This is a genomic window from Micromonospora sp. NPDC047707, assembly GCF_040704235.1.
GTDB lineage: Bacteria > Actinomycetota > Actinomycetes > Mycobacteriales > Micromonosporaceae > Micromonospora.
Window position 1 is genome coordinate 1 of sequence record NZ_JBEYSU010000008.1, and the last position, 57,076, is coordinate 57,076.

Genomic DNA, 57,076 nt, shown 5'->3' on the forward strand with positions numbered 1-57,076 from the left:
CCGTGGTGTTCACCCGCGGCGCCCACACCGGGGGGGGTCCGGGTCCGGGGCGGGCCCCCGGGCCCCCCCCCGCGCCGAAACCCGCGCCGATCGCGTACGCCCAGAAGACGTCAACCTGGACCATGCTCACTCCTTTCGGGCTCACCGTGCCGGGCGACTCCGTCGAACATCAGCGCGACCACGGCGCGTATCCACCGGTCGCGCAGGGGCCGCGGATCGTCGGTCCGCGTGACCTGGGCGGCGCCCTCGAAGATCATTCCGTTGATCACCCGCGCGGTCGTGTCGACGTCCAGGTCGGGGCGGAGGAACCCCTTGGCAATCCCGTTGCGGAGGTACGCCGCGGTGTACTCGGCGAACGTCTCGTGGGCGGCGTGCAGGCGCTCCCGCAGGTCGTCGTCGACGGCGCCGAGGTCGTGGAAGACCAGGCGGCCGAGCGCCCGATCGGCCGCGAACAGGTCGTACAGCCGGTGGCCGATCCGCTCCACCTGCGCCCGGTACTCGGCCAGGGAGCCGGTCGCCGTCGCGTCCTCCGCCGTGACCACCGCGGCGATCCGCTCGAGCGCCCGGTCCAGCACCGCGGCGGCGACGTCGCGCTTGTTCTCGAAGTACCGGTACACCGTGCCGTGACCGATGCCCAGCTCTCCCGCGACGTCGGCGATGCCGGCGGCGGCGTAGCCCTTGCGGGCGAAGACCGAGTGGGCGGCGTCGACGATGGACTGCCGGCGGTGGGGGTCGACGGTTCGGGCCATGGAGGAATGACACGTCATTCCGTCACGCCGCACAACCCCACGGCTCGGCACGAGCGGCACGGCGCGCGGCTGACCTGGGCCCTCGGCGAAGGCGGTCACGCCATCCGCCAAAACTCGCACCCGAACCGGGACACCACGCTAACTTTTAACAAAGTTAATTGATAGCCTCCCATCAATCGATGAGGAGGTACGCCATGGGACTTCGACGGGCGATTCCCGCCCTTGTTGCCGGCGCGGCGCTGGTCGCCGCCGTCGCGGCGCTGCCGCGGGCCGCCAGCTTCGCGGCCGCCACGGACGCGCCGAGCACGACGCTGGCCGCCTGCACGGCACCGGCCTGGGCGGAAGGGGTCAGCTACGCCGTCGGCAGCCGGGTGACCTACGCCGGCCGGTCGTACCAGGCACTGGTGGCGCACACCCCACCGCCCGGCGCCGGCTGGAACCCGGCCGCCACCCCGTCGCTCTGGACCGACCTCGGGGCGTGCGGCGGTACGCCACCGCCCTCCCCCACCCCGCCGCCCACCGCCACACCCAGACCCACGCCCACGCCCACGCCGACCGGAACGCCCACGCCGCCCGGTCCCGACACCTGCGCCGGCAAGCCCAAGCCGGCCGGCAAGGTGCTCCAGGGCTACTGGGAGAACTGGGACGGCGCGGCGAACGGCGTCCACCCGCCGCTGGGCTGGATCCCGATCACCGACCCGCGCATCCCCACGCACGGCTACAACGTCATCAACGCGGCGTTCCCGGTGATCCGCGCCGACGGCACCGTGCTGTGGGAGGACGGGATGGACGCCACGGTGCGGGTGCCCACCCCCGCCGAGATGTGCCGGGCCAAGGCCGCCGGCCTGACCATCCTGATGTCGATCGGCGGCGCCACCGCCGGGATCGACCTCAGCTCGGCGGCGGTCGCCGACCGGTTCGTCGCGACCGTCGTGCCGATCCTCAAGCGGTACAACTTCGACGGCATCGACATCGACATCGAGACCGGTCTCACCGGCAGCGGGAACATCACCCAACTGTCCACATCGCAGGCGAACCTGATCCGGATCATCGACGGGGTGCTCGCGCAGATGCCACCCACCTTCGGCCTCACCATGGCGCCGGAGACGGCGTACGTCACCGGCGGCAGCGTGACCTACGGGTCGATCTGGGGCGCGTACCTGCCGATCATCAAACGGTACGCCGACAACGGCCGGCTCTGGTGGCTGAACATGCAGTACTACAACGGCAGCATGTACGGCTGCTCCGGTGACTCGTACCCGGCCGGCACGGTGCAGGGCTTCGTCGCCCAGACCGACTGCCTCAACGCCGGGCTGGTGATCCAGGGCACGACCATCCGCGTCCCGTACGACAAGCAGGTGCCCGGCCTGCCGGCACAGCCCGGCGCCGGTGGCGGCTGGATGGCCCCGTCGACGGTGGCCCAGGCGTGGAACACCTACCGGGGTGGCCTGAAGGGCCTGATGACCTGGTCACTGAACTGGGACGGCTCGAAGGGCTGGACGTTCGGCGACAACGTCAAGGCCCTCCAGGGCCGCTGACCGGGTGGGGGCGGCTGCCGGGGCTGCGCGCGGAACCCCGGCAGCCGCCCGACGCGGCGCTCGGCGAGCGGGCGCCCCGGTCAGCGTGCGCGCAGGTTGGCACGCAGGGCGCCGAGTATCACGCCGGGTGTGGCCAGCGACCGGGGATGCTCGCGCAGGTAGACCACCTTGTTGAACCGCCGCGCGATCTTCACGTCCGTCACGGTGGCGTCGACGATCTGCCGGCTGATCCAGCGTGAGATCCGGTAGCCCCGCGGGTGGGGCCAGTCGACATGCGGCAGAGCCAGGTCCGCGGAGGTAGATATCGACCAGGCAGCGTCGACCACGACCTTCTGCAAGTCGAAGAACTGGCGCGCCGGAACCCCCAGATCCGGGTTCGACCGCAGATACATCGACACGCAGGCCGCGTGCAGGGCCGCCGTCGTCATCCCCTGCCCGTACACGGGGTTGAACGACGCCACCGCGTCACCGACGCTGACGAGCCCGGCCGGAAACCGCTTCACGGCATGAAAGTCCCGCCGCCGGCTGTCCGGGTGGTGGAAGGTCCGGACGTCGCCGAGCATCTCGTTCCCGGCGAGTTCGGCGAACTCCGGGGGGAGCTGGTCGCGCAACCGGCGTACGAAGTCCTCGGCGGTGTGCCCGGGGCGGTTGTCCCCGTAGCCGGCCATCATGGCCATCCACCGACCGTCCTCGATCGCGAAGTACCCGGCGCCGGCCACCTCCGACGGCGTCCCCGGAGTGTTCAGGGCCATGACGGCCGAGAAATCCCCGTTCGTCGCACGACGTCGGAACAGCGCGGTCGCGTAGTTGAGGCTCACGGCCATCCGCCGCAGGACGGGACGGTCCCAGCCGGCGTGCTCAAGCCACTCGGACAGCCTGCTCGAACGTCCCATGGCGTCCACGACGTAGTCGCCGTGCTCGACGCCGGGCACGCCACCGACGTCGTAGCGGACCCCGGTGGTCACGGCACCGTCGAACACGAGGCCCGTGGCGCGGGCGGTGACGGTCTTGACGTTGGGCAGTCGAAGCACCTGCCGGCGGATCAACCCTTCCAGAAGGGACCGGCTACCCGCCAGGGTGTCGGCATCGTCGGGCACGTCCACCTTAAGGCGACCATCGACGTAGGTCCGCCTGGCCGCGGGTGGCGCCTCGATCGCGCCTTCGGCCAGAGCCTGTTCGCGGAATCGCGGGAGCAGCCGCTCAAGCAGGAGAAAGCCACCGGGCAGCAGCGCGTGCAACTGCGTCCCCTGTGGCGCGCCCGGCCGCCCGCCAGCCATGTCCAGGTCATCACGGTCGATGATGACGACGCTCTCGGCGTGGTCGGACAGAACCCGGGCGGCCAGTAGTCCGGCGAAACTGCCGCCGATCACGACGGCCTTGTTCATGACCGGCGAGGGCTGGTCGGGCGGTCGCACCGCGTTCAGCGCGGCGAAGACCCGAGCCGGCGAGAGGGACATCCTGCTCTCCAAAAGGTACGAGGGTGTGGTCCGGTACCGCCGACTGCCCGCCGCCGGTTGCGGTCAGAACGGCGACACGGTCCGGTCGCATGCCATCGACGATCGTCGCACAATAGCCGGACGCATCCAGCGCTCGTCCACGACGTGGGCCGGTGCGAGCCACGGCGCAGGTGGCAGCACCCCTGGTCGGCGGACCCAAATCTCGGAATGTGGATCGACAAGACGGCTCACATCGTGGAACATCTATCTTCATGACCACCGGTTCCACCGACGCGCTGCCACCCACCGCGATCGCCGGGCGTGACGACGGTCCCGCCACCGGAGACTCCGACCGGTGGGGCCGCTGGCGGTGGCTGCGGCACGAGTGGACGGTGGCGGTGCTCGGCGGGCTGCTGCTGGCGGTGGTGCTGACCTGGCCGACGCTGCGCCATCCGGCGAGCACGGTCCCCGGCGACATCGCCGACCCGACCCTGCAGGCGTGGCAGCTCGCCTGGGGCGGGCACGCCCTGCTCCACGACCCGTCCGGCCTGTGGCACTCGAACACGTTCTTCCCCGAGCGGCACACGTACGCGTACAGCGACACGCTGCTCGGGTACGCCCCGGCGGGGATGCTCGGCTCGGGTTTCGAGGCCGCCCTGGTCCGCTACAACGTGATGTACGTGCTGGTGCACGCGCTGGCGTTCGTCGGGGCGTACGCGTTGGTCCGCCAGCTCGGCGCGGGCCGGTGGGGCGGGGCGCTCGCCGGGCTCGCGTGGGCGTTCGCGCCGTGGCGTCTCGCGCACGCCGGTCACCTGAACATCCTGTCCAGCGGTGGGATCGCGTTGTGCCTGGCGATGCTGGCCCGCGGCCACGGCTGGTCGCTGCGGCACGGGTACCGGCCGGAACGGCGACGGCCGGGCTGGGCGCTGGCGGGGTGGCTCGTCGCCGCCTGGCAGGTCAGCCTGGGCTTCGCCATCGGGCTGCCGCTGGTGTACCTCCTGCTCGCCGGGGTGCTGGTCGCGGCCGGCGGGTACGGCTGGTCGTGGTGGCGGCGGAGGCAACGACCGGCGTTCGGCCGGCGGCTGCTGGTCGCGGACCTGGCCGGCGGTGCCGTCTTCGGGTCGGTGACGCTGCTGCTGGGCCTCGTCTACCTGCGGGTCGTGAACCTCAATCCGCAGGCCGAGCGGACGCTGGACTGGACGACGCACTTCTCGCCACCGCTGATCGGGTTCGTCACCGCCCCGGCGGATTCGTGGCTCTGGGGCGAGCGGCACGCCGCCGCCCGGGACCAGTTGACCTGGCCGCCGGAGATGGCGTTGCTGCCCGGGATGACCCTGCTCGGGCTGGCCGGGGCGGGGCTGTTCCTCTCGGTGTACCCGGCCCGGCACCGGGTCGCGGTCGGGCTCGGCGTGCTCGGCACGGTGCTGCTGGGCCTGGGCGCCACCCTCGGTGGCGACGGAGATCCGGGCTACCTGACGCTGTCCGAGCACCTGCCCGGGTGGGACGCGCTGCGCACGCCGGGCCGGATGATGCACTGGACGAGCCTGCTGCTGGCGGTGCTGGCGGCGGGCGCGGTGACGGCGCTCGCCGGGGAGGTGCGGCGATGGTCGGCCCGCTGGTCACGGCTGCTGGCGCCGGTGGTCCTGCTGACCCCGCTGGCCCTCGTCGGCGTGGAGGCAATCAACCGGACCCCGCATCCGGAGGTGCCGCCGCCGCCGGCCGCGATGCGCACGGCGGCGGAGCCCGCGCTGGTGCTGCCCGCCGGCGGCGCGCTCGACCTGATCTACATGGCGTGGACGACCGACGGCTTCCCCCGGGTGACGAACGGGCTGGCCGGTTTCGAGCCCGCCACCCAGGCGCGTACCCGGGCCGCCACGGCCGCCTTCCCCGACCCGGGCAGCGTGGCGTACCTGCGGAGCATCGGGGTGCGGTCCGTGGTGGCCCTGCCCGGCTGGGCCGCCGGGACACCCTGGGAGGGCATCGCGTCCCGGCCGGTCGACGGGCTGGGCATCACCCGGGAGGACATCGACGGTGTGCTGGTCTATCAGCTGTGACCCCGGTGCCGGGCCGCGCGGCGGCCGGGCCTCCTCGGGCCGGGCGGGGTGACGGACGTGCGCCTGTCGGTCGTGGTGCCCTGCTACAACGAGGAAGCCTCGGTGGAACGGCTGCACGTGGCGGTGACCGCCGCGCTCGCGGAGCTGTCCGACGTCGACCTCGAGATGGTGTACGTCGACGACGGCAGCGCGGACGGCACCCTCGCGGCGCTGCGCCGGCTCGCCGCCGCCGACCCGTCCGTGTGCTACACGTCGCTGAGCCGGAACTTCGGCAAGGAGGCGGCGATGCTGGCCGGCCTGGAGCGGGCCAGCGGGGACGCGGTCGTCCTCATGGACGCCGACCTGCAGCATCCGCCACGGTTGCTGCCGCACATGGTGGCGTTGTACCGGCAGGGTTTCGACCAGGTGATCGCCCGCCGGGACCGGCACGGCGACCGGCTCCTGCGGATGCTGGCCTCGCGCTCCTTCTACCGGCTGGTCAACTGGTGGATCGACGTGCGGCTCCTGGACGGGGCCGGCGACTTCCGGCTGCTGTCCCGGCTCGCGGTGGACGCGGTGCTGGCGATGCCGGAGTACAACCGGTTCTCCAAGGGGCTGTTCTCCTGGATCGGCTTCCGCACGGTGGTGGTCGCGCACCGCAACGAGTCCCGGCGGGCGGGCCGGAGCAGGTGGACGTTCGGCACGCTGTTCAACTACGCGTTCGACGGGCTGCTGTCGTTCAACAACCGGCCGCTCCGGTTGGCCATCTACGGCGGCCTGTCCCTCACGCTGATCGCGGTGGTGTACATGGCGTGGGTCGTCGCGGACGCCGTCAGCAAGGGAATCGACGTCCCCGGCTACACCACGATCATCGTCAGCGTGATCGGTCTCGGCGGCCTCCAGATGGCGATCCTGGGCGTGATCGGCGAGTACATCGGCCGGATCTACTACGAGACCAAGCGCCGACCCCACTACCTGGTCCAGGAGACCGAGGACCTCTCCCGGCAGCGTCCACTCCGTCGCGCCGCCGGCGAATAGGTGGTCGGTGGCCCGCCGGTCGCACCGGCGGGCGACGCCCCGGCTCAACCGGAGATCGGCTGAGCCGGGGTGCCCGGATGGCCGGCAGCCGGCGACCGTCAGGTGCGGGGCGCGGCGACGGCGGCCTGGGCGTCGACGACGCCCCAGCCGTACAGCGGCGTGTAGACGCCGCGCAGCCCCAGCAGTGGGGTACGGGCGGTCGACATCAGCACCGAGTACACGTTGTCGAGGCTGCGCTGCTGGGCGAAGAGCAGCGCCGCCACACCCGCCACGTACGGTGTGGCCATCGACGTGCCCGCGTACGCGTCGTAGTCACCCTGCCCGCAGCCGGCCGAGCCGGTGCCCCTCGGGACGGTGGACCACACGTCGTCGTCGCACTCGAGCGTGCCGGCGCCCCCCGGTGCGGCGACCGCCCTCAGGTCGAGCTTCACGCCCAGGTTGGAGTAGGCCGCCTTCACCTCGTTCCGGTCGGTGGCGGTGACGCAGAGCGCGCCCGCCTCCCAGGCCGGGGTCGCGCACAGCGGTGACGTCTCGTTGCCGGCGGCGGCGATGACGGCGACCCCCTTCGTCCGGGCGTACGCGATCGCCTCGGTCGCCGCCGACTCGAGCCCGGTCAGGGTGAGGGCCTGGGTGCCGGGCAGCGCGCCGAGACTGAGGTTGACCACCTTGGCGCCGTGGTCGACCGCGTACCGGATGCCGGCGGCGATGTCGGCGAAGCTGCCACTGCCCGCCTCCAGCACCTTGATCGGCATGATCTTCGCGCCGGGGGCGGCTCCCGCGATGCCGACCCCGTTGCCGGCGGCCGCGGCGGCGATGCCCGCCACGTGGGTGCCGTGCTCGTCCGAGGCGTCGGGCGCGCCGTCGGGACCGCGCCAGTCGCCGTCGCCGCACGGGGCCGGGCCGCAGTCGATGAACGTGGCGCCGGGCACCAGCTTGGAGCTCAGGTCGGGGTGCCCGAGGTCGACGCCGGTGTCGACGACCGCGATCACCACACCCGCGCCGGTGCTGGTCCGCCAGGCCTGTTCGGCGTGGATCTGCTGCAGGCCCCACTGCTTGTCGTACAACGGATCGTTGACTGCCCCGCTCGCGGGGGTGGCGGCGGCGGCCACGAGCACGGTGGCCACCGCGGTGCCGGCGAGTAACCGGGCGATCGGCATGAGACGTCTCCTCAGATGCGACAGCACGTCATCTATGAATCGGAGATCACGCGCGAGACGCAACAGCCACGACGGATGCCGCCGAGCGGCCCGCTCGGGACGCCCGCCCGCCGCCGCCCCTGACCGGCGGGTCAGGCCGGGACGGGGTGGTCCGCCTCGAAGCGGGCGCGGGTCAGGAAGGCCAGCTGGGCACGCTTGTCCGGCATGTCGACCTCGGAGCCGAAGGTGAACCCCTCGGCCTCCAACCGGCGCAGGGCGACCTGGTTGCGGATGTCCGGCTCCACGACGATCCGCTGCGCGGCCGGATCACGGAACAGGAACCGGGCGAGCGCCGGGCCGACGGCGGTGGTCAGGCCACGGGCGTAGCGGCGGCCCGGGTTGAGGAGCAGGTGCATCCCGACGTCGCCGGGCTGGACCGGGTAGCGCTCGCCGACCGGGTCCGCCTCCGGCTGGTAGGTCTGGAACAGCCCGACCGGCTCGTCGTCGACCATGATCAGGTACGCGTGGTGCGTCGGCAGGCTGTCGACGAACGCGTAGATCTCGCGCACCTGGTCGAGGGTGTGCGTTCCCATCCCCCAGAACGAGTTGCGGGGCTGGGTGACCCAGCCGTGCACCAGTTCGGCGTCCCGGTCGGGCTCCAGGGTCACGAGCGACAACTCGCCGAGACCGGCGATCTTCTCCTGGTATGTCATGGCGCGCTGTCCTTAGCTACGGGTGCGAACGGGCCAGGCCGTGGGTGCCGGTCGGTCGCCGGCCCGCGGCGGCGACTCCGCGCACATCGCCATCGACCTGGCTCGACATCGCTGCGCGTCGCGGTGGGTGACACGCGCCTTCCGTCAAGCACTCAACTTAGGCTAACCTGCCCTAACTGAGGTTGACCTTACCTGGAGGGGTGCGTGAAACGGAACTGGGAGGCCCTGGTCCTAAAGGCCATGGGAGGCCGGGACTTTCGGCTGACCGTGCTGGGTTCGGAGTCGATCGACGGGCACTACCAGCGGCTGCTCCTCGACGGTGGCGGCCTGCTGGACGCCTGCGGCGTCCACCCCACGATGTGGATCCGGCTCTGGTTCGACAACGACGGCCGGGCGCACCAGCGCGCGTACACGCTGGTGGACCCCGACCCGGCCACCGGTCGGTTCAGCCTCGAGTTCGCCATCCACGACGGCTGCGCGGCCCGGTGGGCCACCACCGCGCAGGTCGGGGACACCATCGACGCGACCGTGCAGGGCACCGCGTTCAGCCTGCCGGAGCCGGCGCCCGAGCACCTCTACCTGATCGGCGACGCGGCCTCCCTGCCCGCGGTGAACAGCCTGCTCGACGCCGGCGCCGACATCCCCGCGACGGTCTGGCTGGAGTACGCCCACGAGGGCGAGAAGGCACTCGCGCCGCGCGCCCGGGCGCATCACGACGTCACCTGGCTGCCCCGGCGGGAGGCCGGGCAGCACCTGGTCGACGCGGTCTGCGCCGCCCTGCCCGCCAGCGACTCGGCCCACTACTGGGTGGCGTGCGAGGCGGCCAGCACGCGCACCATCACCCGGCACATCCGGCGTTCCCTGGGCGTCGGCAAGCACCAGGTCACCTCCCTCGGCTACTGGCGAGCCACGTGAGCGGGCGTCTCGGCACCCTGACCGCGCTGTACGTCACGCAGTACCTCGGCATCGGGTTCATCACGGTCGGCTTGACCGCCATCCTGCGTGACGGCGGCACGTCGCTGGAAACCCTGGCGCTGCTCCAGATCGTCGGCCTGATCTGGCCGGTCAAGTTCCTCTGGGCGCCGATCCTCGACCGCTACGGGTCCCGGCACCGGGGCCACTACCGGTCCTGGCTGCTCGTACTCCAGGCGGCGCTGGTGCTGGCACTGCTGGCACTGCTGCCGTTCTCCCGTCCCGCCGAGCAGCTCGGCACGGTCGTCGCGATCTGCGCCGCGTTCGTCTTCTTCTCCGCCACGCAGGACATCGCGGTGGACGCGGTCGCCGTCCGGCTGTTGAGCGAGTCGGCCCGGGGCACCGGAAACGGCATCCAGGTGGCCGCGAGCTACCTGGGCAACCTGCTCGGGGGCGGCGCCTGCGTACTGGTCTACGACCGGTTCGGGTGGGTGTCGGCGGTCGGTCTCCTGGCCGCCCTGACCGCGGTCGGGCTGCTGGTGGTGTGGCGGTTCCGGGAGCCGGCCCGCACCGACCGGGTGGCCGGGGTCGGCACGGCGTACCGGGCGCTGCTGTCGGTGTTCGGCCAGCCCGGATGCCGGTGGTGGACCTTCGGCGTGGTGCCGCTGGTCTACGTCGGCGCGGGCATGGCGTACGCCCTGATCACGCCCGCGCTGGTGGACGCCGGCTGGTCGCTGGGCCGGATCGGCGTGGTGACCGGTGTGGTGACCAGCGTGCCCGCCATCGTCGCCGGCCTGCTGGCGGGAGTCGGGGTCGCGCGGTTCGGGCGTGGCGGCGTGCTGGTGGCCGGCGGGGTGGCCCTGGCGCTGTCGACGGTGCTGCTGCTCCCGCTGATGAACGGTCACGCGCCGCTGGCCGGGACGGTCGCCGCCCTCTGCTTCTTCCTGGCGGCGTACACCATCGCCAACGTCGTGCTCTACACGGTCAACATGGACTATTCGCGGCCGGGGACGGGCGGCACCGACTTCACCGTGCTGTCGTCGTTCGGGCTGGTCTGCTCGTTCGTGGCGGCCTCCGCGGGTCTCGCGGCCGCCGGCGGGTTCGGCTACCCGGCGGTGGCGGTCGCGTCCATCGTGCTGGTGGCGGCCGGCGTCGCTCTCGGCCTCGCGCACCAGCGGCGGTTCCGCCGCCCGCCCGCTCCCGCGCCGGGGACTCCCGGCGAGCCGTCGACGGTGGGCGACCCGGCGATTGTGGCGTGAACCTCGCCCCCACCCTCTTGATCGCAACTTAGGTTAGGCTAACCTAATCTCGCGCGGCGCCAGTCGCCGCACCTGTGTCCACTTTGACCGCTGAGGACCTGCATGAGCCTGACCGGAAGCACGCTCGACAGCTCGCCGACCGGGGCGGGGCCGGACCTGTCCGCCGCTCGGGCCCACCTGTTCAACGCCGGATCGGTCGCGCACTACCGACGCGCGCTGACCCAGGGCATGGACCGGGTGGCCGACCGGGTGGCCGGCGCGGACCGGCCGTTCACCGGCGTCACGCCGGACACGCTGGCTCCCCTGATCGCCGGCATCGACCTGGACCGTCCGCTGCACGACACCGACGCCGCCCTCGACGAACTGCACGACGTCTGGCTGCGGGACGCGGTGTGGTTCCACCACCCGCGCTACCTGGCACACCTCAACTGCCCGGTGGTGATCCCGGCGCTGCTCGGCGAGGCCGTCCTCAGCGCCGTGAACTCCTCACTGGACACCTGGGACCAGAGTGCCGGCGCGACGCTGATGGAGCGGCGGCTGATCGAGTGGACGACGGGGCGGATCGGCCTCGGCGCCGCCGCCGACGGCGTGTTCACCAGTGGTGGCACCCAGTCGAACCTCCAGGCGATGCTGCTGGCCCGCGAGGAGGCGTACCGGCGGGTGGTGGGCGGCGCCACCGCCCGCCCGGCCCGCACGGAGGTGCTGGCCCGCCTGCGGATCATCACCTCCGCCGCCGGTCACTTCAGCGTGCAGAAGGCCGCCAAGCTGCTCGGCCTGGGCGCGGACGCGGTGCTCACCGTCCCCACCGACGCCGGGCGCCGGATGCGGACCGACGAGCTGGCCCGGACCATCGACCGCTGCCGGCGGGAGGACCTGGTGGTGATGGCGGTCGTCGCCACCGCCGGCACCACCGACTTCGGCACCATCGACCCGCTGTCGGAGATCGCCGACATCTGCACGGCGGCCGGTGTGTGGCTGCACGTCGACGCCGCGTACGGGTGCGGGCTCCTGGTCTCCCCCACCCGCCGGCACCTCCTCGACGGCATCGAGCGGGCCGACTCGGTGACGGTCGACTACCACAAGTCGTTCTTCCAGCCGGTCAGCTCCAGCGCCCTGCTCGTGCGGGACGGCCGGGTGCTGCGCCACGCCACCTGGCACGCCGACTACCTCAACCCGGCCCGCGCGGTCGAGCAGGGCATCCCCAACCAGGTCGACAAGAGCATCCAGACCACCCGCCGCTTCGACGCGTGCAAGCTCTGGCTGACCCTGCGGATCATGGGGCCGGACGCCATCGGGGCGCTCTTCGACCAGGTCGTCGACCTCGCGGCCGAGGCGTCGCGGCTGCTGGACGCCGATCCCCGCTTCGAAGTGGCAGCCCGGTCGCAGTTGAGCACCGTGGTCTTCCGCTACGTCCCGCCCGGGGCCGGGCCGGGCCTCGTCGACGACGCCAACCTGCACGCCCGGGACGCCCTGGCCGCCTCCGGCGCGGCCCTGGTCGCCGGCACCAAGGTGGACGGTGCCCACTACCTGAAGTTCACCCTGCTCAACCCCGAGACCAGCGTGGACGACATCGTCCACGTTCTCGACCTCATCGCCGACCACGCCGTCTGGTACGCGCAGACCACGGCCGCCGCCGAGCTGTCCTGCCCGGTCGGCTGACACCCGCGCTTGGAGACCCGATGTCGACCCACGACTTCATCGCCATCGGGCTGGGCCCGTACAACCTGGGCCTGGCCTGCCTCACCGCACCGATCGACGACCTCGACGGGGTGTTCCTGGAGACCCGGGACGGCTTCGACTGGCATCCCGGGATGCTGCTCGAGTCGACCCGGCTGCAGACGCCGTTCATGGCCGATCTGGTGACCCTCGCCGACCCGACCTCGCCGTACTCCTTCCTCAACTACCTGAAGGAGAGCGGGCGGCTCTACCCGTTCTACATCCGGGAGAGCTTCTTCCCCCTGCGCGCCGAGTACAACGACTACTGCCGGTGGGCCGCCGCGAAGCTGCCGAACCTGCGGTTCGGGCACACCGTCACCGCCGTGGAGTACGACGAGGCCGACGACCGCTACGTGGTGCACGCCGACACGGCCGACGGCACCGCCACCTACCGGGCCCGCCACCTGGTGCTCGGCACCGGAACCCCGCCGTACGTCCCGGACGCCTGCGCGGGTCTCGGCGGCGACCTGATCCACAACTCCCGGTACCTCGACAGCCGGGACGCGCTGCGGGCCAAGCGGAGCATCACGGTCGTCGGCAGCGGGCAGAGCGCCGCCGAGATCTACCACGACCTGCTCACCGACATCGACACGTACGGCTACCAGCTGAACTGGGTCACCCGGTCGCCCCGGTTCTTCCCGCTGGAGTACACCAAGCTCACCCTGGAGATGACCTCACCGGACTACGTGGACTACTTCCACGCCCTGCCGGAGGAGACCCGCTACCGGCTGGAGTCCGACCAGAAGGGCCTGTTCAAGGGGATCAACTCCGACCTGATCAACGACATCTACGACCTGCTCTACGCCCGCAGCCTCGACGGCCCGGTGCGGACCCGCCTGCTGACCAACACCGAGCTGACCAGCGCCGCCCACGACGCCTCGACCGGCCGGTACCACCTGGGTCTGCGCAACGTCGAGCAGGGGCGGGACTTCACCCTGGACACCGAGGGCCTGGTCCTGGCCACCGGCTACCACTACCGGGTCCCCGAGTTCCTGGAGCCGGTCCGCGACCGGCTCCGCTGGGACTCCCACGGCCGCTTCGACGTCGCCCGCAACTACAGCATCGACCACACCGGCCGCGTCTTCCTCCAGAACGCGGGCACCCACACCCACAGCATCACGTCGCCCGACCTCGGCATGGGCCCGTACCGCAACTCGTGGATCATCCGCGAGCTGACCGGCCGCGAGCACTACCCGGTCGAGAAGGCCATCGCCTTCCAGGAGTTCGGCGCGCCCGCGGGGGCGATGTCATGACCGTGTTCACACGGCACGACGACCGGCTCGGAAAGTTCGCGCTGCGCCCCCTCGACGCCGACGCCGACGCGGCGCTGCTGCACGGCTGGGTCACCCATCCCAAGGCCGCGTTCTGGCTGATGCAGGACGCCGACGTGGCGGCGGTCGCCGAGGAGTACCGGAGGATCGCCGCCCACCCGCACCACGACGCGTACCTGGGTCTGTGGCGCGGCGCCCCCGCCTTCCTCGCCGAACGGTACGACCCCGCCCGGGTCGAGCTCGTCGGCCGGTACGACGCCGCGGACGGCGACGTCGGCATGCACTTCCTCTGCGCCCCCACCGACACCCCGGTGAGCGGCTTCACCCGCGCGGTGATCACGACCGTCATGGCCTGGCTCTTCGCCGACCCGGCGACCCGGCGGGTCGTCGTCGAGCCCGATGTCCGCAACACCGCGGTGCACGCGCTCAACGCCGCCGTGGGCTTCACCGTCGTCGGCCCGATCCGCAAGCCCGAGAAGGAGGCCCTGCTCAGCGTCTGCACCCGCGAGCAGTTCCTGGCCGCGACCCGAGGAGGGGTGCCCGCGTGAAGGCCACCGCATCCGTGGACCATCTGACCCCCGACGCCTGGGCCACGGCCAACCGGCTGCTGGTGCGCAAGGCACTCGCCGAGTTCGCCCACGAACGTCTCATCACCCCCGAGCCGGCCGGCGCCGGGCGGTGGGTGGTCCGCAGCGACGACGGCACGGTGGCGTACCGGTTCGCCGCCCGGCGCCTCGCCCTCGACCACTGGCAGGTCGACGCCGACAGCATCAGCCGGCACCGCGACGGCGACGAGCTGCCGCTGGACGCCGTCGACCTCTGTCTCGACCTGCGCGACGCGCTCGGCCTCACCGACGCGATCCTGCCGGTGTACCTGGAGGAGATCACCTCCACGCTCGCCGGCACCGCGTACAAGCTCGGCAAGCCCCCGGTGAGCGCCGCCGAACTCGCCCGGGCGGACTTCCAGGCCGTGGAGACCGGCATGACCGAGGGGCACCCGTGCTTCGTGGCCAACAACGGCCGCATCGGTTTCGGGGTGCACGAGTACCACCGCTACGCCCCGGAGGCCGCGGCGCCCGTCCGGCTGCTGTGGCTGGCCGCCCACCGCGACCACACCACCTTCACCTGCGCGGCCGACCTGGACTACGACGCGCTGGTGCGGGCCGAGCTGGGCGCCGACACGGTCGACCGCTTCGCGGGTACCCTCACCGGCCTCGGCCTGGACCCGGCCGACTACCTGCTCATCCCGGTGCACCCGTGGCAGTGGTGGAACAAGCTGGCGGTCACCTTCGCCGGCGAGGTCGCCCGCCGCCGGCTGGTCTGCCTGGGCGAGGGACCGGACGAGTACCTCGCCCAGCAGTCGATCCGCACGTTCTTCAACGTCACGGAGCCGACGAGGCACTACGTCAAGACCGCGCTGTCGGTCCTGAACATGGGCTTCATGCGCGGCCTGTCCGCCGCGTACATGGAGGCGACGCCGGCCATCAACGACTGGCTCGCCGACCTGATCGACAACGACCCCGTACTCAAGCGGACCCGGCTGTCGATCATTCGGGAGCGGGCCGCGGTCGGTTACCGGCACCGCCAGTACGAGGCCGCCACCGACCGCCACTCCCCGTACCGGAAGATGCTGGCCGCGCTCTGGCGGGAGAGCCCGGTCGCCGGCCTGGAGCCCGGCCGCCGGCTCGCCACCATGGCCTCGCTCCTGCACGTCGACCGGGACGGCCGCTCGCTCGCCGCCGCGCTGGTCGCCGAGTCCGGGCTGGCGCCGACGGCGTGGCTGCGCCGCTACCTGGACGCCTACCTGGTACCGCTGCTGCACAGCCTCTACGCGTACGACCTGGCCTTCATGCCGCACGGCGAGAACGTCATCCTCGTCCTGCGCGACGGCGCGGTCGAACGGGTGGTCTTCAAGGACATCGCCGAGGAGATCGTGGTGATGAACCCGGAGGCGGACCTGCCGGAGCCGGTACGCCGGATCCGGGCCACCATCCCGGAGGACGAGAAGATCCTGTCCATCTTCACCGACGTCTTCGACTGCTTCCTCCGCCACCTCGCCGCCATCCTGGACACCGACGGGACCATCGTCGAGGAGGACTTCTGGCGGACGGTCGCCGAGTGCGCGCTCGACTACGCCGACAGCGTCCCGCACCTGGCCGACCGGCTGCGCCGCCACGACCTGTTCGCCGAGGAGTTCACGCTGTCCTGCCTCAACCGGCTCCAGCTGCGCAACAACCAGCAGATGGTCGACCTGGCCGACCCGTCGGCCGCGCTCCAGTTCGCCGGCACCCTGGCCAACCCGCTCGCCCCCTTCGCGCCGACCCGATGAGCGCCGACCCGGTGGCCGCCGCGGCGGCCGGCCCGGCCAACCACGGCGGACCGGCCGCCGGCCCGTCCGGCGACGCGCCACCCCGGTCCCCCACCCGGTGGCTGATCCTGGCCGTGCTCTGTCTGGCCCAACTCGTCGTGGTGCTGGACAACACGGTCCTGACCGTGGCGGTGCCGGTGCTCACCACCGAGCTGGGTGCCAGCACCGCCGACGTGCAGTGGATCATCAACGCGTACGCGCTGGTGCTGTCCGGGTTGCTGCTCAGCGCCGGCAGCGCCGCCGACCGGTACGGGCGGCGCCGGATGCTGCTCGCCGGGCTCGTCCTGTTCGGCCTCGGCTCGCTCGCCGCCGGGCTCGCCGGTTCCGGCAGCCAGTTGATCGCCGCCCGCGCGGGCATGGGTGTCGGCGGCGCCCTGCTGGTCACCGCCACCCTCGCGGTCGCGATGCAGGTCTTCGACGCAGCCGAGCGGTCCCGCGCGATCGGCATCTGGGCGGCCACCAGCGCGCTGGGTTTCGCGGCCGGGCCACCGATCGGCGGTGCCGTGCTCGCGCACCTGCCCTGGGGCGCCATCTTCCTGATGAACATCCCGATCGTGCTGGTCTGCCTTCTCGTCGGCCGGGTGCTGATACCCGAGTCGCGGGATCCGGCCGGCGGACGGCTCGACGTGGGTGGGGTGGTGCTGTCCACCGCCGGCCTGACCGCGGTCGTCTGGTCGATCATCTCCGGACCGGAGCGGGGGTGGGCGTCGGCCGAGGTGCTCGGCGCGGGCGCCGCCGGCGTGCTCCTGCTGGGGCTCTTCGTTCACTGGGAGCGGCGGGTCCCCGACCCGATGCTCGACATGCACTTCTTCCGGGACCGCCGCTTCGTCGGCGCGACCTCCGGGGTCGTCCTGATCACCTTCGGTGCCACCGGCGCGCTGTTCCTGCTCACCCAGCACCTGCAGTTCGTCCGCGGCTACCCCGCCTGGGAGGCGGGTCTGCGGATGGCGCCGTTCGCGCTGTCCATCGTGCTGCTCAACGTCACCGGTGCCGCCGCGGTGGCGATCCGCCGGCTCGGGTTGCCGGCCGCGATCGCGGTCGGCATGACGCTGCTCGCGGCCGGTCTCCTGCTCGTCACCCACGCCCCCGCCGACGGCTACGCGGTGCTGCTCGGTGGGCTGCTCGTCATGGGTACGGGCTGCGCGCTGGCGAACCCGGCGATCGTCGAGGCGGTGATGAGCGCCATCCCGGCACAGAAGGCCGGCGCCGGGGCCGGTGTCGACGGCACCATGACCGAGGTCGGGAGCAGCCTCGGCATCGCCGTGCTGGGCGCCGTACTGAACGCCCGGTTCACCGCCCTGCTGCCGGCCGCGCTGGTCGGCGCCGGATCGTTCCCGGCGGCCCTCGCCGCCGCCGGCTCCGGTGCGGACCGTGAAGCCGTCACCGTCGCCTTCGCCGCCGCGCTGGAGACCGGCCAGACGGTGGGCGCCGCCGCCGTCCTGGTCGGCGGCCTGGTCGCCGCCGGACTGCTGCGCCGGGCGGAGCGGTCCGGCTCGCCCGACCACGCCGTCGCGCCGCCACCCGTCGCGCCGCCACCCGTCGCGCCGCCACCCGTCGCGCCGTCGGGCGTCGTGCCGTCGGGCGTCGTGCCGGCGGTTGACGGCTGACCGGGACACACCCGACAGAAGCTCGCAGACCAGGAACATTAGGGTAGGCTGCCCTAATCAGCATGATCGGCCAGTCGACGGAGGCGGGATGCGGCTGTACCTCACCGCGCTCAACCCCACCGACGCCGTCCTGGAAGGATTCCTCCCGGCGGCCGCCTCACTCGGACTGCCGGTCACCGTGCTGACCGACCGGCCCGAGCAGTGGCCCGCCGGCACACCGGTAGCCCGGTGCGCCGTCCGCGACGCGACCGCCGTCGTCACGGCGGCGGTCCGACCGGCGGCGCTGCTGTCCAACAGCGACCACCTCCAGGAACCGACCGCGATCGCCGCCCGCAAGCTCGGCCTGCCCGGCAAGGACCCCGACGCCGCCCGGCTCTGCAAGGACAAGGCCGCGGCCCGCCGCGCTGTCGCCGCCGCCGGGTTCGACCTGGTCCGCGCCGTCGCCGTCGACCCCGGCACGGCACCCGACGTGCCGGAGGCGATGTTCCCCGCCGTGGTCAAGCCCCGCGACGGCGTCGCCAGCGAGGACGCCTATCTGGTGACCGACCCCGGCGAGCTGGCCGCGCGGATCGACGGGATCCGCCGCCGCCGGCCCGAGGTCGCGCTGGTGGTCGAGGAGTACCTGGCCGGTGAGCTGCGGACGTACGACACCCTCGGCGACGCCGCCGGCCTCGCCGTCCTCGGCGGGTGGCACACCGGCCTCGGCCCGCCACCGACGTTCACCGAGACGACCCTCGACTGGTCTCCCCCGGCGGAACGGGACGACGTCGAGCTACGGGCCCGGCTCGACGTGCTCGGCGTACGCTTCGGCGCCTGCCACACCGAGTACGTCGTCCAGGACGGCCGGGTGCGGCTGATCGAGGTGAACTACCGCCTGATCGGCGACCGGATGGACCTGATCCTCGCCGAACTGCTCGGCGTGCCGCTGTTCGAACACGTCATCCGGCTGCACCTCGGTGAGCCGCTGACCGCCCTCGACCTGCCCGTACCGGCCGCGGTCGCCCGGCACGCCCGCGTCGAGTACGTCTGCGCCGACCGGTCCGGCCGGCTCACCGCCGCTCCCGGCCGGCTGGACACCGTCCGGGACGGCGTCCGGCTGGCCTGCCGGCCCCTGCGCGAGGTGGGCCGGGTCGCCCACCGCACCGGCACCAACCGCGACTACCTCGCGGCGCTGCACGCCATCGGCCCCGACCGGGAGACCGTCCGGACCGCGCTGGCCGCCTTCCGACGCGGCCTGCGGTGGACGATCGTCGCATGACCGACGACAGCGAACGGCAGGTTTTCCGCCGGGTGCTCGACGCCCTGCTGCGCGAGGACCACCTCGGTCTGTCCAGCCGCGGCCGACCGGACGGCCCCGGCTGGTGGGCGGCGCGGCACCCGGCCGGGCTGCTGCGCATCCCGGTCCGCGCGGACGGTTTCCAGCAGGCCCTCCGCAGCGCCGCGCCCGTGCTGCACGTCCTCGCCGATGGGACCGTCCGCGACGTGGACACCGTGGACGGTCTCCTGGCACTGCTCGCCCCGCCCGACGACCCGGAGGCCGAATCCGGCTGGGCGGCGTTCACCGTCGAGTGCCGGGCCGACCTCGCGGCCCGCCGGCTCGCCGCCGGGGCCCGGCGGCGGGTGCTCGCCGCCGTCGCGGCCGAACGCGCGGAAACCCCCGCCGGCATGCCGGCGGCGCTGCTCGACGACGTGCTCGCCGCGTACGCCGGCCATCCGGTCTACCCCACCGACCGCTGCCGGCACGGGCTCGGTGACGAAGAACTACGCCGCTACGCCCCCGAACACGCACCCCGCTTCACCCTGCGCTGGTACGCCGCTCGCGCCGGGGCGGTGCGGCTCACCGGCGACCTGCCCGGCTGGTGGCCGCCGGCCCGGCGGCCCGACCGGGTGCTGATGCCGGTGCACCCGCTCACCGCGGAACGCTACCGGCTGCCGGCGACCGACCGGCCGGCGATCACCGTACGGCCCACCCTCTCCATGCGGACCGTGGCGCTCGCGCAGGACCCGTACACCCATCTGAAGCTGCCGCTGCCGACCGCGACCCTCGGCGCGCGGAACCGACGGACCCTGCATCCCGACACTCTCGCCGACGGCGCGGCGGTCGCCGGGCTGCTCGACCGGATCGCCGGCGCGGAACCGGCCTTCGCCGGCCGGATCCGGCACGCCGACGAGGGCACCTACGGTGACGCGGGCGGCGACGAGCGGCTCAGCTTCCTGCTCCGCCGCTTCCCGCGCGACCTGGCCGGGGTCCGGGTGGTGCCGGTCGCGGCCCTCGCCGCGCCCGATCCGCAGGCGGGCACCGTGCTCGAACGGCTCGGCGAACCGGTGGCAGTCGTGGAGTCCTACCTGGACCTGCTGCTCGACTGGCACGTGTGCCTCTGGCTACGGTACGGGGTGGCCCTCGAGGCCCACCCGCAGAACATTCACCTGCTGGTGCATCCGGACGGGACGGTCGGCCTGCTCTACAAGGACAACGACGGCGCGCGGCTGGACCCGCGCCATCGCGGGCCCGACGGACCACCGCTGCGGGACGGGCGGATGTGGGCACGCGATCCGCAGGAGCTGGCCGACGTGTTCATCACCATCACCCTGCACCTGGCCGCGGCGGCACCCCTGCTCGCCCTCGCCGCGCGCGGGCTGCCGGTACCGTCGCCGGCCGCCGCGCTGGCACCGAGGCTGGCGGCGGCCCGCGACCGCTGGGGCGACGGGCCGGCGGCACGGTTCTTCACCGAGCGGGTGTTACGCGCCGCCCGGCTTCCGGTCAAGGCGATGCTCACCGCCGGCACCCTGTTACCGAAGCAGCGGCTCGGCTGCGCCGACGTCAACAAGTACTACCGGCGTACCGGCCCGAACTACCTGCGGGAGACGCCATGACGGACACGGTGTCGCGACCTGGGCACTGCCTCGACACCGACCGGCGCGCCGACCTGGCCGCCGCCCACGCCGTCCTCGGCTGCCTGGTACGCGAGATCGCCCTGCCCGACGGCGACGTGACCGTGGGCGGGGGCGCGGTGGTGCTGCGGCTACGGAACTCCGACGCGACGCTGCGCTGCGCCACCGCCCGGGTGTCACCGCTCGGCGCGCACCGCTACGCCGGCCCGGTGCAGCTGCGGCTCGACGGCGACCGGTGGACGGACGTGGACGCGGGCCGGCTGGCCGGGCTGGTCGCCGCGGAACTCACCGCCCGCACCGGCCGGACGAACGACGAGTTCGTCGGGCAGGTGCGGGCCAGCCGGGACGCGGTGACCCGGCTGCTGGCCGATCGGCCGGACCGGGATCCCACCCCCACCGGGGAGCCCGCCGTCGACGCGTACGTGGAATCCGAACAGTCGCTGCTCTTCGGCCACCCGTACCATCCCGCCCCCAAGTGGCGCAGCGGCGACCCGGACAGCTGGCGGGCGTACGCGCCGGAGCTTCGCTCCGCGTTCCGGCTGCACTGGCTCGCGGTGCCGGACGACCTGGTCGCGGGCGCCGGGCCGTTCGATGCGCTGCTGGCGGGCCTCGACCCCCCGCGCCCGCCGGCCGGGCACCGGGTGCTGCCCGTGCATCCCTGGCAGCTGGCGCTGGTTCCGCCGGCACATCCCCGGGTCCGCCGGCTGGGCCCGGCCGGCGTCCCGGTACGCCCGACGGCGAGCGTCCGCACCCTCTACGCCCCCGAGGCCGACGTGTTCGTCAAGGCCAGCCTGCACGTGCGGATCACCAACTGCCTGCGCAAGAACGCGCGGTACGAGCTCACCGGAGCGGTCGCCCTGACCGAGCTGCTGTCCCGCCTGCCCATGCCGCCCGGGGTCGGGCTGCTCGCCGAGCCCGCCTGTCGCACGGTCGACGCTCCGGACGCCGACGAGGCGTACGGCACGATCCTGCGCACCGGTCTGCGCCCTCACCTGGAGCCGGGGGACACCCCGTTGCTGGCGGCGGCGCTGGCCGCCACGCCGCTCCCGGTGGCGGACCCGGTGAGCTGGTGGCGGGCGTACGTCGGGCTGCTGGTGCCGGCGGTGCTGGGCAGCTGGCTCCGGCACGGCGTCGTACACGAGGCGCACCTGCAGAACGTGGTCGCGGTGCTCGACGCCGAACGCCGCCCGGTGCGGATGCTGCTGCGCGACCTGGAGGGGGTCAAGCTGGACACGAGCCGGTGGGCCGGCTGGCCGGCCGGCGTCCCGTCGCAGGCCGCGTACGGGCCCCGGGACGCCCGCCGCCGCGTCGTCTACTGCCTGTTCGTCAACCACCTGGCCGGGATCTGCGGCGCGCTCGCCGATGCGCGGCCGGGCATCGAGCCGCTGCTGTGGCGGGAGGTCGGTGCGGTGGTCGAGGCGGTGGCCGCCGACCTCGGCGATCCTCCCGAACTGCGTGCGCTGCTGCGCGGCGAGCCACTGGTGGCCAAGGCGAACCTCCTGGTCCGGTGGCGGCGCGACGCCGACCGCGCCGCGCCGTTCGTGCCGGTGCCGAACCCGTTCGGTGGACCGCGGTGACCCGGCCGGTGTACGTGCACGACCTCGACGGGCTGGCCGCGCACGTCCGGTCCGTCCGGGCCGCCCTGCCGCGCCGGGTCGAGCTGCTGTACGCCGTCAAGGCGAACCCGGACCCGGGTGTGCTGCGGACCCTCGCTCCGGTCGTCGACGGGTTCGAGACGGCCAGCCGCGGCGAGCTGCGGCGGATGGCCGAGGTGCTGCCCGGACGGGCGCCGGCCGCGTACGCCGGGCCCGGCAAGACCGACGAGGACCTCGCCGCCGCCCTGGCCGCCGGGGTGGACCGCGTCCACGTCGAGTCGCCGGCCGAGCTGCGGCGCCTCGGCGCGCTGGCCGCCGCGGCGGGCACGTCCGCCCGGGTGCTGCTCCGGGTGAACCTCCCGGTGGCCGCCCCCGGGGCGAGCCTGGTCATGGGCGGCGGGCCCAGCCCGTTCGGGATGGACCCGGCCGACGCGGTGGAGTGCGTCCGCCGTCCGCCCACCGGCGTCGAGGTGCGGGGCGTCCACGCCCACCTGGCCAGCGGGCTGGACGCCGCGCTCGCCGGGGCGGTCGCCGCCGCCGTGGTCCGCTGGTCGGTCGCCGAGGTGGGGGCCACGGAGGTCGACGTGGGCGGCGGCATGGCCGTCGACTACGCCGACCCGGCGGCACGGTTCGACTGGGTGGGCTACGGCCGGGCGCTGGCGGACGTCCTCGACGCACACCCGCGGCTGCGGCTGCGCGTCGAGCCGGGGCGGTCGGTGACCGCCTACTGCGGGGCGTACCTCGCCGAGGTGGTCGATGTGAAGCGCTCGCGCGGCGAGTGGTTCGTGGTGGTGGAGGGCGGCACGCACCACCTGCGCACGCCCGCGGCGAAGGGGCATCCGCAACCGTTCACGGTGCACCGTCGGCGGGACGCCGACGGCCCCCGCACCGACGGCGGGCCGGTCACCGTGGTCGGGCAGCTCTGCACCCCCCGGGACGTCCTGTCCCGGTCGGCCACGGCGGGGCCGATCGGTGTGGGGGACGTGCTGGTCTTCGCCATGGCCGGGGCGTACGCCTGGAACATCAGCCACCGGGACTTCCTGCTGCACGAGCCGCCGGAGTTCCGGACCGGCGACCCGCACCGGGTGGCCGCCGAGTGGGCGGCCCGACCGTACCGGCCATGACCGGGCCGCCGGTCGGGTCAGCTCGGTCGCGTCCGGAGGCGGCGATGGCAGCCGTGGTCGAGCAGCGCGGCGATGCGCCCGCCGAGCTCGTCCGGGTGGCGCAGCGCGGGGGCGAATCCGAGCCGGACGTCGCGGTGGCTGCTCGCGCGCTCCAGCCGGAGCACGAGGCCGTGACGGTCGAGGCGGACCGGGACGACCCGCCGCACGCCGTGCCGGTGGCGTGTCGACCAGGGAGCAGAGCTGTTCGATCGTCCGGGGGTGGTGGCTGTCGAGGTGGCAGAGCAGCTCCGCCTCGTCGGCGGCGAGCGGGTCCGGTTCGGCGGCGGCGAACTCGGCGGGGTCGACCGTCGTGGCGGCCCCGCCGACGCTGAGCTCGGCGGCGGCGAGGTCGAGCACCACCGTCAGGTCCTGGCCGTCCCCGGTGTCCCGGACGGCGGCCGGGGTGAGCCAGCCGCTGAGCGTTGCGCGGCCCCGGACCCGCTCCCGGACCGGGGTCGGCGCCAGGTCGGTGACCTCGACGATCGCCACGACCTCGCGCTGCTGGGCGATGTCGGCGGCCAGCCGGCTGTCGACCGGCAGGTCGATCCGGACCCGGCCGCTCCCGTCCAGGCAGTGCCGGCCGACGAGATCCGCCCGGTGCCCGGGCGTCCGCAGCGCCAGCGACGAGGCCCCGGCGAGGATCGAACGCAGCCGCCGCGCGGGAGCGTCGGGGTCAGTGTTGCTCAACCTGCCACCTCCTATTAGGTTAGGCTAACCTTAGTAGAGAGGTGAAGCGTGAACCAGTCCCGCCCCAAGGTCAAGCGATCCCGCGCCCTCGGCATCCCCTTGACCCCGAAGTGCGTGCGCTACTTCGAACGCCGCCCGTTCCCACCCGGCCAGCACGGCCGGGCCCGCAAGAGCACCAGCGACTACAAGATCCGCCTGCTGGAGAAGCAGCGGCTCAAGGCGCAGTACGACCTCAGCGAGGGACAACTGCGGCGGGCGTTCACCCGGGTCGCCCGGCTCGAGGGCAAGACGGGCGAGGCGCTCATCGTCGACCTGGAGACCCGGTTGGACGCGCTGGTGCTGCGGGCCGGCCTGGCCCGGACGATCTACCAGGCCCGGCAGGTGGTGACGCACCGGCACGTGACCGTGAACGGGCACCGGGTCGACCGCCCGTCGGCGCGGCTGCGCCCGGGTGACGTCATCGCCGTCGCGGCCGGCAGCCGCACGAAGCCGCCATTCCTCGCCGCCGCGGCCGGCGCGCACGCTCCGGAGCGCCCCGCGCCCTACCTGGCGGTGGACCTCGCTGCCCTGACCGTACGGCTGGTCCGGCTGCCGCTGCGGCCGGAGGTGCCGGTGGTCTGCCAGGAACAGCTCGTCGTCGAGCACTACTCGCGCTGACGGCCCGGAAGGCGAGGGCGCTGACGGCAGCAGGCGTCGCGGCGACGGTGGCGGCGGCGCAACGCGCGGCGCCGCCGCCCACGACCGCGCGGTCAACCGGGTGAACCGCCCCGGCCGGGCACACGGCCACGGTTCACGCCGGCGGCTTCGCCGGCCCGGCCAGTACCGACCGCCAGTGCCGCCACCGCTGCGCCGGGGACGTCAACACGCAGTCACCGCACGTTCCGCCGCCCGGAATGCGGTAGTAGAGGCAGCAGTTTCGCCGCACCAGAAACCACCGGGCCCGGTTCGGATCCGGCCGGACCAGGTTGCCGGTGCCGGCAAGCGGCGGCAGCTCCAGCGCCCCCGCCAGGACCGCGCCGGCCCGCTCGGCGTGCGCCGGCGCGGCATCGGCGAGCACCCCGGCAGCGCCCGCCAGGGCGGAGGCGACGTTGCCCCACAGGACCTGCGGTGACAGTCGGAACCGGGCTCGGAATGCGTCCAGCAGCAGTCGCACCGGGCCCTGCGCCGCGGTCTCGACCAGCGCCGCCGAGACCGAACGATCGTCCAGGTCGCCGGTGGGCAGCACGTCGAGCGGGCCGTGCGCGAGCGGCCAGGGCCCGGCTGTGGGTGGACGCCACCAGAGGTCTTCCGGGCCCGCGATCGGCAGGGCACCACCCACGACAGCCGCCCCGAGCGGCGGGGACACCAGCCGCGCCGCCAGGCCCAGGAAGGTGACCGACGCGACGACGCGCACCGGCACGGCGTCCGCCGGCAGATCGCACCGCGTACGCAGCGTGGTGGCCGCCGCGTCCACCCGCTCGGCGAGGACGTCGCCGTCGAGCAGGTCGGTCAGTGGCCGCCAGCCCGCCCGGTCGAACCACGGGGACCAGGCGAAGAAGGGGCCCAGCACGGAGGCCGCCGCCAGCGCCTGCCGGGCGTCGCGTGGTTCGGACGGCGGTCGCGGCGGCGCTGCCACCTACCGGCCGGCGGCCACGGGCACCGGCTGCCGCGACAGGCGTGCGCCCCGCTCGGCCAGCAGGCCGAAGACCAGGCCGAGCGTCGTCCACACGACGAGTTGGGTACCCAGCGACGCCAGCCGGAAGTTCCAGAGCAGGATCGGCGAGAAGCCTTCCGGGACCTCCTCGATCGAGGGCAGCAGCGCCAGCGCGAGCCCGACGACCAGGACGAACGCGCCGGCTCCGACGAGGCCCGCGTTCCAGGTGCCGAGCCGGGCGACCTGCGCTCGGCCGAGGTATCCGCCGAGCGCCACCCCGGCGAGCGCGATCACCATCACCAGGAAGAACAGCGAGGTGCGTCGACCGATGGTGTCGGGGTCGCCGGTCGCCGGCGGGTTGGCCGGGTACTTGAGCCACGGCACCAGCGCGACCACCACGAACCCGGTGAGCGCGACCAGCACCGCGGTCGCCCGCGGGCCGAACCGACCGATCCGCCCGTAGGCGGCGGCGAACACCATCGCGAAGATCCCGCCGAGGGCGACGGCGTAGATGAGCGACGCGGTGAGCAGGCCGACGGTGCTCTGCACCGTCCGGCTGATGCCCTCCGGCTCGCCGGCCACGGCCGGCTCCGGTGCGGCGTTGGCCTCCTCGAATGCGATCGCCTGGTCGATCGGACCTTCACCGACGAAGTGGGCGAACACGAATGCCAGGAGTCCGGCGGCGAGGCCGGCGAGCATGCCGCGGACGAGCAGGGCGCGGGGTGACAGCATGGTTTCGGACCCGCCCGTCAGTGGCAGGGGAAGCCGAGCAGGTGACGGCCGTCGTGCAGGAACTCGTGCACGTTCGCACCGCTGACCACCTGGAAGACACCCTGCTCGGTGCCGACGAAGTAGAGCAGCACGAGGGCCAGCACCGTGCCGAAGAGCAGCCACGGCTGCAGCTCACGCCACGGAATGGCGACGGGCGGGGTGACCGGGCGGGGCAGGGCGGAAGACGGGCTGGACACGGGCAACCTCCTCGGGATCACGCGTCCCACAACGGGTTCCGGTGACGGTGGCGGGTCTGACTTCCGCGTCACCCCTTGCCTACGGGGTGGACGCGGTCACAGTGGCGCGACCGTGCCGGAATTGCACCGGCTTCCGCACACATCGTCGCCCCGGACGCTACGGTCGGCGACGCCACAATGTCAACTGTGGCCTCGCCGACCGCTGAGGGCCCGACCCCACTCCCCCGCCGAGCTGGCCGCTCTCCTCGCCCACGCGGAGCCGACGGCCGACGCCGACCCGGCGGGGCCGTGACGGTCAGCTCCGCAGGCCGACCGGTGGGCCGAACCGGACCGGGACACCCGGCGAGTAGAGCACGCTGACCGGATGCGCCGTCGGCGGCGGAAGCCCGGCGGCGGTGACCAGCTCGTCGTCCAGATGCAGCAGCTCGGCCCGGTGCAACGGCCAGCGGGGGTGCCAGTTCGGCAGGTGCAGGGTGCGGCCCCACGCCCGGGTGTGCAGACCCCACCGGGCGGTGACGAAGTGCTCCAGCGGGGTCGGGTCGACGACCCGCTCGCCCACCCGGACCGCCATCCGGCTCGTCGTGCCAGCCGGACCGGGCCAGCGGCGCCGGAGCCGGTACGTGAGACGGTCACCGTCGCGGGTTAGGCGCATCGCCGACCAGAGGTACGGCAGCCGCAGTGTCGCCCGGGCGACCAGCACCGGAACCAACCGGGACGCGTCGAGCGAGCGGAACACCACGGCACGCCGGCCGGTGTCGTCGACCGAGTACAGCCGCACGTTGGTCTCCCAGAAGGTGCCGAAGTACGGCACCCCCGGCCCTCGGCCCAGGCCCAGCCCCACCATGCGGAAGCCGATCAGACCGACGTAGGTCGAACCGTCCACCGTGTCCGGTCGGGTGCCGGGCGGCAGCAGGGGTGCCACCAGATCCGGTGCGACCGCCCAGTGCAGGAAGGTGAGATCCTCCCAGCGCTGCCGGAGGATCGCTCGCGGAAACGCCTGCTCGGGCGCGCAGTCGATTGGCTCGATGTCCACACGTCCATCCTGCCCTTCGTGGGACCGCCGGGACGTACCGTGCCGGCCGGCTCCACCGCGAGGCGGCGGGACCGGTTGCCGGCTGGATCACGCCGCCGTGGTCCGTTGCCGGTGGGTGGCGTCGGCGTGGGGACGGCGGGCGGCGACGAATCCGAAGACGGCGGCGGTGAAGAACATCACGGTGCCGTAGATGGCCGGCGGCATGGCGATGTCGTTGTTGCCGAGCAGGGCCGGGCTCAGCGCGATCGTGATGGCCAGGGTCGCGTTGTGGATGCCGATCTCGAACGAGGACGCGACGGCTTCCCGGTGCCCGACGCCGGACAGGCGCGGCGCCGCGTACCCGATGGCCAGGCTGACCAGGTTGAACAGCAGGGCGACGAGGCCGACGGCGCCGACGGTGGCGGCGAGCTCGTCCTTGATGCCGATCACCGCGCCGGTGAGCACCACGACGAGGACCACGATGGAGAGGATCTTCACGGGGCGCTGCATGCGCGCGGCGAAGTCGGGACGGTGCCGGCGGACGGCCATCCCGATCGAGATCGGGATGAGGACCAGCGCGAACACCTGGAGAACCTTGTCGAACTGGAGGCCGATCGAGCTGTCCGAGCCGATGAACGCGGCCACGGACAGGTTGACGATCAGGGGCAGGGTGAACAGCGCGAGCACCGAGTTGACGGCGGTCAGGGTGACGTTGAGCGCGACGTTGCCCTTGAACAGGTGACTGTAGAGGCTGGCCGTGCTGCCGCCGGGCGAGGCGGCGAGCAGCATCATCCCGACCGCCAGCTCCGCGCGCAGACCGGCGGCGACCACCAGGCCCAGGCAGATGACCGGCAGGACCAGCATCTGGCAGACCAGGGAGACGAGGACGGCCCGGGGGTAGGTCACGACGCGGCGGAAGTCGTCCACGGTGAGGGTGAGCCCGAGACCGAGCATGACGATGCCCAGGGCGACGGGGAACAGCACGATCGACAAGCCGGTACTCATGGCGGTGGCCTCCTGATCGCGGTAGGCGAACGACCCCCGGATCGTCACACCGGGGCGGCGCGACCGTCACCTCGTGATGTGCGCACTCCGCGACGCCGGCCCGGGCCGGCGGCCCCGGCCCGGCCGGTTGGCCGGGCCGGGCCGGCGTGCCGTCAGTGGCAGTGCCCGGCGTCCGCGGTGACCCCCTCGTACCGGTCGTGGTGGAGGAACTCGTTGACGTACCGCTGCCGGCCCAGCGGGGTCAGGTCCAGGTAGTGGTAGGTGGTGAGCACCGCGTCGAGACCACGGCCGTACGTCGAGTAGGTGTGCAGGACCCGGTCGTCCGCGTCGGCGACGAAGACGCTCAGCCCGTGCGCCTCGCCGTGCAGGTGGTGCGCCAGCCCCTCCCGCTCCAGGGTCGCGCGGTCCTTGTAGTTGTACGCCACCGGCGCCACCGCCTCGTCGAGGGTGACGTGGAAGTCGTAGTTGAAGTCGCTGCCGTGGGACGAGTACCAGGGGAAGGTCCAGCCCATGCGGGCCTTGAACGCAGCGATGGACGACAGCGGCGCGCGGGAGACGGCGACGAACGTGGTGTCACCGGCGTGCAGGTGCGCGAGGTGGCCCAGGTTGTCGACCAGGAACGAGCAGCTCGTGCACCCCTCGCTCCAGCTCGGGTCGAACATGAAGTGGTAGACGACGAGCTGCCGTCGTCCCTCGAACATGTCGCGGAGCCGTACCGGCCCGTCCGGTCCCGCGAACCGGTAGTCCTTCTCGACGACGACGGCCGGCATCCGGCGGCGCAGCGCGGTCACCTCGTCCCGCAGCCGGGTGAGGTGCTTCTCCCGGTCGAGCAGCTCCGTGCGGACGGCCAGCCACTCGTCCTGCGACACGACCTTCAGATCATCCATGTGCGGCACACCCTTCCGATCCAGGGAGAGTCACCATCACAGCACGGTCGGTGAAGGTCCGGGAATGCGCGGTCGTGCGGTGTCGATGGCTGCGGCCGGCCTACCGCGGCGGGGGTGACGCGGAGCCGAACCCCGTGTCGAGGTCCGGCCGGCCGGGCATCGGCGGGCCGTCCTGCGCACCGCGGGCGAGCCGGCTGTTGCGGCGGCTGTACAGGAAGTAGACGAACAGTCCCAGGACCATCCAGGCGACGAAGCGCAGCCAGGTCTCCACGGTGAGGAACAGCATCAGCACGACGCAGGCGACGATCGCGAGGACCGGTATCACCGGCCCCCAGGGCACGCGGAAGCCGCGCGGCAGGTCCGGGCGGGTACGGCGCAGCAGGATGACCGCCGCGGCGACGAGAACGAACGCGAACAGGGTGCCGATGTTGACCAGCTCGGCGAGTTCCTCCAGCGGGACGAACCCGGCGAGCACGGCCACCAGGAGGCCCACGATGACGGTGATGCGGTGCGGGGTGCCGTAGCGCGGATGCACCCGGCTCAACCAGCGCGGCAGCAACCCGTCCCGGCTCATGGCGAACGCGACCCGGCTCTGACCCAGCATAAGGATCATGACCACGGTGGTCAGTCCGGCGAGAGCGCCCAAGGTGATCAGGTTGGCGAAGAAGGGCTGGCCGACCGCCTGGAACGCCGCGGCCAGCGGTGCCGCCGTGTCCAGCTCGGCGTAGTTCTGCATGCCCACCACCACCAGCGAGACGGCGACGTAGAGCGCGGTGCAGATCGCCAGCGAACCGAGGATTCCGCGGGGCAGGTCACGCTGCGGCACCCGGGTCTCCTCCGCCGCGGTGGCCACGATGTCGAAGCCGATGAACGCGAAGAACACGAGTGCCGCCGCGGCGAAGATGCCGCTGACGCCGAAGTTGGCCGGCGCCTGCCCGAAGATGGCCTCCAGCAGGGTTGCCTCGGCGCCGGTTCCGCCCGCCGCCGGCTGGGCCGGCGGGACGAACGGCACGTAGTTGTCGCCCTTCAGGAAGAACAGCCCGGCGGCGATCACGAAGAGCACCACCGCCACCTTGATGGCGACCACCACGGCGTTCACCCGGGACGAGATCTTGATGCCGGCGACCAGGACCGCGGTGAGGAGCAGCACGATGAGCGTGGCGGGCAGGTTGAACACGCCGCCCTCGCCGCCGGTGACGGCGGCGGGCAGCGTCACCCCGAGCGTCTCCAGGAGCACCGCGAGGTACTGCGACCAGCCCACCGCCACCACGGCTCCGGCCAGCACGAACTCGAGGATGAGGTCCCAGCCGATGATCCACGCGACCAGTTCGCCGAGCGCCGCGTACGAGTAGGTGTAGGCGCTGCCCGCGACCGGGACCGTGGACGCGAACTCCGCGTAGCACAGCGCCGCCAGCGCGCAGGCGACACCGGCCAGGACGAACGACAGCGCCACCGCCGGTCCGGCGGACCGGTTGGCGGCCACGCCGGTGAGCACGAAGATGCCCGTACCGATGATCACGCCGACGCCGAAGACGGTGAGGTCCAGTGCCGACAGCTCCTTGCGGAGCTGGTGCTCCGGCTGCTCGGTGTCCCGGATCGACTGCTCGACCGATTTCCTGCGCAAGAGGCTCACGACCCGACCACCTCACCGTTCCAGAGCGACTGACGACTGCCCACCGGCTAACGACTGACCCGGCAGACCGGAAACTAAACCCGCTCGCCCGCCTGAACTCCGCCTCGGCTCGACCGAGGGCTTCGGCACAGGCCCTAGCATGTAGGTTTGTCGATGTCCGTCCGCCTCTGGCCGGCTCCGGCCACCAGCCCGACCGAAGGGAGACGCGCGTGCGTCGACGCCCTCAGCTGGCACTGATCGGGGTCGGCGTGTCCGGCGCGCTGGTCCTGAGCGGCAGCCCGGCTGCGGCGACGGCCGAGCCGGCGGCGGCAGCCGCACCCGGCATCGTGGTCCGGGACGGCCTGACCCAACCGGTGTTCTCCCTCGCCGACGCGATCGAGGAGCGGGTCTACGTGGAGACCCCGGTGGACACCGACCACGACGGCCGGCCGGACCGGGTGGCGATCGACATCTCCCGGCCCCGGGAGACCGCCACCCAGGGCTTCAAGGTGCCGGTCATCTTCGAGCACAGCCCGTACCGCAAGGGCGTCTGGGCCGACGTGCCGTACCCGAGCGTGCTGGTGGACGACCTGCCGCAGAACGGCCTGGCCCGCCGCTCGGGGCTGCGGGCGATCGACCCAAACGCCCAACGCGCGGTGGCCAGGGCCAACCTGCCCGGCTCGCTGGACGACTACTACGTGCCGCGCGGGTACGCCGTGGTGCTCGGCCAGAGCGTCGGCACCGGCGACTCGGACGGCTGCCCGACCAGCGGCGACCAGGCTGAGACGCTCGGCACCCGGGCGGTCGTCGACTGGCTCAACGGGCGGGCGAAGGGGTACGACGCGACCGGCGCACCGGTCACCGCCGGCTGGACCACGGGCGCCGTCGGCATGACCGGCGTCTCCTACAACGGCACGCTGCCGAACCAGGTGGCCACCACCGGTGTCCCGGGGCTCCGGACCATCGTGCCGGTCGCCGCGATCAGCAGCTGGTACGACTACTACCGGGCCAACGGCCTCGTGGTCGCGCCGGGGACGTTCCAGGGCGAGGACACCGACGTGTTGGCCCGGTTCACCGCCGGCCGGGCGCGGGCCGAGGGCCCCTGCGCCGACGAGATCGCCCGGTTGACGGCGGAGCAGGACCGGGTCACCGGCGACTACACGGCGTTCTGGCGGGATCGCGACCACCTCGACGCCCGGCACGTCCGGGCGAGCGTCTTCGTCGTGCACGGCCTCAACGACTGGAACGTGAAGACCGAGCACTTCGCCGGCTGGTGGGACGAGCTCGCCAGGCGGGACGTGCCCCGCAGGATCTGGCTGCACCAGGGTGGGCACGGCGGCCCGGGCAGCACCGCGTCGGTGACCCTGCCCGACGGCCGCACCTGGACGTACAAGCAGACCGAGAACCGCTGGTTCGACCACTGGCTGTGGAACGTACCCAACGGGGTCATGGACGAGCCGACCGCGGTGCTCCAGCGCGAGGACCGGGCGTACACCACGTACGCGGACTGGCCCGACCCCGGCGCCCGGGACGTCGCGCTGAAGCTGGCCGCGACCGACGCGACGGCCCCCGGCACGCTCGGCACGCGCCGGCCGCCGAGGTCGACGGTCGAGCAGAGCTTCGTCGACGAGGGCCGGACCATCCACCCGGACGCCCTGGTGGCCGCCCCGGACACGGCGAGCCCCAACCGGCTCGCCTACCGCTCGCCCGTGCTGACCCGCGACGTCCGCATCTCGGGGCGTCCGGAGATGCGGCTGCGGATGGCGATCGACAACAAGCCGGACGCGAACCTCACCGCGTACCTCGTCGACTACGGTCCGGCCGGCGGCACAACCGCGCCGACCGTGGTCACCCGGGGCTGGATGGACCCGCAGAACCGCAAGGGCCCGGCCCGCACCGAGCCGCTGAGGCAGGGCAAGCGGTACGACTTCCGGTGGACCCTGGAGCCGAAGGACCACGTCTTCCCGGCGGGCCACCGGATCGGCCTGGTCGTCTTCTCCACCGACCAGGAGTACACCCTGCTGCCGCTGGGCGGCACGAGGCTGCGCGTGACCCCGCACGACAGCGAACTGCGGCTGCCCGTGGTGGGCGGACGGGCCGTACTGGGATTATGAGTTGGATTTCCTGCGTGATCGCTGGTCCGTGTACGCGTTGAGGGGTGCCTATCAATGCTGGTAGGCACCCCTCGCCGTGGTGTTCAGTCTGAGTCAATGTCGATCTGTTCGGTGGCGTCCTGGCTCAGATGGGGGCTCACTCGGACTCACATAGACCACCAAGTGGTCAGTCAAGCGCTGGTCACTCCTCGTGCATCGCAAGGGTGTAGGCGTGGACGAAGAACGTTTCGACGCGTGCCCAGTGCAGGTGGCCGGCAAGTGCGGCGTCGCCTTCTCGGCCGAGGACCACATGCACATGGATTTTGCCGTCACGGATTTCTCCGGTGCCGCTAAGCTCAAGCGGTTGCCGATACTCGCTGACGATGTCCGTACTGGCGTCGGTTGCGGGCATGTTGCTGATCGCGCATTCATCGACGGCACCGATGAGAGAGACGATAGCGCCGTTCACTATTCCTTCTTCTGCGGCTCGCCGCGTGAGCGTTTCGATTACCTCTTGGCCGGGCTTGATGCTCAACAGTTTCATCCGCTTATCCAATCTCTAGGGGGGTTACGCCAGCCAAGACTGCCGCGTACGCTCGCAGGTTCTCGCGGCATGTTTCTACCTCAACGGCGGACATAAGCGCGGATCGAGCGCTGGCGTCCTCGATGTCAAAGCAATTGGCGAGCAGTACAGCGCTGCACCACCGGGCGGAGGCGTCACGGGTATTCGCAAGCTCGACCGCCAAGCGGCGCGATGCCCGCCCTTCCATGCCATCGCTCGCGCCGGGCGTCCACGTGGTCGCTTGCGTTTCTGTCCCAGTGGCTAGGTGTGCTGCTCGCTCCCAGGGCAGCTCCAGAACTCGGCTGGCGACGGCGGTGAGGTAGAGGTGTCGGGCGTCTTGGTCACTGCGGATCGCACATATTGCTGCATCGCCTAGCTCTGACGTTCCGACCTTGGCGAGTATTCCGGCAGAGTTGACTCTTAGGACCGCTGTGGCGCCTCCGCGCATCCATGCCGCAAGTCCTCGTCGCGCCCCTTCGTTGTCGGCTGCCAGTGCGCTGATGGTCAGATCGGTAGCGTGGCTGGTCTGCGCGGTTGCGAGGAGGTTTCCGCTGCCCTGCGCAATGTCGCCGAATACTCGGTGGGCAACCAGGACGTCTGTCAGTGCGGGGTCTGTGAAGCGGAATGTTCCATCGGTGGTTCGCATGATATGCGGATGCCTGCCCAGGCGCAGAGCAATCGGCCGCGGAATGTGTGAAGGATCTAGTTCATCCTTTCGGTGCTGCCAGAGGTGCCATGCGAACCACTCGACGGCTTCGCGATCACCAATGAACAACTCTGGTGTTGACTGGTCGTATAGAAATCCGCTTGTGGCCGCAACTGCCGTCGACGTGAAGAACTGACGCCGGTTCACTTTGTTCTCTTTCTCGTCCGGCTTACTGATATCGGCCGGCATGGCGAACCACAACCGGGCGGCCGGTACGCGCAGCGCAGCAGCCCATTCCACCAGACGATCAAGGTGGACCATGGGAGGACCATTCTCAATCCGGCTTAGCTGAGCCTGGCTCATGCCCACCCAGGAAGCGGCTTGATCCTGCGATATGGGATGCCGGCCGTGGTAGGGATGCGTTCGCCACGCTCGGATGATCCGGCCCATGTGCCGGCTTCGTAAGGCATCACTGAGTACGACCTCATCCCAGAAATCGTCCGGCACCTCGGGCGCGGCCTCGGGGTGCTGCCGCCTGTAGGAGGAGCACGGCGAGCAGCGCCCGCTGGTGTTGTCGCGGGCAAGACGCGCGCCGCAGCGGCAGTACCGCGTCTGGTGGGTCGCTGTCATCGTGGCGTCCTTGTGTGGCAGCCGGACCTTGATGGTAGGCAGTACGACTCCAAGATCCCATCCGAGTACCGGTGGCGTTCATGCATGGGACGCATATCGACATCCGTCCTTCGTCATGTCGCCCGACGCTGGGTCTCGGGATCGTGTCGCTAACGATAAGCGATCGGCCAGTTACAACGCTTTAGCTTCCCGTTCGTACGCGACTGCTGGCTCCGTGCGGGCGGGTGAACGGTCGGCACGCCGCGCGTGTGTTGCGGGATCGCAGGCCCTCCGACCCGCGCGGCGTGCGCGACCCAGCTCGAAAGGTGGTGAGAAGGTGACGACCTATCCAGGCGGCGGGCAGATCGACGCCGCGCAGGACGCGCTTGAGCGGCACGCAGTGTCGAGCCATGCAGGTATTCAGCGTCGCACTACGGCTGCCGAAGCGGGTGCCCGGAGCAACGCGGCCACAGTTGATCGGCGCGCGTCGTGTCGTTGTTCCGGCGTTGCTGGCGGCGAAGTAGATGACCGTCGCGGACGCATCGTCACGCCTGCCGGCGCGCACCGCTGCGGAGTGTGCGCCGGATGGGCCGCAGGCTGGTACGCCTGAGGCGAGCGGAGGCGGGTGGTGACCGCTTCCGTCCTGGCGGCGCTTGCGGCTCCCAGCCCGCTGGACTCGGTGACGCCTGAGCTGGTTGCTGAGTCTCGTCGCATGTTGGGGCGTGTCCTGGCGGAGTCGCGGAGGTCGGCGCGTGTGATTCAGGACCGGTTGGCGGTCCTGGTGCGTTGGTCGCGCAGCTCCATCGCCAATGTGGAGGTGGGGTGCCAGTTCGCGCCCCGTGAGTTCTGGATGGCCGGTGATGTGGCGTTGGGGTGTGAGGGTGCGTTGCTGGCGGCGTGGGGCCGTACGGATGCGTTGGCGCGCCGGCTGAGGGAGCAGGAAAAGGAGGCGCAGATTCGGCAGCTCCTTGCCCAGCCGATCCCCGGGTGTGCCTGTCGGGAGTTGCACCGTCTGTTGGCGGAGTCGGGGTGGTCGTCGTGACACGCCGGCCGCACACGCCGATTCGGCCGATCTGGCTATGTCGAGCCTGCGGCCACCTGTGGCCCTGTGGAGACGCGAAGATTGCGCTGCTGGCAGAGTACGAGCGGAATCGGGTGAGCCTGTTCGTGTACCTGGCTGGGCTGCTGGGTGATGCGGCGGACGATCTGGCCAAGCTGCGCGCTGACGCACTAGGCGACGAAGAGTTGTTTGATCGATTTTAGGGTTGGCCGAAGTCACGCCACCCGGAGAGAGGTCGCGCGAACTAAACCATTATGCACAAGCGTTGTCGCCGCCGGAATTAATGACGCCGTGCGGCCATTCCATCCTGCCGCAATCGACAAACTCCGATTAATGTCAGCAAGGCGACAGAGCGTTGATTGACCCTTCCGCATGCGGCAATGATTCTCGCATCTGCAACCATCGATAGTTGTGTGAGAGGGGAAAGCGTGAACATCCGCAGTCTCAGAAGGGGCGGCGCAATCGTCGCCGGTCTTCTCGCCGTCGTATTCGGCATCACGGTCCTGGAAGCCCCGGCGGCGGCAGGCCAGGGCGAGAAGAACACCTACGACGGCGCTCAGAAGGTTCTCGCGCCGTGCATCGCGCTCGCCATGCAGCAGAAGTCGCCGGAGTGGATCTGCACGAGCGCTGGCCTTACCAGCACCCGCCGTGACGCCCAGGGCAATCCCACCACCACCTTCACGCCCGTCGCCGCCACGACCGCCCCGGCCTCCGGCCCGGTTGCGGTTCTCGCCGACGACTACGACACCTGGTGCGAGAGCAGCGGCACCTGTCACCGCATCATCGACGTTCAGCGCTACATCGGAGAGACGAAGGGCAACGCCACCTACGGTGACCGCAGCGGCGTTATCGGCAGCTACGACGTGATCATCCGCAACAGCCTCCAGGGCCGGCGCGGCCGGTGGACCGTCTCCCTGATCTGGGACTACGGCCCGTCGCTGACCTTCAGCGATTCCTGGATCAACTGCTACGAGGTCATCGACAACTGGCCGGACGCCAACTGCGGCGACCACGCTCTCTACCCGGGCCGCATCAGTGGAACGAACTGGCGTTGGAACAGCCCGACCCTCTACGGCAACTTCCTGGTCAACCCCAAGCCGTACTACGCGGCCTTTAACACCGACTTCACCCCCGGCGGCTACTCTGCCCGAACCCTGCCCGCCTTGGAGACGGCGCGTTTCAAGTGCTACGGGTCCACCGCTGACCCCTGCAAGTTCTGATCCTGTCCGCCCTGACGTCCTATCATCACAGGTGAATACGAACGCTTGACCACGGTCCCGACCTCTCCCGGGAGGCCGGGACCGTGCCGTAGCGAAGCCTCCTGAGGAGCAGCATGGGCGATACCAGCGCCGCACCGAACGCCTGGGACGCGGCCCAGCCGTTCCCTGGTTCACCGCCGGACATCTCCGATCGCCGCGACACGATCGACACTCCTGATGGCAGGTACTGGGAGTTGAGCGAGTCCGGCTGGGATGCCATGCTCGGCTACCTCGCCGACCCGGCCACCCTGTCTCTGTGCCCCGAGACGCGACAACATCAAGTCGAGGTACAGGTCAGCGACAGCACCGGAGATCACACGTTCTTTGTGCCGCGAACGGCGGATGATCAAGCAATCATCGACGATGCCGCGAACTCCTATCTGCGCGATGTGGGACTGCCTGAGCGGCCGACCGGCTATCGCTGGTTCCAACGCCTACCCGACGATCTCACCGTCAAAGACATCGATGAAACGGTCTATGCGGCAATCAAGCACCTGCCCTCCGACCATCACCCCGCCGAAGCGGTGCCAGCCATCCGCGCCGCCCTTGAGGAGTTGTACCGGGAACGGTGAGTTGGCGACGGGCGACGGCTGACCCGCTGCCGTGGGCGGCGGTCCCGGAGTGCTCGTCGCCCGTCACCACGTCCCGCGCGGGCGGCAGGAAGGACGGGCCTGCCGGGCTGGGTCCCCTCGGGGGGTTGCGGGAGCGGCGGGCGTGGCATGTAGCCCCCGACCCGTGCCCGCCGCTCCAACGCTCGTGACTCTATCGATCGGTCTTGGTTGTCCCGCTGGTGTTGGGACTGGTCACTCGTTCGGGTGCGCGCGGGCTTGCTTTAGTAGGTAGAAGGATCCGTGCGCGCGGCGCGGCGGTACCGGGGAGGGGTGACGACCGAAGGTGCCGGACCGAGGATGACCGGCGGGCCGGCGGGCTTGCTGGTTTCGTTCGCCCTGCTCCGCCACGGTATTCGGGGGGCAAGCCGGCTTGCCGGCGCGGCAGCACCTCAAAGCCCGGCCGTGGATCGACCGGACGGGTGTCGTTGGTGCTTCGGCTGGTGTTGGCCGTCTCAGTTAGGATGGGTCGCGGTTCGGGCGTGTCGGCTGGCGTCCTGGCGGCTGCGTTGGTTTCGGGGTGCGCCCATCTCGCCGCCGGAGTGAGGTCGCGGTCTGCTCGTGCCGCCGTCCACGGTGGTTGGTGCCGGGGTGGCGTGTGCCCGTGGTCGGGGTCCGGCGTAGGGGTCTGACGCCTGGTTGTGGACTGCTGATCGTCTCCGGTGTCGTGCGCGCTCCGTTTCTCTCGGGGGCGGGGCGGGGGACCGGCCGCCAGGCCGCGGCTGACCGGTCGCCGCGACGGCACCCCGGCGGCCCCGCCTGAGCTGCCGGGACGATAGCGTCGGGGGCGATGTCTACCCCGTCCGGACCGGCCAGCCTGACCAGGGCCGAACGCGCCATCGATGCCCGCTTCCGCGCGATCCTGGCGCGGCTGCCCCGGAACGGGCCGGCCGGCTGGCTGACCGAGTTCGCCGTCTTCGGGCTGAAGCAGGCCTGGGCGTGCGTGTTCGGTGCGGCGATGCTGGCGGTCATCCTCGCGGCGCACCTGTGGTACCCGGACGACGCGGCACTGGCCCGCAACGACGTCCTCACTCTCGCCGCGGTCGCCATCCAGGTCGCCATGGTGGCCGGACGCCTGGAGACCCTGCGCGAACTGCGGGTGGTGGTTCTGTTCCACGTCGTCGGCACGGTGATGGAACTGTTCAAGACCCACGTCGGCTCGTGGACCTACGAGCCGGACGGCGTGCTGCGGCTCGGTGGGGTGCCGCTGTTCAGCGGCTTCATGTACGCCGCCGTCGGCTCCTACATGGTCCGGGTCAACCGGCTGTTCGACCTGCGTTTCGTGCGCTACCCGAGGCGCTGGGTGACAGCTGTCGTGGCGGCGGCCATCTATGCCAACTTCTTCACCAACCACTACCTCCACGACATCCGATGGCTGCTCATCGCCGCCGTCGCGCTGGTGTTCGGGCGGTGTGTCATGCAGTTCCGCATCTTCCGGTTCCGCTGGCGCATGCCGCTGCTGCTGGCCTTCCTCCTCGTCGCCTTCTTCATCTGGCTCGCGGAGAACATCGCCACCTGGTCGAACGCGTGGCTCTACCCGAGCCAGGTGGGCGGTTGGCATCCGGTTTCGGCGGCGAAGCTCGCGTCGTGGTTCCTCCTCATGATCATCTCGGTGGTGCTGGTCACCTGGATCGCACCGCCGCAGCCGCCCGACGACGGGCAACCGGCAGCGGCGGACGCCGACGCGGCTCAGCCCGCCCCCGTCCTACCGACAGGCTGAGCCGGTCGGCGGGCGTACCGCCGCCGACCGGCCGGCGGACGGTCACCGGTCAGGTGTGGCCGTTCCGCCTCGCCGCCGCCTGGCGGCGCAGTTCGTGGCGCGCCAGGGCGTTCCTGTGCACCTCGTCGGGTCCGTCGGCGAAGCGCAGCGTGCGGATGCCGGCGTACGCGGCCGCCAGCGGGAAATCCTGCGAGAGGCCGGCGGCACCGTGCACCTGGATGGCCTTGTCGAGAATCCACTGGACCGTCCCCGGAGTGGCGATCTTGATGGCCTGGATCTCGGTGTGGGCACCCTTGTTGCCGACGGTGTCCATCAGCCAGGCCGTCTTGAGCACGAGCAGGCGCAGCTGCTCGATCCGCACCCGGGACTCGGCGATCCACTCCCGGATCACCCCCTGCTCGGCCAGGGGCCGGCCGAACGCGGTCCGCTGCTCGGCGCGGGCACACATCAGCTCCACGGCCTGCTCGGCGAGGCCGATGGAGCGCATGCAGTGGTGGATGCGGCCGGGGCCGAGCCGGGCCTGGGCGATCGCGAACCCGTCGCCCTCGGCACCGATCAGGTTCTCCACCGGCACCCGGACGTCGTGGAACTCCAGCTCGGCGTGCCCGCCGTGGTCGTGGTCGTCGTACCCCAGTACCGCCATGCCCCGCTTGATCTCCAGGCCGGGCGTGTCCCGCGGGACCAGCACCATGGACTGCTGACGATGCCGCTCGCCGCTCGGGTCGGTCTTGCCCATCACGATGAAGATCCGGGCGTTGGGGTTCATCGCGCCGGTGATCCACCACTTGCGTCCGTTGATCACGTACTGGTCGCCGTCCCGCTCGATGCGGGTGGAGATGTTCGTGGCGTCCGAGGACGCCACGTCCGGCTCGGTCATCGCGAACGACGACCGGATCTCACCGTTCAGCAGGGGCTCCAGCCACTGCTTGCGCTGCTGCTCGGTGCCGAACATCGCCAGCACCTCCATGTTGCCGGTGTCCGGTGCGGCGCAGTTGAGGGCGGCGGGCCCGAGCGGGCTACGCCCGGTGATCTCCGCCAGCGGGGCGTACTGCAGGTTGGTCAGCCCGGCCCCGTGCTCACCCGGCAGGAAGAGGTTCCACAGCCCGCGCTCCCTCGCGGCGGCGCGCAGCTCCGCGAGCACCGGCACCGTATCCCAGGCCCACCGGTCGTCGAGCTGCCCGAGCTGTTCACGGAAGATCGGCTCGGCGGGGCGGATGTGGCTGGCCATGAAGTCCAGGAGGTTGTCGCGCAGCCCTTCGGTCCTGGGGTCCAGGTTGAAGTCCATCAGTGCTCCTTCAGGTAGGTCAGGCCGGCGTCGAGCAGTACCTCGGTGACCTCGCCGAGGCGCTCGAAGCCGGTGCCGACGGTCTGCCCGCGCAGGTGGCGGTAGTGGATGCCCTCGCAGATCGCGGCGAGCTTGAAGGCCGCCAGGCCGAGGTGGAAGCCGAGAGGTGGGAGGGGGGCGGTGCTGCGGGTGGCGTACCGGTCGAGTATCTCGTTTTCGGTGAGGAAGCCGGGCGCGGAGGAGGCGTCGGCCATCGCCTCGCCGACGAGTCGGCCGACCCGCTGGTAGAGCACCAGCAGGGCCAGGTCGGTCAACGGGTCGCCGAGGGTGGCCATCTCCCAGTCGATGACCGCGGCGATCCGGTCGTGATCGTCGGTGAGGACGTTGTCGAGGCGGTAGTCGCCGTGGACGATGCCCGGCGCCGACGCGCTCGGCACGGCGGACGTCAGGCGGGCGTGCAGCTCGTCGGCGGCCGGCAGGTCGCGGCAGTACGACGCGTCGAGCTGTCTCCTCCAGCGGCTCACCTGCCGGGCGAGGAAGCCCTCCGGCCGGCCGAAGTCGGCCAGCCCCACGGCCGCCGGGTCGACCGCGTGCAGGGCGGCGAGGGTGTCGACGAGCCGGGTCGAGACCACCCGGGTGCGTTCCGCGCCGAGCCGTTCCAGTTCGGCAGCGTGCCGGTACGCCGTACCGGCGACCCGTTGCATCACGTAGAACGGCGCACCCAGCACGTCGACGTCCGAGCAGAGCCCGTAGGTCGCCGGCACCGGCACGTCGGTGGCCCGCAGCGCCGACATGACCCGGTACTCGCGGGCCATGTCGTGCGCCGTGGACAGCACGTGACCCAGTGGCGGCCGCCGGACGATCCAGGTCGTCCGTCCGTCCCCGACCTCGTAGGTGAGGTTGGACTTCCCACCGGCGATCAGCCGCGCGGTCAGACCGCCGCCCGCCCCGGGCACCGACGCGGCGAACCAGTCCGCGAGCCGGGCCAGGTCCAGGCCCGGTGGTTCCTGTGGTGGGGTACGGGTCACGGGACCAGGATGCTGACGGTCTCGACCACGCAGGCGGGCTTGTCGGCGCCGGCCAGCTCGACCGTCACCTTCGCGGTCAGCTGGTAACCGCCGCCGCCGGGCACCAGCGACAGCAGTTCGACTCCGGCACGCACCGTCGAGTCGACGGGGACCGGAGCGGGGAAGCGGAGCTTGTTGGCGCCGTAGTTGACACCCATGCTCACCCCTTCGACCTTGTACACCTGCCAGACCAGCATCGGCACCAGCGACAGGGTGAGGTAGCCGTGGGCGATGGTGCCGCCGAACGGGCTGCGGGCCGCCCTGACGGGGTCGACGTGGATCCACTGGTGGTCACCGGTCGCCTCGGCGAAGGCGTCGATCTGCTGCTGGCTGACGGTGTGCCAGGCGGAGTAGCCGAGGTGCGTGCCGACGGCCCGCTCGAGTTCCTCGATGCCCTGGAAGACCTTCATCGTCACTCCCTCCCGCTCAGGCCTTCGGCCCGCCGGCGACGTACAGCACCTGACCGGAGACGAAACCCGCGCCCTCGCTGACGAAGAACGACACGGCGTGCGCGATGTCCTCGGGCGTGCCGGTGCGGGCGACCGGGATCTGCGCCGCGGCGCCCTTCTTGAAGTCGTCGAACGGCACGCCGAGCCGCGCCGCGGTCGCGGCGGTCATCTCCGTCTCGATGAAGCCGGGGGCGATCGCGTTGACGGTGACACCGAACTTCCCGAGTTCCAGGGCGAGGGTCTTGGTGAAGCCCTGCAGCCCGGCCTTGGCGGCCGCGTAGTTGGCCTGCCCGCGGTTGCCCAGCGCGGACGTGCTGGACAGGTTGACGATCCGCCCCCAGCCGGCCCTGGTCAGGTAGCCCTGGACGGCGCGGGTGACGAGGAACGAGCCACGCAGGTGCACGTTCATGACCGCGTCCCAGTCGTCGGCGGTCATCTTGAACAGCAGATCGTCCCGGGTGATGCCGGCGTTGTTGACCAGGACGGCGGGCTCCCCCAACTCCTCGGCGATCCGGTCCACGGCCGCCCCCACGGCCTGCTCGTCGGCGACGTCGGCGCCGACGGCCAGGGCCCGGCCGCCGCCGGCCTCGATCTGCTCGACGACCGGCTTGCACGCCGCTTCGTCCAGGTCCACCACGGCGACGGCGAAGCCGTCCCGCGCGAGCCGCTTCGCGACGCCGGCACCGATGCCACGGGCCGCTCCGGTGACGACGGCGGTACGGGTGATGGTCATGGGTCAACTCCTCACTGGGTGGGGGATGTGGCAGGGAAGGACGGTCACGAGACGTACACCACCCGGCCGACGGTGACGCCGTCGGCGAGCCGCTGGATCCCCTCGGCCGCGCCGGCGAGCGGGAGGCGCTCGCTGACCAGTGGCCGTACGGCGCCCTGGTCGGCCAGCGCGGTGAGGGCCCGATGGCATTCGCCGACCGCCGCCGGGTCGTAGCGGTGGTAGAGGCCCCAGTGCAGGCCGACGATGGAGTAGTTCTTCACCAGGGCGTGGTTGAGTGCGGCGGACTGGATCCGGCCCCCGGCGAAGCCGACCACGAGGATCCGCCCCTCGAACGCGACGCACTTGGTCGACCGCTGGTAGGTCTCGCCACCGACCGGGTCGTACACGACGTCGGCGCCCCGGCCACCGGTCTCGGCCCTGACCACCTCGACGAAGTCCTCGTCGTGGCGGTCCACGACCACGTCGGCGCCGAGCGCGCGGGCGACCGCCGCCTTCTCCGGACCGCCCACGACGCCGATCACCCGGGCACCGGCCGCCCTGCCGAGTTGGACGGCGGCGCTGCCGACTCCGCCGGCCGCCGCGTGGACCAGCAGCGTCTCGCCCGCGCGCAGGCCGGCCCGGCGGTGCAGGCCGAACCAGCCGGTCTGGTACCCGATGTAGAGCGAAGCCGCCTCGGCGTCGTCGAGCGCGGCGGGCGCGGGAAACGTCGTCGCCGCGTCCAGCACCGCGAGTTCCGCGAACCCGCCGGACGGCAGCGCCGCGCCGCCGAGCACCCGGTCGCCGACGGCGAATCCGTCCACCCCCTCGCCGAGGGCGACGACCTCGCCGCACAGCTCGACGCCGGGGGTGAACGGGAGCTGCGGCTTGACCTGGTACTCGCCGCGGCACATGAGGACGTCCGGGAAGTTCGCCGGACAGGCCCGCACCTTCACCACGAGCTGGCCGGGACCCGGCTCCGGGTCGGCCACGTCGTCGAGCCGCAGCACGTCCCGGGGCTCGCCGAGCGCGGCCACCCGCCATGCCTTCATCACAGCACCCCCTGGTCCTCGAACTGTCGCTGGATCCGGTTCATGCCGTTGAGCCACCGGTCGGTGTCGGTGGCGCGGTGCACGTAGTAGTCGGCCACCCGGGGATGCGGCAGGACGAGGAACCGGTCGTGGTGGAGGGCCCGCCACGTCGCCTCGGCCACGTCCTCCGGGGAGAGCGCCCCGTCGTGGCTGAGCATCTCCTGCAGCGGCCCGGCGTTCTCGAACATCCGGGTGCGCACGCCCTGCGGGCAGATGGCCTGCACCACGATCCCCCGGTGCCGGTACGTGGCCGACAGCCACTCGGCGAACGCCACGCAGGCGTGCTTGCTGACCGAGTACGCCGGATTTCCGATCGCCGTGAGCAGCCCGGCCGCGGACGCGGTCACGACGAACCGGCCCGAACCACGCGACACCCAGGTGGGCATCAGCAGCCGCGCGGCCCGCACGTGCGCCATCACGTTCACCTCGTGGCTGGCGGCCCACTCCTCCTCGCCGGCCCCGAGCCCCCGGCCCCGCTCGATCCCGGCGTTCCCGAACCACATGTCGATGCCGCCGAGGTGGTCCCGTGCCGCCTCGACCAGCGCGGCGACGCCCTGCTCGCCGGCGGCGTCGCCCGGAGCGGCGTGACCGCCGATCTCCTCGGCCACCTGGACGGCCGCGTCGGCGTCGAGGTCGTTCACCACGACCCGCGCTCCCTCGGCCGCGAGTCGGACGGCCAGGGCCCGGCCGATGCCGTGGCCGGCGCCGGTGACGACGACGCCCTGGTCCCGTACCGGCATCAGACACCTCCGGTCAGGGTGAGGCCACCGTCGAGCACCAGCAGCTGACCGGTGATCCAGGCGGCGTCCTCCGACAGCAGGAACGCGACGGCACCGGCGACGTCCTCGGCGACACCGAGCCGCTTCAGCGGGTACGCGGCCGCCACCTGTTCCTCCCGCCCCTCGTAGAGGGCGGTGGCGAACCTCGTCTTGACGACGGCCGGGGCGACGGCGTTCACCCGGACGTCCGGGGCGAGCTCCACGGCGAGCTGTTGGGTGAGGTGGGTGAGCATCGCCTTGGTGGCGCCGTAGAACCCGATGCCCGGCGCGGGACGGACACCGGCCACCGAGGAGACGTTGACGACGGCGCCGCCGTGCCCCTTCATCCAGACCCGGTGGGCCTGCTGCACCCACGACAGGGCGGCCAGGCAGTTCACCTCGAAGACCTTGCGGGCCGCCGCGGGGTCCAGTTCGACCATCGGGCCGTACGCCGGGTTGATGCCGGTGTTGTTGACCAGCAGGTCGGCGCTGCCGAACGTGTCGACGGCGCGGGCCACGGCCTCGGCCTGGTGGTCGGTGTCGTCCGCGTGGGCGGCGACGGCGAGGGCGTGCTCGGGGCCCAGCCGGGCGACCGCCTCGTCGAGCGCCTCCCGCTTGCGGGCGGTGAGGACGACCTTGGCGCCGTCGGCGACCAGCCGCTCGGCGATGGCCAGCCCGATGCCCCGGCTCGCGCCGGTGACGATCGCGGTCCGTCCAGCGAGCCTTGCGGGCGTCGGTGCTACTCCGTTGCGAGGTGTGGTCACGACACGGCTCCGGGGTTACTAAGCGCTTGCTTAGGATACATTTGATGGAGTGTGCGGCAGCGCCCCAGCCGCCTTCAACAGCTCGGACCCCGGCGACGTGGTATCAATGCCCGGCGAGGTTCGGGCAGGAAGGATGGCCGCGTTGACCGACACCGCCGAACTCTCCCGCGCCGACGCGACCCGCGCGCGACTGCTCGAGGCGGCCGTCTCCGCGTTCGCCGAGAAGGGCTTCCACGGCACGACGACCCGCGACATCGCCGCCGCGGCAGGGCTGAGCCCGGCCGCGCTCTACGTGCACCACAAGTCGAAGGAGGAGCTCCTCTACCTGATCTCACGATCAGGGCACGACCACGTGCTCCGGTTGGTGCGGGACGCCGCCGCGTCGTCCGACGACCCGGCCACCGCGCTACGGCGGTTGGTCCACGACTTCGTGGTCGTCCACGCCCGGGACCACATCAGCACCCGCGTCGTCAACTACGAGCTGACCGCGCTCAACCCCGAGCACCTCGCCGAGATCCGCGCCGTCCGGCACGGCATCGAGCATGCGATCCGCCAGCTGATCGAGAGGGGCGTCGCCGCCGGGGTCTTCGACACGCCCGACCCGCGGATGGCGGGCGCCGCGCTGATGTCGCTCGGCGTCGACCTCGGCCGGTGGTACCGCGACGAGGGCGGCTGGAGCCCCGAGCACATCGCCGAGCAGTACGCCGAGATGGCGCTGCGCATCGTCGGCGCCCGCTGAGACCCGGGACCGAGGCACCCGCCTCCCGCCGCCCCGACGCGCCGCCGGTTTCTTGATGCATTCAAGAGAAAAGTGGAGCATACTGCGCATCATGGCCACGACGGCGGAGTTCGAGCGCATGCTACGCGGCGCCGCGCTCCGCGTGACCCGGCCACGGCTGGCGGTGCTGGACGCGGTGCACCAGCATCCGCACGCCGACACCGACTCGATCATCCGTGCCGTGCGCGGGGACCTTCCCGAGGTGTCCCACCAGGCCGTGTACGACGTGCTGCGGGCGCTGACGGCCGCGGGTCTGGTACGGCGCATCCAGCCGGCCGGATCCGTGGCCCGCTACGAGTCGCGGGTCGGGGACAACCACCACCACCTCGTGTGCCGCTTGTGCGGTGCCATCACCGACGTCGACTGTGCCGTCGGTGGGGCGCCCTGCCTGACCGCGTCCGACGACCAGGGCTTCTCGATCGACGAGGCCGAGGTCACCTACTGGGGCGTCTGTCCCGGGTGCGTCGCGGCACCGGCAGCCAGTTGACCGGACCAGAGACAAGACAGGAGATGGACCGACGTGCCTGAGCACGGCAGCGAGAGCGAGAACCCGGCAATCCCCTCCCCGACCCCCAAGCCAGACCGGCGACCGCAGACCAACCAGGACTGGTGGCCGAATCAGCTGAACCTTCAGGTTCTCCACCAGCATTCGCCCCGGGCGAACCCGCTGGGCGAGGACTTCAGCTACCCGGAAGAGTTCAAGAAACTCGACGTCGAGGCGCTGAAGCGGGACATCTTCGAGGTCATGACGACGTCCCAGGACTGGTGGCCCGCCGACTACGGCCACTACGGGCCGCTCTTCATCCGGATGAGCTGGCACTCCGCCGGCACGTACCGGATCGAGGACGGCCGCGGCGGCGGTGGCGACGGCGCCCAGCGCTTCGCCCCGCTCAACAGCTGGCCGGACAACGCGAACCTGGACAAGGCACGCCGGCTGCTCTGGCCGGTCAAGCAGAAGTACGGGCAGAGCATCTCCTGGGCCGACCTCCTCGTCTTCGCCGGCAACTGCGCGCTGGAGTCGATGGGGTTCCGGACGTTCGGCTTCGGCTTCGGGCGCGAGGACGTCTGGGAGCCCGAGGAGGTCTTCTGGGGACCGGAGGACACCTGGCTCGGCGACGAGCGCTACAGCGGCGACCGGGAGCTCTCCGGTCCGCTGGGCGCCGTGCAGATGGGCCTGATCTACGTGAACCCGGAGGGGCCCAACGGCACCCCGGATCCCCTCGCCGCCGCCCGGGACATCCGCGAGACGTTCCGCCGGATGGCGATGAACGACGAGGAGACCGTCGCCCTCATCGCCGGCGGTCACACGTTCGGCAAGACCCACGGCGCCGCCCGGGCCGACGAGTACGTCGGCCCCGAGCCCGAGGGCGCCCCGCTCGAGGAGCAGGGTCTGGGCTGGCGGAACACCTTCGGCTCCGGCAAGGGCAAGGACACGATCACCAGCGGCCTCGAAGGCGCGTGGACCCCCACCCCGATCACGTGGGACAACAGCTTCTTCGAGACCCTCTTCGGCTTCGAGTGGGAGCTCTGCGAGAGCCCCGCCGGCGCGAAGCAGTGGAAGCCGAAGGACGGGGCCGCCGCGGACGCCGTGCCCGGCGCCCACGACCCCTCGGTCCGGTACGCCCCGATGATGGCGACGACCGACCTCGCGCTGCGCATGGACCCGACGTACGAGCAGATCTCCCGGCGCTTCATGGCGAACCCGGACCAGTTCGCGGGGGCCTTCGCCAAGGCCTGGTACAAGCTCCTGCACCGCGACATGGGACCGGTGTCGCGCTACCTCGGCCCGTGGGTCCCGGAGCCGCAGCTGTGGCAGGACCCGGTCCCCGCGGTCGACCACGAGCTGGTCACCGACGAGGACGTGGCCGCCCTCAAGCGCCAGCTCCTCGCCTCGGGGCTGTCCGTCGCGCAGTTGGTCCGCACGGCGTGGGCGGCGGCGGCGAGCTTCCGCGGCACCGACATGCGCGGCGGGGCCAACGGGGCCCGGATCCGCCTCGAACCGCAGCGGAACTGGGAGGTCAACGACCCGGCCGAGCTCGCCACAGTGCTGCCGACGCTGGAGCGGATCCAGCAGGAGTTCACCAGCGCCCAGTCCGGCGGGAAGAAGGTCTCGCTCGCCGATCTGATCGTCCTCGGCGGCTGCGCGGCCGTCGAGCAGGCGGCCCGGAACGCCGGGCACGACATCACGGTCCCGTTCGCGCCGGGGCGTACGGACGCCTCGCAGGAGCAGACCGACGTCGAGTCCTTCCGGGTGCTCGAGCCGAAGGCGGACGGGTTCCGCAACTACGTCCGGGCGGGTGGCAAGCTGCCGCCGGAGACCCTGCTGCTGGACCGGGCCAACCTGCTGAACCTGACCGCCCCCGAGATGACGGTCCTCATCGGCGGCATGCGGGCCCTGAACGCCAACGTGGGGCAGACGCCGCACGGCGTCTTCACCGACCGGCCGGAGACGTTGACGAACGACTTCTTCGTCAACCTGCTCGACAACACCACGGAGTGGAAGGCGTCCACCTCCGCGCAGAACGTGTTCGAGGGCCGGGACCGCGCCACCGGGAAGGTCAAGTGGACGGCCACCGCCGTCGACCTGGTCTTCGGTGCGAACTCCCAGCTCCGAGCCATCGCCGAGGTCTACGGCGGTCACGACGCGCGGGGGAGGTTCGTCCAGGACTTCGTCACGGCGTGGGTCAAGGTCATGAACCTGGACCGGTACGACCTCGCCTGATCCCGAAGCGGCGGGCCCCGGTCACCGATGTGGCCGGGGCCTCCTCGTGCCCGGATCACTCCTCGCCGGCTCCGGCCCTCGCCGGGCCCGACCGGCGGGTGCCGTCGACGTACCGCCTAGGGTGGCGGCATGCCAGGCCCTGATCCGTCCGCCGGCGACTCGGTGGCGCAGAATCCGCTCACCCGGCTGACGCTGGCCGACCTCCGGCGGCGCACCAGTGTGAAGTGGCGCATGCACCCGCCCGACGTGCTCCCCCTCTGGGTGGCGGAGATGGACGTACCCCTCGCCCCCGCCGTGGCCGACGCGCTCCGCCACGCGATCGACCTCGGCGACACCGGGTACGCACACGGCACGGCGTACGCCGAGGCGCTCGGCGACTTCGCCGCCGACCGGTGGGAGTGGCACGACTTCCGGGTCGACCGTACGACCGTGGTGGCCGACGTGATGACGGGCATCGTCGAGGTGCTCCGGCTCGTGACCGACCCCGGTGACGCGGTGGTGGTGTGCTCCCCCGTCTACCCGCCCTTCTACGCGTTCGTCAGCCACGCCGACCGGCGGGTGATCGAAGCGCCGCTGGGGCCGGACCTGCGCATGGACGTCGCCGCTCTCGACGAGGCCTTCCGCCGCGCGCGGACGTACGGCCGCCGGCCGGCGTTCCTGCTGTGCAACCCGCACAACCCGACCGGCGTCGTCCACCGCCGCGACGAACTCGAGGCCGTCGCCGAGGCGGCCGGCCGGCACGGCGTACGGGTGATCTCCGACGAGATCCACGCTCCGCTGGTGCTGTCCGGGGCGCGCTTCACCCCGTACCTCACGGTGGCCGGCGCCGAGAACGCGTTCGCCCTGATCTCCGCCTCGAAGGCGTGGAACCTCGCCGGCCTCAAGGCGGCGCTCGCCGTCGCCGGGCCACGGGCAGCCGCCGACCTGAGCCGGATGCCGGAGGAGGTCAGCCACGGGCCCAGCCACCTGGGCGTCATCGCGCACACCGCCGCGTTCCGCGCCGGCGGACCGTGGCTCGACCTCGTCCTCGACGGCCTGGACGCCAACCGCACGGCGCTGGAGACGCTGCTGGCGCAGCATGCGCCGGCCATCCGGTACCACCGCCCCGAGGGCACCTACCTCGCCTGGCTGGACTGCACGGCGCTGGGCATCGACTCCGGGCGGCCGACCGGCGAACCGGGCGTCGCCAGCGACATCGCCGGGCCCGCGAAGATGTTCCTCGACCGGGCGCGGGTCGTCCTCAGTTCCGGGCACGTCTTCGGCACCGGCGGGGCCGGCTTCGTACGCCTCAACTTCGCCACCTCGCCCGCGATCCTCACCGACGCCGTGACCCGGATGGGCCGCGCGGTCGAGACGCACCACGCGTCGGCCGGCTGAAGTCACCGAGACCGTGACCCACGCGGCCTCGGTGCTCGAGGAGGAAGTCGCGGCGGGCATCGCCAGCGAACGGCGGCGGAGACCGAGGACGGACGGTTCCTGCTCGACCTGACCGAGTACGTCTGTGGAGCGCAGCCGGTAGGCGACCGGCGCCCCGAAGCCGGACGCGACCGTCCCCTCGACACGTCGGTAAACGTTGATTTCCCCGTGTGTCGAGGAGTGTTCGGACGATCACCGCACGGCACAATGGACAGGCCGGTGTGAACCGAGGGTTCCGGTCTGGAGGTGCCCGTTGCCGTGTCGAGGCCGACTGGTTCGGTGGACGCTGCGCGGGGTGCTCCTGGTCGGTGGTGTGTTCGGCGTCTGGGGTCTTCGCGAAGCGGTCGTGGACCAGCAGGCGCACGCCGCCGAGCCCACGCGGCTCTGCGTCCTAGGCGACCTGCTCGACGCCGAGGTGACCGTTCTCGGCGGCACCCTGACCTGTGTGACTCCCCAGCCGTCTCGCGCCCCCGTCGAGGATGGACCAACCCGCGTCGAGGACGAACCAGCCCGCGCCGCGGACACGCCGGCCCGCGCCGATGTGGTCCTTCCGGACGCCGATCAGCCGCTGCTGAACGACGCGCGGACCCGGGATGGCGTGGACGCGGTCGTCGCGGCGGCGGCGTCCGTGGTGCGTCCGGTCGTGGGGCTCGCGTCGCCCGCTGTCGAGGAGGTCGCCGGGACAGGTGTGGTGGAACCGGTCGGCACCGTCGTCCGGCCGGTGGCCGAGCCGATCGTCGACGTCCTGCCGCCGGTCCTCACCCCCGTCCTCGCCCCGGTGCTCGACCTGGCTCAGCCGATCCTCGGCCCGCCCGCCACGCCCGCCAGTCCCCCCACGGACCCGGTCGAGATCGCTCCGGCGCCCGCTGGTGACGCGCCGGCCGCCGGCGCGCCCGGCACCGGCAGCCACCCCGCCGCGCCGCATCTCACGGTCTCCCCTGCAGGTCCGGCCCCGGCGTCCGCGGCAGCGGCCCATCAGGGGGCGACGGCCGAGGCCGGCCGGACGGCGCAGGTACCGCCGCGGCAGCACGACGCGAGCCACCCGCCCGGGCCGGCTTCCGACGCTCCTGCCAGCACCGCCGCCAGCAGTTCCGCCGCCGTCGGGACCGGCGAGCCCGCCGACGCCACGGCGCGCTCGTGGACGCCGGACCTGACCCGCGCCGGCCACCACATCCGTTGCTGCGCCACGCTCGCGAGTCGATCGCCGCAACCCGACACCGGGCCCGCCTGAGCAGCCGTCACGACCGCCGGCGAAGGCGGAACGGCCACGACGAGCAGGCAGGTCGCTCACGCGGCCGCCGGCCGCCGTCGCCGGGCGGCCCGGACCCGGAACGCGCCTCTTCCCTCCGTACGCCGGCGCGGCCCGCCGCACCGACCACCCGGTAGGTGACCCGGCAGCCCCGCCGTCCCCTCACTGCGCCCGGCCCCACCCCGGGACCGTTGGCTGCCCGAGCCCGCACCGCCCCGACCAGGACCACACAGCCGCAACTGCCACCAGGAGAAACCCGTGAACAACACCCTGCCCGTCTGCCGCGCCCACTGGGCGGACATCCCCGACATCGTCGAACTGGTCGTCGCCCCCTTCGTCGGCAGCCCCATCAGTGAGTGGCTGGTACCGGACGAACGCCGTCGACGTGACGTGCTCGGCTCCGTCCTCCGCATCTGGACCGAGCACGCTCTCCTGTTCGGGGAGGCCTACCTCCTGCAGGACCGGTCCGCCGCCGCCGTGTGGCTGCACCGGTACGGTCCCATCCCCCGCACCAGCGGGTACGGCGAACGGCTCGCCGCCGCCTGCGGCGACTACGTCGACCGCTTCCTCCTGCTCGACGACGTCCTGCGCACGCACCGGCCCGCCCGTCCGCACAACCACCTGGCGTTCTTCGCGGTCGCCCCGAACGGCCCCCGCGTCCGGCGGGCCACCGCCCTGCTCGCCGCGAGCACCGCCCGGATGGGCCAGGCGCTGCTCCCCACGTACACGGAGGCGACATCCGTCGCCGACCGGGACCTGTACGCCCGACACGGCTACGTCTGCGGCGAACCGTTCACGCTCCCGGACGGCACCACCACCTATCCGATGTGGCGAAGTCCGGGACAACGGAAACCCGGACCGGGCTCCACCGTCACGGGCGCCCGCCCGCACCGGCCCGCCCGCCGGCGCCGCTCCCCCGACCTGCCGGTACGGGTCGTTCTCGACGCGTCCGCGATCGTCGCGTTCACGACCGGGTCGGCCGCCGTCGACGAGACGATCGCGCAGGTCGTCGAGGAGGGTTACCTGTTCGGCCTGCCCGTCGCGTGCCTGGCGGAAGCGTCCAGGTCGGTCGTCGACACCGCCCGGCTCGACCTTCTGGTCGACCATCCCGCCGCGGCGGTGCTCACCGTCGACCCGCTCAGCTGGAGCGCCCTCGCCAACACGTACCGCGCCGTCGGTCGACTCGACACGGCGAGCGTGCTGCTCGCCGCCGCCCACAACGAATGCACCATCCTGACCGCCGGACCCGACCAGTACACCGGCCTGACCGGAGATGAGCCGATCATGCCGGCCTAGGTCCGGTGTCGAAGTCCGCGGTCGAGCCGAGGCGGAGTCCAGGCGGCGTCCGGCAAGGGCCCTAGCCGAAGCCCGACCCGAACCAGGCCGGACGCGGCCCGGTCATGGCCCGACCGCGGGCGGAAGGTCGACGACGCGGGTCGCCAGACGAGTCATCAGCGCGGGATCGTGGGTGATGAGGAGGACTCCGGCGTGGTGCCGCCGCTGGTAGTCGGTGACGACGGTGGCGAGATGGGCCTGGGTGGAGGCGTCCAGCATGGCGGTGGCCTCGTCGCAGAGCAGGTAACCGGGCCGGTGCACGAGCGCCCGGGCCAGGCAGGCGCGTTGCAGCTGTCCGTCGCTGACCGCGTGCGGGCGGCGGGTGAGCAGGTCCGGGGTGAGGCCGACGAGGTCGGCCAGCTCCGCCACCCGGGCCCGTGCCTCGCCCGTCGGGGTGCCGGTGGCGCGTAGCGGCTCGGCGACGATGTCGGCGAGGCTGAGCCGCGGGTCGGTGGCGGCGCGCGGGCTCTGGAAGAGGATCGCGACCCGGGTACGGATCGCGGCCGGCAGCCGGTGCCGGGCTCCCGCCAGGGGCACGCCGTCGAGGGTGACGTGCCCGGCGTCGGGCGCGTGCAGCAGGGCGAGGACGCGGGCGAGGGTGGACTTGCCGCTGCCGGACGGCCCGCGCAGCCCGACCGTCTCGCCGCGGGCGACGTGCAGGTCGACGCGGTCGAGGACGCGTTGCCGGCGGTACGAGACGGTGACCGCCCGGGCGGCGAGCGCGGCGGCGGTCATGCCGTCACCGGGTGGTGACAGGCGACCCGGCCGGAGCCGTCCGCGCGCAGGCCGGGCAGGGAGCGGCAGGTGTCCGTGGCGCGGTCGCACCGGGGGGCGAAGGCGCAGCCGTCGGGCAGGGCGGTGAGCATCGGCGGGTGGCCGGGGACGGGTCGGAAGGCGCGGTCGGGCAGGGCGTCGAGGAGCCCGGCGGTGTAGGGGTGGGCCGGGGCGTCGAACAGGGCGCCGGTGGGGCGGTGTTCGACGATGCGGCTGGCGTACATGACGGCGACGGTGTCGGCGACACGGCGGGCGGCGGCGAGGTCGTGGGTGATGAGCAGGACGGTGCCGCCGGTGTCGCAGCGGCGGCGCAGGAGCTCCAGGGTGTGGTCGGCCAGGGGACGGTCGAGGCCGGTGGTGGGTTCGTCGGCGAGCAGGAGCGCCGGGTCGGGGGCGAGGGCGAGAGCGGTGGCCAGGCGCTGGGCCATGCCGCCGGACAGTTCGTGGGGGTAGCGGTGCAGGTCGGCGGGGTCCAGGCCGACGTCGGCGGCGAGCCGGTCGGCGGCGGCGGGCGCGTCGCGGCGGGTGTGACCGTGCGCGCGCAGCGTCTCCTCCAGCAGCCGCCGTCCGGTGCGGACCGGGGTGAGCGCGGTGGCGGGGCTCTGCGGTACGAGACCGACGACGCGTCCGCGCACCGTACGGGCGAGGTGCCGTTCACCGCAGCCGGTCAGGTCGACGGGGTCTCCGGTGTGCGGGCGCAGGCGCGCGTGGCCGGTGACGGTGGCGTTGCCGGGCAGCAGGCCCAGCAGCGCGTGAGCGAGCACGGACTTGCCGCACCCGGACTCCCCGACCACGGCGAGGAGCTCGCCGGGTTGAAGGGTGAGGTGCAGGTCGGTGACGGCGTGGACGGTGGCGTCGGGGAGACGGAACCGGACGGTCAGTCCGTCGATCTCCAGAAGTGGCGGGCGGCGGCCGGTGCCGGTCCCGGTCGTGGCGAGGGGCGCGGTGGTGGTCACAGGTTCAGCTCCGCTCGTACGCGGGGGTCGAGGCGGTCACGCCACCGGCCGGTCAGGGTGGCCAGGGCGAGGGTGACCGCGACGAGGGCGAGGCCGGGGACGATGCTGGCCCACCAGGCGCCGGTGAGCAGGGACCGCTGCCCGTCGTTGATCATGTTGCCGATGGAGGCGAGGTGCGGGGGCAGGCCGAGACCGAGGAAGGACAGGGCGGTCTCGTGCCAGACCGCGTGCGGGACCATCAGGGTGGTCGCCAACGCGAGCCGGGGCAGCACGTGCGGGAGCAGGTGGCGGGTGAGGACGCGGGCCCGGCCGGCGCCGCCGGAGATCGCCGCGTCGACGAAGGGCCGGGTGCGCAGGCTGAGCAGCTCGGAGCGGACGATGCGGGCGGTCGACAGCCAGTGGGTCAGCCCGATGGACAGGATCACCGCCCCGAGGCTGGGTCGCAGCATCGCGACGACGAAGATGCCCAGCAGGAGGTGCGGCAGCGCGGCGATCGTGTCGACGACGCGCATCAGCACCCGGTCGACAGTACCGCCGACGGTGCCGGCGACCGCGCCGACGAGGCCGCCGATGACGGTGGCCACCAGCGCGGCGACCGCGCCGACGAGCAGGGAGACGCGCAGGCCGTAGAGGCTGCGGTGGGCGACGTCGCGGCCCAGGTCGTCGGTGCCGGCCGGGTGCTGCCAGGAGGGGGCGAGCCGGACGCGGGACAGGTCCACGGCGCTCTGGTCCAGCGGCCAGAGGACGGGGGCGAGCAGGCAGGCGGCGAACGCCACGGCGAGCACGCCGGCCGCGACCGTCGCCCCGGTGCCACCGGAGCGCCGCCGCCACCGTCGGGCGCGAGCGGGCAGGGCGAGGTCAGTCATCGAGGCGTACCCGGGGATCGGCGGCGGTGTAGGCGAGGTCGGTGGCGAGGTTCGCGGCCAGCACCACGACGGTGGTGGCGAGTGTGGTGGCGGCCAGCAGCGGGAAGTCGGCGCCGAGCGCGGCCTGCACGGTGACCGCTCCGACGCCGGGCAGGGAGAACACGGTCTCCACCAGCACGGCGCCACCGACCAACTCGGGCAGGTGGGTGCCGACCAGGGTGAGGAACGGCAGCAGCGCGGTGCGCAGCGCGTGGCCGAACAGGACGGTGCGGCCGGGCAGGCCGCGGGCGCGCGCGGCGAGGACGTGGTCGTCGCGGAGGCTCTCCGCGACGGCGTCGCGGATGAACAGCACGAACCACGGCGCCTGGGAGACCGCCAGCACGGTCACGGGCAGGATCAGGTGCCGCGCCACGTCCGCGGGATCCGTGCCGGTGCTCCGGATGTCGGTGAACCCGCCGGCGGGAAGCCAGCCGAGGGCGAGGGCGAACACGGCGATCGCCGCGAGCCCGATCCAGAACACCGGCATCGACTGGACGGCGTACGCGGTGGCGCGCAGCGCGCGGTCGAACCAGCCGCCGCGCCGGTACGCGGCGAGGGTGCCGAGCAGCACGCTCGCCACCAGCACCAGGGTGAGCGCCGTGCCGACGAGCAGCAACGTCCAGCCGGCGCGGGCGGCAAGGACCGAGGTGACCGGCTCGTGCCGGCTGGTCGACCAGCCCAGGTCGCCGTGGAGCAGGTTGCCGACCCAGCGGGCGTACTGCACCGGCAGCGGGTCGTCGACGCCCCAGTTGGCGCGGATCTGGGCGAGGTTCTCCTCGCTGGTGGTAAAGGCGGCGGCGCCGGCGTACTGCTGGGCGGGGTCGATCGGGGAGGCGGCGCCGAGGGCGAACATCCCCATGCTGGTCGCGGCCAGCACGGGTACGGCGACCAAAGTCCGGCGGCGGATCACCGCGCCGGCGCCGGCCCACCGCCGCCGCCCGTCCCGGACCCGCGCCGGGTGTGCCGTGTCGACCGGTGACGTGGTGGTGGTCACGGCTTCGTCGTCCAGGTGTGGACGTTCCACCAGAGGC

52 protein-coding genes, 1 pseudogene and 1 riboswitch (1 of these 54 cut by a window edge) are annotated in these 57,076 nt (G+C 72.3%); of the genes and pseudogenes, 27 read left to right on the forward strand and 26 right to left on the reverse strand.

Features of this window, described 5'->3' with window-relative positions:
• Positions 1 to 110: 110 nt before the first annotated feature.
• Entirely contained in the window at positions 111 to 749 is a 639-nt protein-coding gene (locus tag AB0873_RS11310) for a TetR/AcrR family transcriptional regulator (protein WP_366599546.1), read from the reverse strand.
• 194 nt (positions 750 to 943) lie between these two features.
• On the opposite strand from AB0873_RS11310, the gene AB0873_RS11315 reads away from it, so the two are divergent.
• Positions 944 to 2,287: a glycosyl hydrolase family 18 protein gene (locus tag AB0873_RS11315; protein WP_366599547.1), complete on the forward strand. Its 1,344-nt coding sequence runs from the start codon at positions 944 to 946 to the stop codon at positions 2,285 to 2,287.
• Between the two features lie 80 nt (positions 2,288 to 2,367).
• Here AB0873_RS11315 and AB0873_RS11320 read toward each other — a convergent pair whose 3' ends face one another.
• Positions 2,368 to 3,744 (reverse strand): FAD-dependent oxidoreductase, encoded by a 1,377-nt coding sequence (locus tag AB0873_RS11320; protein ID WP_366599548.1) that lies wholly within the window; start codon positions 3,742 to 3,744, stop codon positions 2,368 to 2,370.
• 251 nt (positions 3,745 to 3,995) lie between these two features.
• Between AB0873_RS11320 and AB0873_RS11325 the strand changes: the two genes are divergently transcribed.
• Positions 3,996 to 5,777, forward strand: a complete 1,782-nt coding sequence (locus tag AB0873_RS11325) for a hypothetical protein (RefSeq protein ID WP_366599549.1) — start codon at positions 3,996 to 3,998, stop codon at positions 5,775 to 5,777.
• Between the two features lie 48 nt (positions 5,778 to 5,825).
• A complete protein-coding gene (locus tag AB0873_RS11330) occupies positions 5,826 to 6,794 on the forward strand; it encodes a glycosyltransferase family 2 protein (protein WP_366599551.1) in 969 nt (322 codons plus the stop codon).
• A gap of 98 nt (positions 6,795 to 6,892) precedes the next feature.
• Here AB0873_RS11330 and AB0873_RS11335 read toward each other — a convergent pair whose 3' ends face one another.
• Together AB0873_RS11335 and AB0873_RS11340 are read right to left on the reverse strand one after the other, a co-directional pair.
• Positions 6,893 to 7,951 carry a S8 family serine peptidase gene (locus AB0873_RS11335; RefSeq protein ID WP_366599552.1) on the reverse strand — a complete coding sequence of 353 codons (1,059 nt, stop codon included), beginning with the start codon at positions 7,949 to 7,951 and terminating at the stop codon, positions 6,893 to 6,895.
• A gap of 131 nt (positions 7,952 to 8,082) precedes the next feature.
• The gene (locus tag AB0873_RS11340) at positions 8,083 to 8,643 is read right to left on the reverse strand and encodes a GNAT family N-acetyltransferase (RefSeq protein WP_366599553.1); all 561 of its coding nucleotides are present in this window, start codon (positions 8,641 to 8,643) and stop codon (positions 8,083 to 8,085) included.
• A gap of 204 nt (positions 8,644 to 8,847) precedes the next feature.
• Here AB0873_RS11340 and AB0873_RS11345 point away from each other — a divergent pair, with 204 nt between their 5' ends.
• The 11 genes from AB0873_RS11345 to AB0873_RS11395 all read left to right on the forward strand — a co-directional run bounded on the left by AB0873_RS11345 (position 8,848) and on the right by AB0873_RS11395 (position 23,387).
• Positions 8,848 to 9,558, forward strand: a complete 711-nt coding sequence (locus tag AB0873_RS11345) for a siderophore-interacting protein (protein ID WP_366599554.1) — start codon at positions 8,848 to 8,850, stop codon at positions 9,556 to 9,558.
• Entirely contained in the window at positions 9,555 to 10,814 is a 1,260-nt protein-coding gene (locus AB0873_RS11350) for an MFS transporter (protein WP_366599555.1), read from the forward strand. Before AB0873_RS11345 ends, AB0873_RS11350 begins: the two co-directional genes overlap by 4 nt.
• Positions 10,815 to 10,916: 102 nt before the next feature.
• Complete coding sequence (locus tag AB0873_RS11355) at positions 10,917 to 12,473, forward strand: aspartate aminotransferase family protein (protein ID WP_366599556.1); 1,557 nt, start codon at positions 10,917 to 10,919, stop codon at positions 12,471 to 12,473.
• Positions 12,474 to 12,493: 20 nt separating this feature from the next.
• On the forward strand, positions 12,494 to 13,783 hold the full coding sequence (locus AB0873_RS11360) for a lysine N(6)-hydroxylase/L-ornithine N(5)-oxygenase family protein (RefSeq protein ID WP_366599557.1): 1,290 nt from the start codon (positions 12,494 to 12,496) through the stop codon (positions 13,781 to 13,783).
• On the forward strand, positions 13,780 to 14,349 hold the full coding sequence (locus AB0873_RS11365; protein WP_366599559.1) for a GNAT family N-acetyltransferase: 570 nt from the start codon (positions 13,780 to 13,782) through the stop codon (positions 14,347 to 14,349). The genes AB0873_RS11360 and AB0873_RS11365 overlap by 4 nt, the downstream gene beginning before the upstream one ends.
• The gene (locus tag AB0873_RS11370; RefSeq protein WP_366599560.1) at positions 14,346 to 16,130 is read left to right on the forward strand and encodes an IucA/IucC family siderophore biosynthesis protein; all 1,785 of its coding nucleotides are present in this window, start codon (positions 14,346 to 14,348) and stop codon (positions 16,128 to 16,130) included. Before AB0873_RS11365 ends, AB0873_RS11370 begins: the two co-directional genes overlap by 4 nt.
• Entirely contained in the window at positions 16,127 to 17,776 is a 1,650-nt protein-coding gene (locus AB0873_RS11375) for an MFS transporter (RefSeq protein WP_366599561.1), read from the forward strand. The genes AB0873_RS11370 and AB0873_RS11375 overlap by 4 nt, the downstream gene beginning before the upstream one ends.
• Before the next feature lie 88 nt (positions 17,777 to 17,864).
• Positions 17,865 to 19,034, forward strand: a complete 1,170-nt coding sequence (locus AB0873_RS11380) for a siderophore biosynthesis protein (RefSeq protein WP_366599562.1) — start codon at positions 17,865 to 17,867, stop codon at positions 19,032 to 19,034.
• A complete protein-coding gene (locus AB0873_RS11385) occupies positions 19,031 to 20,650 on the forward strand; it encodes an IucA/IucC family protein (protein ID WP_366599563.1) in 1,620 nt (539 codons plus the stop codon). The genes AB0873_RS11380 and AB0873_RS11385 overlap by 4 nt, the downstream gene beginning before the upstream one ends.
• A complete protein-coding gene (locus tag AB0873_RS11390) occupies positions 20,647 to 22,245 on the forward strand; it encodes an IucA/IucC family protein (RefSeq protein ID WP_366599564.1) in 1,599 nt (532 codons plus the stop codon). Before AB0873_RS11385 ends, AB0873_RS11390 begins: the two co-directional genes overlap by 4 nt.
• Positions 22,242 to 23,387: an alanine racemase gene (locus AB0873_RS11395; RefSeq protein WP_366599565.1), complete on the forward strand. Its 1,146-nt coding sequence runs from the start codon at positions 22,242 to 22,244 to the stop codon at positions 23,385 to 23,387. Before AB0873_RS11390 ends, AB0873_RS11395 begins: the two co-directional genes overlap by 4 nt.
• 17 nt (positions 23,388 to 23,404) lie before the next feature.
• Here the strand turns inward: AB0873_RS11395 and AB0873_RS11400 are convergent.
• Positions 23,405 to 24,128 (reverse strand): annotated as a pseudogene (locus tag AB0873_RS11400) (DUF2470 domain-containing protein).
• A gap of 33 nt (positions 24,129 to 24,161) precedes the next feature.
• On the opposite strand from AB0873_RS11400, the gene rpsD reads away from it, so the two are divergent.
• Positions 24,162 to 24,770 (forward strand): 30S ribosomal protein S4, encoded by a 609-nt coding sequence (rpsD, locus tag AB0873_RS11405; RefSeq protein ID WP_366599566.1) that lies wholly within the window; start codon positions 24,162 to 24,164, stop codon positions 24,768 to 24,770.
• 133 nt (positions 24,771 to 24,903) lie between these two features.
• Here the strand turns inward: rpsD and AB0873_RS11410 are convergent, their stop codons facing one another.
• The 7 genes from AB0873_RS11410 to AB0873_RS11440 all read right to left on the reverse strand — a co-directional run bounded on the left by AB0873_RS11410 (position 24,904) and on the right by AB0873_RS11440 (position 31,251).
• Positions 24,904 to 25,728, reverse strand: coding sequence for a (2Fe-2S)-binding protein (locus AB0873_RS11410; RefSeq protein WP_366599567.1), 825 nt, complete (start codon positions 25,726 to 25,728; stop codon positions 24,904 to 24,906).
• Positions 25,729 to 26,478, reverse strand: a complete 750-nt coding sequence (locus AB0873_RS11415; RefSeq protein ID WP_366599568.1) for a CbtA family protein — start codon at positions 26,476 to 26,478, stop codon at positions 25,729 to 25,731.
• 17 nt (positions 26,479 to 26,495) lie between these two features.
• Positions 26,496 to 26,714, reverse strand: a complete 219-nt coding sequence (locus AB0873_RS11420) for a CbtB domain-containing protein (RefSeq protein WP_366599569.1) — start codon at positions 26,712 to 26,714, stop codon at positions 26,496 to 26,498.
• A 31-nt stretch (positions 26,715 to 26,745) separates the two neighbouring features.
• A riboswitch (cobalamin riboswitch) is annotated at positions 26,746 to 26,906 on the reverse strand.
• 103 nt (positions 26,907 to 27,009) lie between these two features.
• Positions 27,010 to 27,747 carry a DUF2071 domain-containing protein gene (locus AB0873_RS11425; RefSeq protein WP_366599571.1) on the reverse strand — a complete coding sequence of 246 codons (738 nt, stop codon included), beginning with the start codon at positions 27,745 to 27,747 and terminating at the stop codon, positions 27,010 to 27,012.
• Positions 27,748 to 27,834: 87 nt separating this feature from the next.
• Positions 27,835 to 28,731 (reverse strand): bile acid:sodium symporter family protein, encoded by an 897-nt coding sequence (locus AB0873_RS11430; RefSeq protein WP_366599572.1) that lies wholly within the window; start codon positions 28,729 to 28,731, stop codon positions 27,835 to 27,837.
• Positions 28,732 to 28,883: 152 nt separating this feature from the next.
• On the reverse strand, positions 28,884 to 29,618 hold the full coding sequence (locus AB0873_RS11435; protein WP_366599573.1) for a DUF899 domain-containing protein: 735 nt from the start codon (positions 29,616 to 29,618) through the stop codon (positions 28,884 to 28,886).
• 100 nt (positions 29,619 to 29,718) lie between these two features.
• Positions 29,719 to 31,251 (reverse strand): amino acid permease, encoded by a 1,533-nt coding sequence (locus AB0873_RS11440; RefSeq protein WP_155331636.1) that lies wholly within the window; start codon positions 31,249 to 31,251, stop codon positions 29,719 to 29,721.
• A 209-nt stretch (positions 31,252 to 31,460) separates the two neighbouring features.
• Between AB0873_RS11440 and AB0873_RS11445 the strand changes: the two genes are divergently transcribed.
• Positions 31,461 to 33,344, forward strand: coding sequence for a Xaa-Pro dipeptidyl-peptidase (locus AB0873_RS11445; protein ID WP_366599574.1), 1,884 nt, complete (start codon positions 31,461 to 31,463; stop codon positions 33,342 to 33,344).
• 181 nt (positions 33,345 to 33,525) lie between these two features.
• Here the strand turns inward: AB0873_RS11445 and AB0873_RS11450 are convergent, their stop codons facing one another.
• Together AB0873_RS11450 and AB0873_RS11455 are read right to left on the reverse strand one after the other, a co-directional pair.
• Positions 33,526 to 33,867 carry a PPC domain-containing DNA-binding protein gene (locus AB0873_RS11450; protein WP_366599575.1) on the reverse strand — a complete coding sequence of 114 codons (342 nt, stop codon included), beginning with the start codon at positions 33,865 to 33,867 and terminating at the stop codon, positions 33,526 to 33,528.
• Positions 33,868 to 33,871: 4 nt separating this feature from the next.
• Entirely contained in the window at positions 33,872 to 35,161 is a 1,290-nt protein-coding gene (locus AB0873_RS11455; RefSeq protein WP_366599576.1) for a helix-turn-helix transcriptional regulator, read from the reverse strand.
• Between the two features lie 691 nt (positions 35,162 to 35,852).
• Between AB0873_RS11455 and AB0873_RS11460 the strand changes: the two genes are divergently transcribed.
• From AB0873_RS11460 to AB0873_RS11480, 5 genes are all read left to right on the forward strand, one after another.
• A complete protein-coding gene (locus tag AB0873_RS11460; protein WP_366599754.1) occupies positions 35,853 to 36,182 on the forward strand; it encodes a helix-turn-helix domain-containing protein in 330 nt (109 codons plus the stop codon).
• Positions 36,170 to 36,403, forward strand: coding sequence for a hypothetical protein (locus tag AB0873_RS11465; RefSeq protein WP_366599577.1), 234 nt, complete (start codon positions 36,170 to 36,172; stop codon positions 36,401 to 36,403). Before AB0873_RS11460 ends, AB0873_RS11465 begins: the two co-directional genes overlap by 13 nt.
• Positions 36,404 to 36,628: 225 nt before the next feature.
• Positions 36,629 to 37,420, forward strand: coding sequence for a hypothetical protein (locus tag AB0873_RS11470; protein ID WP_366599578.1), 792 nt, complete (start codon positions 36,629 to 36,631; stop codon positions 37,418 to 37,420).
• A 113-nt stretch (positions 37,421 to 37,533) separates the two neighbouring features.
• Positions 37,534 to 38,031, forward strand: a complete 498-nt coding sequence (locus AB0873_RS11475; RefSeq protein ID WP_366599579.1) for a DUF5956 family protein — start codon at positions 37,534 to 37,536, stop codon at positions 38,029 to 38,031.
• Between the two features lie 826 nt (positions 38,032 to 38,857).
• Positions 38,858 to 39,787 carry a DUF817 domain-containing protein gene (locus AB0873_RS11480; protein ID WP_366599580.1) on the forward strand — a complete coding sequence of 310 codons (930 nt, stop codon included), beginning with the start codon at positions 38,858 to 38,860 and terminating at the stop codon, positions 39,785 to 39,787.
• Positions 39,788 to 39,836: 49 nt separating this feature from the next.
• Here the strand turns inward: AB0873_RS11480 and AB0873_RS11485 are convergent, their stop codons facing one another.
• From AB0873_RS11485 to AB0873_RS11515, 7 genes are read right to left on the reverse strand one after another with little or no spacing between them, the layout of a single operon-like run.
• Entirely contained in the window at positions 39,837 to 41,072 is a 1,236-nt protein-coding gene (locus AB0873_RS11485; RefSeq protein WP_366599581.1) for an acyl-CoA dehydrogenase family protein, read from the reverse strand.
• Positions 41,072 to 42,100 carry a phosphotransferase family protein gene (locus AB0873_RS11490; protein WP_366599582.1) on the reverse strand — a complete coding sequence of 343 codons (1,029 nt, stop codon included), beginning with the start codon at positions 42,098 to 42,100 and terminating at the stop codon, positions 41,072 to 41,074. Before AB0873_RS11490 ends, AB0873_RS11485 begins: the two co-directional genes overlap by 1 nt.
• Entirely contained in the window at positions 42,097 to 42,549 is a 453-nt protein-coding gene (locus AB0873_RS11495; protein WP_366599584.1) for a MaoC family dehydratase, read from the reverse strand. The genes AB0873_RS11490 and AB0873_RS11495 overlap by 4 nt, the downstream gene beginning before the upstream one ends.
• Before the next feature lie 16 nt (positions 42,550 to 42,565).
• Positions 42,566 to 43,321, reverse strand: coding sequence for a 3-oxoacyl-ACP reductase FabG (gene fabG, locus AB0873_RS11500; protein ID WP_366599585.1), 756 nt, complete (start codon positions 43,319 to 43,321; stop codon positions 42,566 to 42,568).
• A 44-nt stretch (positions 43,322 to 43,365) separates the two neighbouring features.
• Positions 43,366 to 44,349 (reverse strand): NADPH:quinone oxidoreductase family protein, encoded by a 984-nt coding sequence (locus AB0873_RS11505; protein ID WP_366599586.1) that lies wholly within the window; start codon positions 44,347 to 44,349, stop codon positions 43,366 to 43,368.
• Entirely contained in the window at positions 44,349 to 45,128 is a 780-nt protein-coding gene (locus AB0873_RS11510) for an SDR family oxidoreductase (protein ID WP_366599587.1), read from the reverse strand. Before AB0873_RS11510 ends, AB0873_RS11505 begins: the two co-directional genes overlap by 1 nt.
• Positions 45,128 to 45,910, reverse strand: a complete 783-nt coding sequence (locus AB0873_RS11515; protein ID WP_366599588.1) for an SDR family oxidoreductase — start codon at positions 45,908 to 45,910, stop codon at positions 45,128 to 45,130. Before AB0873_RS11515 ends, AB0873_RS11510 begins: the two co-directional genes overlap by 1 nt.
• A 142-nt stretch (positions 45,911 to 46,052) precedes the next feature.
• On the opposite strand from AB0873_RS11515, the gene AB0873_RS11520 reads away from it, so the two are divergent.
• The 6 genes from AB0873_RS11520 to AB0873_RS11545 all read left to right on the forward strand — a co-directional run bounded on the left by AB0873_RS11520 (position 46,053) and on the right by AB0873_RS11545 (position 53,371).
• Positions 46,053 to 46,649: a TetR/AcrR family transcriptional regulator gene (locus tag AB0873_RS11520; RefSeq protein ID WP_366599589.1), complete on the forward strand. Its 597-nt coding sequence runs from the start codon at positions 46,053 to 46,055 to the stop codon at positions 46,647 to 46,649.
• A 91-nt stretch (positions 46,650 to 46,740) separates the two neighbouring features.
• Positions 46,741 to 47,175, forward strand: a complete 435-nt coding sequence (locus AB0873_RS11525) for a Fur family transcriptional regulator (RefSeq protein WP_155331626.1) — start codon at positions 46,741 to 46,743, stop codon at positions 47,173 to 47,175.
• Between the two features lie 33 nt (positions 47,176 to 47,208).
• Positions 47,209 to 49,410, forward strand: a complete 2,202-nt coding sequence (katG, locus tag AB0873_RS11530) for a catalase/peroxidase HPI (RefSeq protein ID WP_366599590.1) — start codon at positions 47,209 to 47,211, stop codon at positions 49,408 to 49,410.
• A gap of 129 nt (positions 49,411 to 49,539) precedes the next feature.
• Positions 49,540 to 50,787 (forward strand): MalY/PatB family protein, encoded by a 1,248-nt coding sequence (locus AB0873_RS11535; protein ID WP_366599591.1) that lies wholly within the window; start codon positions 49,540 to 49,542, stop codon positions 50,785 to 50,787.
• Positions 50,788 to 51,121: 334 nt separating this feature from the next.
• Complete coding sequence (locus AB0873_RS11540) at positions 51,122 to 52,057, forward strand: hypothetical protein (protein WP_366599592.1); 936 nt, start codon at positions 51,122 to 51,124, stop codon at positions 52,055 to 52,057.
• A gap of 276 nt (positions 52,058 to 52,333) precedes the next feature.
• Positions 52,334 to 53,371, forward strand: coding sequence for a hypothetical protein (locus tag AB0873_RS11545; protein WP_366599593.1), 1,038 nt, complete (start codon positions 52,334 to 52,336; stop codon positions 53,369 to 53,371).
• Between the two features lie 102 nt (positions 53,372 to 53,473).
• On the opposite strand, the gene AB0873_RS11550 is transcribed toward AB0873_RS11545, so the two are convergent.
• The 5 genes in view from AB0873_RS11550 to AB0873_RS11570 are tightly spaced (each overlapping or abutting the next) and all read right to left on the reverse strand, a layout consistent with a single transcriptional unit that may run on beyond the window.
• Positions 53,474 to 54,145 carry an ATP-binding cassette domain-containing protein gene (locus AB0873_RS11550; protein ID WP_366599594.1) on the reverse strand — a complete coding sequence of 224 codons (672 nt, stop codon included), beginning with the start codon at positions 54,143 to 54,145 and terminating at the stop codon, positions 53,474 to 53,476.
• Positions 54,142 to 55,140 carry an ABC transporter ATP-binding protein gene (locus tag AB0873_RS11555; RefSeq protein WP_366599595.1) on the reverse strand — a complete coding sequence of 333 codons (999 nt, stop codon included), beginning with the start codon at positions 55,138 to 55,140 and terminating at the stop codon, positions 54,142 to 54,144. The genes AB0873_RS11550 and AB0873_RS11555 overlap by 4 nt, the downstream gene beginning before the upstream one ends.
• Positions 55,137 to 56,006 carry an ABC transporter permease gene (locus AB0873_RS11560; RefSeq protein WP_155331619.1) on the reverse strand — a complete coding sequence of 290 codons (870 nt, stop codon included), beginning with the start codon at positions 56,004 to 56,006 and terminating at the stop codon, positions 55,137 to 55,139. The genes AB0873_RS11555 and AB0873_RS11560 overlap by 4 nt, the downstream gene beginning before the upstream one ends.
• Positions 55,999 to 57,069: an ABC transporter permease gene (locus tag AB0873_RS11565; protein ID WP_366599596.1), complete on the reverse strand. Its 1,071-nt coding sequence runs from the start codon at positions 57,067 to 57,069 to the stop codon at positions 55,999 to 56,001. The genes AB0873_RS11560 and AB0873_RS11565 overlap by 8 nt, the downstream gene beginning before the upstream one ends.
• On the reverse strand, positions 57,036 to 57,076 hold the end of the coding sequence (locus AB0873_RS11570) for an ABC transporter substrate-binding protein (RefSeq protein WP_366599597.1). 1,543 nt of this gene lie beyond the right edge of the window; the window shows 41 of its 1,584 coding nt (coding positions 1,544-1,584); its start codon lies off the right edge, out of view; its stop codon occupies positions 57,036 to 57,038. Before AB0873_RS11570 ends, AB0873_RS11565 begins: the two co-directional genes overlap by 34 nt.

What these genes read in the sequence shown, in the direction of transcription:
- AB0873_RS11310 (WP_366599546.1), bottom strand. Translation starts at nt 749, where the DNA reads ATGGCCCGAACCGTCGACCCCCACCGCCGGCAGTCCATCGTCGACGCC.
- AB0873_RS11315 (WP_366599547.1), top strand. Translation starts at nt 944, where the DNA reads ATGGGACTTCGACGGGCGATTCCCGCCCTTGTTGCCGGCGCGGCGCTG.
- AB0873_RS11320 (WP_366599548.1), bottom strand. Translation starts at nt 3,744, where the DNA reads ATGTCCCTCTCGCCGGCTCGGGTCTTCGCCGCGCTGAACGCGGTGCGA.
- AB0873_RS11325 (WP_366599549.1), top strand. Translation starts at nt 3,996, where the DNA reads ATGACCACCGGTTCCACCGACGCGCTGCCACCCACCGCGATCGCCGGG.
- AB0873_RS11335 (WP_366599552.1), bottom strand. Translation starts at nt 7,951, where the DNA reads ATGCCGATCGCCCGGTTACTCGCCGGCACCGCGGTGGCCACCGTGCTC.
- AB0873_RS11340 (WP_366599553.1), bottom strand. Translation starts at nt 8,643, where the DNA reads ATGACATACCAGGAGAAGATCGCCGGTCTCGGCGAGTTGTCGCTCGTG.
- AB0873_RS11355 (WP_366599556.1), top strand. Translation starts at nt 10,917, where the DNA reads ATGAGCCTGACCGGAAGCACGCTCGACAGCTCGCCGACCGGGGCGGGG.
- AB0873_RS11360 (WP_366599557.1), top strand. Translation starts at nt 12,494, where the DNA reads ATGTCGACCCACGACTTCATCGCCATCGGGCTGGGCCCGTACAACCTG.
- AB0873_RS11365 (WP_366599559.1), top strand. Translation starts at nt 13,780, where the DNA reads ATGACCGTGTTCACACGGCACGACGACCGGCTCGGAAAGTTCGCGCTG.
- AB0873_RS11375 (WP_366599561.1), top strand. Translation starts at nt 16,127, where the DNA reads ATGAGCGCCGACCCGGTGGCCGCCGCGGCGGCCGGCCCGGCCAACCAC.
- AB0873_RS11380 (WP_366599562.1), top strand. Translation starts at nt 17,865, where the DNA reads ATGCGGCTGTACCTCACCGCGCTCAACCCCACCGACGCCGTCCTGGAA.
- AB0873_RS11385 (WP_366599563.1), top strand. Translation starts at nt 19,031, where the DNA reads ATGACCGACGACAGCGAACGGCAGGTTTTCCGCCGGGTGCTCGACGCC.
- AB0873_RS11390 (WP_366599564.1), top strand. Translation starts at nt 20,647, where the DNA reads ATGACGGACACGGTGTCGCGACCTGGGCACTGCCTCGACACCGACCGG.
- AB0873_RS11415 (WP_366599568.1), bottom strand. Translation starts at nt 26,478, where the DNA reads ATGCTGTCACCCCGCGCCCTGCTCGTCCGCGGCATGCTCGCCGGCCTC.
- AB0873_RS11430 (WP_366599572.1), bottom strand. Translation starts at nt 28,731, where the DNA reads ATGAGTACCGGCTTGTCGATCGTGCTGTTCCCCGTCGCCCTGGGCATC.
- AB0873_RS11435 (WP_366599573.1), bottom strand. Translation starts at nt 29,618, where the DNA reads ATGGATGATCTGAAGGTCGTGTCGCAGGACGAGTGGCTGGCCGTCCGC.
- AB0873_RS11450 (WP_366599575.1), bottom strand. Translation starts at nt 33,867, where the DNA reads ATGAAACTGTTGAGCATCAAGCCCGGCCAAGAGGTAATCGAAACGCTC.
- AB0873_RS11455 (WP_366599576.1), bottom strand. Translation starts at nt 35,161, where the DNA reads ATGACAGCGACCCACCAGACGCGGTACTGCCGCTGCGGCGCGCGTCTT.
- AB0873_RS11460 (WP_366599754.1), top strand. Translation starts at nt 35,853, where the DNA reads ATGTTGGGGCGTGTCCTGGCGGAGTCGCGGAGGTCGGCGCGTGTGATT.
- AB0873_RS11475 (WP_366599579.1), top strand. Translation starts at nt 37,534, where the DNA reads ATGGGCGATACCAGCGCCGCACCGAACGCCTGGGACGCGGCCCAGCCG.
- AB0873_RS11480 (WP_366599580.1), top strand. Translation starts at nt 38,858, where the DNA reads ATGTCTACCCCGTCCGGACCGGCCAGCCTGACCAGGGCCGAACGCGCC.
- AB0873_RS11485 (WP_366599581.1), bottom strand. Translation starts at nt 41,072, where the DNA reads ATGGACTTCAACCTGGACCCCAGGACCGAAGGGCTGCGCGACAACCTC.
- AB0873_RS11495 (WP_366599584.1), bottom strand. Translation starts at nt 42,549, where the DNA reads ATGAAGGTCTTCCAGGGCATCGAGGAACTCGAGCGGGCCGTCGGCACG.
- fabG (WP_366599585.1), bottom strand. Translation starts at nt 43,321, where the DNA reads ATGACCATCACCCGTACCGCCGTCGTCACCGGAGCGGCCCGTGGCATC.
- AB0873_RS11505 (WP_366599586.1), bottom strand. Translation starts at nt 44,349, where the DNA reads ATGAAGGCATGGCGGGTGGCCGCGCTCGGCGAGCCCCGGGACGTGCTG.
- AB0873_RS11510 (WP_366599587.1), bottom strand. Translation starts at nt 45,128, where the DNA reads ATGCCGGTACGGGACCAGGGCGTCGTCGTCACCGGCGCCGGCCACGGC.
- AB0873_RS11525 (WP_155331626.1), top strand. Translation starts at nt 46,741, where the DNA reads ATGGCCACGACGGCGGAGTTCGAGCGCATGCTACGCGGCGCCGCGCTC.
- AB0873_RS11535 (WP_366599591.1), top strand. Translation starts at nt 49,540, where the DNA reads ATGCCAGGCCCTGATCCGTCCGCCGGCGACTCGGTGGCGCAGAATCCG.
- AB0873_RS11550 (WP_366599594.1), bottom strand. Translation starts at nt 54,145, where the DNA reads ATGACCGCCGCCGCGCTCGCCGCCCGGGCGGTCACCGTCTCGTACCGC.
- AB0873_RS11560 (WP_155331619.1), bottom strand. Translation starts at nt 56,006, where the DNA reads ATGACTGACCTCGCCCTGCCCGCTCGCGCCCGACGGTGGCGGCGGCGC.